The organism is Pseudomonas sp. MYb60 (genome assembly GCF_002979555.1).
Classification (GTDB): domain Bacteria; phylum Pseudomonadota; class Gammaproteobacteria; order Pseudomonadales; family Pseudomonadaceae; genus Aquipseudomonas.
In genome coordinates this window covers 112425-166021 of the sequence record NZ_PCOZ01000009.1, presented here as the reverse complement: position 1 = coordinate 166021, position 53597 = coordinate 112425, and the positions used below count along the sequence as shown (strand labels likewise).

Below are 53597 nucleotides of genomic sequence, written 5' to 3'. Positions count from 1 at the left end.
CGAGGGCGGCTTTGGCGCCGTCACCGTCGAGGCGGTCCATGTTGGCTTCGGTGGCGTGGCCGGCGTTGGCGCCTTTGATCACCGCTGCACCGGTGTCTTCGTTGTCGACTTCATCCCAGCTGAGCATCGAGATATTCCTTTTGAGCGGTATTGACGGCGCGTGAACCCCGTCGAAAAAATGGGCGATTGCAGGCTTCGGGCATTGAAATACTATCGATAGTATGGTCGGCGGATACCGATTCTTCACACTATGTAGTGGTCCGTTCTGTTTGTGGGCACACTATATGGTGTGTATCAAAGATGTTCAAGACATAGACTGGGTCACAGCGCGATCCGGATCTGCGCGCACAAACCGCCTTCTGCGCGGTTGCTCAGGGTCAAGGAACCGCCGATTGCCACCGCCAACTGCTGGGCAATCGCCAGGCCCAGCCCGGTCCCGCCGGTGCCACGGTTGCGTGAGTTTTCCACGCGATAAAAGGGCTGCAGCACCAGCGTCAATTCGTCCTCGGCAATGCCCGATCCGCTGTCCAGCACCTTGATGGACAGTTCACCCGCGGCTGTCGAACCCACCTCCAGTTCTAGAACTGCGCAGTGAAGGGCAACCCGTGGGCGCACACCAGGCTGATCAGGAAGATCAGCGTCAATTGGGATGCCAGGGTATGTGTAGCCAGTGTCCGCGCCCTTGCCACGCCCCGTTGTATTGCAGTGTATCCAGGGATGAGGAGATACAGGAGGAGGCAAGAAATGCCCTGGCTAGCGCGCTGGTCCTGCTTAAGCTAATGCAAAAAAGGTATTTACCAGAGGTTTTTAAGATCGTTTAGCTTGGACGCATTCAAAGGATTTCGTTCAAGGAGCGAACTACTCATGTCTCACTTGCAGTCTGTCACCACCTTGCCATTGCTGGACTTGTCGCAACTCGACGGCAGCCCCGCACAGCGCCAGCAGTTTCTCCATGACTTGCGCCTGGCGGCGCGGCACATCGGTTTCTTCTACCTCACCGGTCATGGCATCGACTCCGCGTTGCTGGCCGAGGTGCAGCAGCAGGCGCGCGCATTCTTTGCCTTGCCCGAGGCCGACAAACTCGCCGTGGGCATGATCAACTCGCCACACTTTCGCGGCTACAACCGCGCTGCGTCGGAGATCACGCGCGGCCAGCCCGACCTGCGCGAACAGTTCGACGTTGGCGCCGAGCGCGAGCCCCTGGGCATTGCCCAACACCCGGCAGCGTGGGCGCGCCTGCAAGGCCCCAACCTGTGGCCGCAAGCCTTGCCCCACCTCAAGCCGCTGGTGCTGGGCTGGCAGCAGGCGATGACCCAAATGGCCCTGCGCCTGCTGCGCGCCTTCGCCCAGGCCCTGTCCCTGCCGGAAAACGCATTCGACGCGCTGTACGGCGACACGCCCAACGAACACATCAAGCTGATCCGCTACCCCGGCCGCCACGCCCAGCAAAGTCGCCAAGGCGTCGGCGCCCACAAGGACTCCGGTTTCCTCAGCTTCCTGCTGCAAGACCAGCAAGCCGGCCTGCAAGTGGAAGTGGAGGAGGGCCGCTGGATCGACGCGTCGCCTCGCCCCGACACCTTGGTGGTGAACATCGGCGAGCTGCTGGAACTGGCGAGCAATGGCTACCTGCGCGCCACGGTGCACCGCGTGGTGTCGCCACCGGTGGGCAGCGAGCGGTTGTCCCTGGCGTTTTTCCTCGGCGCGCAACTCAATGCGGTGGTGCCGGTGTATCAACTGGCCCCCGAACTGCTGCGCGATGCCCACGGCCCCGAGAGTGATCCACGCAACCCTTTGCTGCGCGACGTCGGCTGGAACTATTTGAAGGGTCGCCTGCGCTCCCATCCCGATGTCGCCCAACGTTTCTACGCCGACGCCACACTTCCCCAAGCCCTGTCTGCCTGATCAGGAGATCACCCTGTTGAAAAAAACCGCCCTTGCCCTGGCAGTGTTGCTGGCCCCGTTCGCCGTGTCGGCCGCCGATGCCCTGCGCGTCGCCGCCGACCCGATTCCCCATGCGCAGATCCTCGAGTACGTGCAAAAACTCGACCCGAGCCTGAACCTCAAGGTCATCGAGATTCCCAGCGGCGTGAACTCCAACGAGCTGCTCGCCCACGGTGATGTGGACGCCAACTTCTTCCAGCACCTGCCGTACCTGGCGTCCCAGGAACAGGCCCTCGGCCAGAAATTCGCGGTGGCGGCGACGGTGCACATCGAGCCACTGGGTGTATTCGCGCCGCCACAAAAGCTTCGCCGACGTGCCGGACAAGGGCACCGTTGCGGTGCCCAACAACGTCACCAACCTCAGTCGCGCCCTGTACTTGCTGCAAGCCAACGGCCTGATCAAGCTCAAGCCGGGCTTCAATGATGCGGCCAAGGACCAGGCCACGCCGAAAGACATCGCCGAGAACCCCAGGCACCTGAAGATTCTTGAAATCGAGTCGCCGCAGATCCCTCGCGCCCTGGATGATGTGGACCTGGCGGTGATCAACGGCAACTTCGCCCTGGAAGCCGGGCTGGAACCGGCCAAGGATGCCTTGGGGCTGGAGGCCGCCAAGGGCAACCCCTACGCGAATATCCTGGTGACCACGCCGACACTGGCCAAGGACCCGCGCATCGAGCAACTGGCCAAGGATCTGCGCTCGCCGCAAGTGGCGAAGTTCATCACCGAGCAATATTCCGGTTCCGTGATCCCGGTGACCACCGAATGATTGTGGTCGAAGGTGTCAGCAAAACCTACGCCGATGGCCAGCCGGCGGCGCTGGACAACGTGTCGTTGCAGATCGCCGACGGCTCGATCTTCGGCATCGTCGGGCGCAGCGGCGCGGGTAAAAGCACCCTGTTGCGCTGCCTGAACCTGTTGGAGCGCCCGACGGCCGGGCGCATCCTCATGGACGGCCAGGACTTGACCCAACTGAGTGACAAACAGTTACGCGAGCAACGCCAGCGCATCGGCATGATCTTCCAGGGCTTCAACCTGCTGCACTCACGCAACGTGGCGGATAACGTCGCGGTACCGTTGGAAATCGGCAAGGTGCCCAAGGCCGAGCGGGCGGCACGGGTGGCCGAATTGCTCGCACTGGTGGGCCTGAGCGACAAGGCCCAGGCGTTTCCCTCGCAGCTGTCCGGCGGGCAGAAACAGCGCGTGGGCATTGCCCGCGCGTTGGCAGCGCGCCCGGCCTACCTGTTGTCCGACGAGGCCACCAGCGCCCTCGACCCGGAAACCACCGCGTCGATCCTTGAACTGCTGCGTAACATCAACCGCCAACTCGGCGTGACCATTGTGCTCATCACCCATGAACTGGAGGTGGTCAAGGCCATCTGCGACAGCGCGGTGTCCCTGGCCGATGGGCGTGTGGTGGAAAGCGGCACTCTGGTGCAACTGCAGGCCGATCCTTCATCGCGCCTGGGCCGCTCCCTGGCGCCGAGCCTGCCAGTGGTGAGGGTGGTATGAAGACCGACTGGAATGACATTGCTCAATTGCTGCTCAACGCCACCGGCGAAACCCTCTACATGGTGCTTCTGGCTGGGCTGTTCACGTTGCTGATTGGCTTGCCCCTGGGGGTGTTGCTGTTCGTCAGCCGTCGTGGTGGATTGTTTCCGTTGCCGCGCCTGAACCGCGTACTGGGGGCGGTCATCAACCTGGGGCGGTCGTTGCCGTTCGTGGTGATGTTGATCGCGCTGATTCCGCTGACGCGCCTGATCGTCGGCACCACCCTGGGCAGTACGGCGGCCGTGGTGCCGATCACTATCGGCGCATTTCCGTTCTTCGCGCGCATTGTCGAAACCGCACTGGATGAAGTGGACAAGGGTCGCATCGAAGCCATCGTGGCCATGGGCGGGGATATTCGCCATGTGATCTTCAAGGTGTTGCTGCCCGAGGCGCTGCCAGCGCTGGTGGCCGGGGTGACCTTGACCCTAGTGATGCTGATCGGTTTTTCGTCGATGGCCGGCGTGATCGGCGGCGGTGGGTTGGGTGACCTGGCGATTCGTTACGGTTACCAGCGTTTCAACAACGAAATCATGGTAGTCACGGTGGTGGTACTGGTGTTGCTGGTGCAAGGCGTGCAAAGCCTGGGCGACCGCTGTGTTCTGTCGTTGGCTCATCGCCGATAAACGGTTATGTGCTAATGAATTTTTAATCTTTCTAGTTATATGCGCGGCTGCGTAAAGTCATCGCTACTTTCTTTACCTCGCCGCCGGGAAATTGCTCATGAACCGTCCCCACGGGCACCCCACGCCGATCCTGACTTTGCCCCAAGGCGAAAAAGATCCGCTGTCGATTCGCGCCAAGGCCCTGGTATTTTCCGATCCGCGCTCACTGCAGTTGCTCGACTACCTCAAACGGGTCGGCCCCAGCGATGCGCCCGTATTGATCAATGGCGAGACTGGCACCGGCAAGGAACTGGTCGCGCGCTACATCCACAGCGCCAGCGGTCGGACCGGTGCATTTGTGCCGGTCAACTGCGGTGCCATCAGTGAAACCCTGGCTGAAAGCGAATTTTTCGGACACGAGGCGGGGGCGTTTTCCGGCGCTGTCGGCCGCAGGGGCGGCTGGTTCGAAGAGGCCGATGGCGGCACTCTGTTCCTCGATGAAATCGGCGACCTGCCGTTGCCGTTGCAGGTGAAATTGCTGCGGGTGTTGCAGGAGCAGGAAGTGGTGCGCGTGGGGTCACGCAAGCCGATCAAGATCAATATCCGCTTGGTCACCGCCACCAACATCGACCTGGAGCAAGCGGTGGAAGCGGGGAATTTCCGCCTGGACCTGTTTTACCGTATCAATGTCGCCCAGGTGCAGGTGCTGCCCTTGCGCGAACGCCCGCTGGATATCCTGCCGCTGGTGGAACACTTTCGCCGGCTGTACAGCAACAAGCTGAAGATCGCCGAGCCGATGCTTTCTGAATCCGCCACCCAGGCGCTGCTGGACTACCCGTGGCCGGGCAACATTCGCGAGCTGGAAAACGTCGTGCACCTGGCGCTGCTGGTGGCCGGCGACAAGCCGATCATGCCCAGCCACCTGAAGTTTTCCGCTGGCCTCAGCGCCCTGCATGCCAGTGCCAATAGCGCTACACCGCGCATTCCGCAAGAGGTGGTGCGCGAGCAGCTGTTGCGGTTGTTCGAGGTGCCGGGAGAGACGTTGTTGCACGACATTGAAGATCTGGTCGTGCGCGAGGCGTTTGCGTTCTGCGGCTTCAACCAGTTGCGTACTGCGGATTTGCTGGGGATCACCCGCAATGCCATGCGAACGTTGCTGGTCAATCACGGCATGCTCAAGGGGCGCGCGAAACCGTAACGTCTTACGGAATCGACGCTGAATCCCACAAGGCCGGCAGAAAAGGCGACCGGGTAATCGTCTAACGCGCACAGCGCCATTGCCCCGGCAGCTTGGAAGATGGTCGCTCTAACTGACGAGAGCGCCACCTTGAAGACAGTATCCCCACCTCCCAGTCTGACTTTTCAGGACATCGAGAAATTCCGTCACCGCGATGACCGAGGCAATGGAATTCAGCACAACGGCTTACCCTCGAAAAGTCCGCAAGAGGCTGCCAGTGCCCTGACGCGTGGTCATTACGGTTGGAAAGACAAGAACGGCGACGGTCGCCATGACATTACCTATGAATTCCGAGCGCCGCCGTCGGATGGCAAAAAAAATCAATTCAATAAAACCGGATTCACCGCCGTCGGGGATAACCAGCGCGAGCAGACTCGGCGCAGTATGCAATCCATCGAGGATGTCGCGAAGGTCAAGTTCACCGAAGGGCCGAAAAAGGCGAGCAGTGACGGGCATATTGACATTGGCAATTACGGGCAGCACGTTGACGCTAAAGGCCGCTCCTCTATTGGCAGCAGCCAGGCTGAGTTGCCTGTGCCAGGCAAATCGTCCCGCACTGCCGTGTGGTTCGTCGGCAGCAAAGAGAATAAACAGATAGCCGATGCAGCCCACGGCAATGCTGGGCGGCACACCATCACCCACGAATTGAACCACGCGCTGGGACTTCTGCATCCGGGTGACTACGACGGTACCCTTGATCGAAAAAATGTCCTTCATCATGAGGACTCACAAAGCCACTCGGGCATGAGTTACAGGGGCGAGCGCACCGGTCATATAAATCACGAGGGTTTTCGCTCCTCGGCCCCCCAACTGGACGACATCACCGCGCTCCAGAAGCAATACGGCGCCAACGCTGAAACCCGCAAGGGCGACACCACCTACGGCTTCAATTCCAATACCGACCGCGACTTCCTCAGCGTCAAGACGCCCGAGGATAAAATGGTCGCGTCGATCTGGGATGGCGGCGGCAATGACACCCTGGACTTTTCGGGCTACAAGCAGGATCAAAAGATCACACTCAAGGCCGGGACGTTCTCTGACGTCGGCGGCCTCAAGGGGAATATCTCGATTGCCTACGGCGCGACCATAGAAAATGCCATCGGCGGTTCCGGCAACGATTTACTGGTGGGTAACGAGGTGGACAACACCCTCAAGGGCGGGGATGGCAATGACCGCCTCTATGGTGCTGAAGGCGCAGACACGCTGTGGGGTGGCAAGGGCAAGGATCAGTTCGTCTACGGCAAAATCAGCGATTCGACCCAGCTGTCACTTGATCAAATCATGGACTTCGTCAGCGGCGAGGACCGTGTAGACGTGTCGGGCATTACGGCGTCTTTGGGCAAAGGCCCGCTGAAGTTCGTCGATCAGTTCTCCGGGGCCAGCGGCGAAGCGATTGTGAACTATGACCCGGTACTGCACATGAGTACGTTGCAAATCTACGGCAACCCTGGCGAGCCGACCTTTGTCCTGATGGTGCAGGGTAAGTTGCAGCCAAGCGACATCGTCAGCTGACGGCAACAAGGCGTTGGCAGGCTGTCTGCATGAGGCGTTCGAACACCTGTTGCACCTGAGGCCCGTCACTGTGGGCCACGTTGAACCGCATCCAGTCGCGATGCGCCGGGTCGTTGCCAAACAGCGCCCCCGGCGCCAGTACCATGCCTTGCTCCAGCGCTCGCTGGGCGAGCTGCTCGCCGTTCACACCCGTTGGCAGGCGTGCCCAGATAAACATTCCGCCGTCATACGGCATCGACACCTCACAACCACTGCGCTTGAGCCATTGCTCCACACGCCCCCCGGCCTCCAGCAGGCGCTGGATCACGCGCTTGCGGTGTTTGGCATAGGTGCCTTCGCTGAACATTCGGTAGACGATCTGCTCGAACAGCTCCGAGGTCACGCCGCCGCTCATCAATTTCATGTGGGTCAGGTTGGCCGCCAATTGAGGCGCGGCCACCACGTAGCTCACACGGGCGTTGGCGCTGAGGATCTTGGAGAAGCCCGACAGGTAGGTGACCTGCTCCAGGCCGGCCAGGGCTGCCAGGCGCGGGGGCGGATTGGGGTGCAGGTCGCCGTAGAGGTCGTCTTCGATGATGTGGCAGTTGTACTGTCGAGTCAGCTGCAACAGGCGAAACGCCTGGCCGGGGTTGAAGGAATGGCCGGTGGGGTTATGCAGGACGCTGGTGGTCAGATAGAGGGTGGGGCGGTGTTCGGCCAGCAGGTGTTCGAAGGTGGTGAAGTCGACCCCGTCGGCCCGCCGCTGGATCGTCACCACCTTGACCCCGTGCAGCGCGAGGTTGGCGTGAAAGTTGAAGTAGCAGGGTGCGTCCAGCAGCACGGTGTCGCCGGCGCGTGCGAGCAGGCGCATCAGCATGTCCAGGGCTTGCACGGTATTGGGTGTGGTGATGATGTGCTCCACCGGCACCGACAGGCCTTCGCCGTGCAGTTTCTGTTGCAGGGCCTGGCGCAACGGCAACAAACCGGCCGGCGTGCCCAGCCCGGCGATGCGCAGGGAGGGCGCGCGCACCACGCTGCGCATCGCCTGGCGCAGGCTCTCAGTGTCCAGCCAGGCTTCCGGCAGATGGCCGCCGCCGGGGCGCAATTCGCCATAGACGGTGGCGAGTGGGCGGCGCAGCACGCTGAGAAGGTCCTGGGGCAGCAGGTCGACCCAGTTCGATGAGGCCGGGCGCGTGGTGTCCATCGCCACAAAGTACCCTCGGCCCTGGCTGGACGTGAGCAGGTTGCGGCCACGCAGACGATCCAGCGCTTCGTTGAGGGTGAACTTGCTCACGCCCAGAACCTGAGTCAGCTCGCGCACCGATGGCAACTTGCTTCCAGGTGTCCATTCGCCGGTTTCAATGGCCCGGCTGAACGCTTCAACAATCTGTTGAACCTTGGGTGTGCCGTCTACAAAAGCGATGGGCGATACCAACAGGGGGCCTCCTTGTCTTTGCTGGTGATTTTACCGGTGAAGTTCGGGCGGATTAGGCCTTACTTTGCCTGCCCGGCGCAATCGCGCTTGCCTAGACTGCCGGCTCTCTTTCCCTGGGTCCCTGGCCATGACAAGTGCGTTAACCCTGTCTTCATTCATGTATTTCCTGCTGCTCTGCACGACGTTGACCTTCAGCCCGGGGCCCATGACCCTGCTGTTGCTGAGCCTGGGCCTCAAGAACGGCCTGCGCAGTTCAATCCCCGCGCAGCTCGGCGCCAGCGTCTCGTATCTGGTTTCGATCCTGATCTTTGCGGTGGGCTTCTCGGAGCTGATCAAGGGCAATCGCGCAATCACCCAGGGCATCCAACTGGTGGGGGTGGCCTACATTCTTTACCTGGCCTACAGGCAATGGACCCGCAGCGGCGTGGCAATCGACATGGCCGAGGGGGTGGACGATGCCCGCAGCCTGTTTGGCAAAGGCCTGCTCACCGGGATCTCCAATCCGAAGGCCATCATCCTGTTCAGCGCAGTTTTCCCACAGTTCGCAGGGGCAGGGGAACACAGCAGCGCGGTGGATATCGCCATTCTCGGGCTGACGTTTCTGCTGCTGCAATTTGCCAGTGGCTGCCTGTATGGCTATTTCGGCCAGCGGATCAAGCACCTGTTGGAGAACCCCAGGCAGCGGATTTTGCTGCAGCGCGCCACGGCGGTGCTGTTGCTCGGCGTGGCGTGGATGCTGGCGCGCGGTCTGGCTTACTGAAATGGCCGTGGGGGGGCTTGCCCTGCGGTTTGGGAGTTGGTTGGGGTCCGTAGAGTGGGGTAGGGTGTGACGGCACCTTCCAACCAAAAACAAGGATCGGTTCATGCTCTTCAACTTTCCCCGTACTTTCCTCGCCGCCACGCTGGCCATGTCTTTCGCACTTCCGGCCTACAGCGCCGAACCCCACAAGCCTATCCAGGCGCAGGCCGAACACTACAAGGCCGACGCGTTGAAACTGTTGGAACGCCTGGTGAATATCGACTCTGGCTCAGGCTACGGGCCGGGCCTGGACCAAGTCAGCGAGATTGCCGTCGATGAGCTCAAGCAACTGGGTTTCAGCATTGAACGAGTGCCCGATGCGGCGGCCAACAGCAGCCATGTGATTGCTACCCTCAAGGGCACCGGCAAAGCCAGGATCCTGCTGATGGCCCACATGGACACGGTGTTCAAGGAAGGCTCGGCCGCCGAACGCCCGTTCCATATCAAGGACGGCCGTGCGTATGGCCCCGGCGTGATGGATGACAAGGGCGGTATCGTCGCGGGTATCTACGCGCTGAAAGTCCTGAAAGAGCAGGGCTTCAAAGATTATGCCCAAATCACCTTCCTGCTCGACGCCAGCGAAGAAACCGGCTCCGACGCCGCTTCCGACCTGATCCGCAAAACCGCCAAGGCCCATGACGTGACCCTCAACCTCGAACCCGGCCGCCCGGCGGACGGCCTGGTGGTGTGGCGCAAAGGCAGTGCGACGGCCGTGGTCGAGGTCAAGGGCAAGGCCGCCCACGCCGGCGTCGCCCCGGAACTGGGCCGCAACGCCGCCATGGAAGCAGCGCACCAGATCCTGCAACTGGGCAAACTGGGGGATGAAGAGAAGAAAACCACCATCAATTTCACCGTCCTCAAGGCCGGCGACCGTACCAACGTTATTCCTGACCAAGCGACCGCCAAGGCCGACGTGCGTGCGGCACTCCCTGAAGAGTTCGATCGCATCGAGAAAGACCTCGCGCGGGTATCGGCCAACAAACTGATCCCGGAAACGGACGTGAAGACCACCTTGCAACGTGGGCTGCCGCCGATGCCGCAGACACCGGAGTCAGACAAGTTGGTCGCGATTGCCCAGGGGATTTATGGGGAGTTGGGGCGTAAGCTGACCATCGAAGGCAGTGGCGGCGCGGCGGATGCCAGCCTGTCCGCCGGCGTGGGTACACCGACGCTGGATGGGTTTGGGATCGTCGGCGGCAATATCCACACGGCGGAAGAATACGCCGAGGTGGAAAGCGTGGCGCCGCGGATTTACCTGTTGAGTCGGATGATCATGGAGTTGGGTAAGCGCTGATCGAGTGGGGCGGTTCACCACGTGATGGTGTAACCGCCCCCAGAGGTTTTCAGGCGCGGGGAGTAGAGGTTATCCGGCGTTCGCGGGGGCAGTTGCTGCAGGTTTGCGCGCCGTGTGCCCCAGCACCAAACTGCACAGTGCCGGCAAAAACAGCAAGGTCAGCAGCGTGCCCACCAGCACCCCGCCGATCAGCACATAGGCCAACGACGACCAGAACACCGACAGCGTCAGCGGGATAAACGCCAGCGCCGCCGCCAGTGCGGTCAATATCACCGGACGTGCACGCCGCACCGTGGCTTCGATGATCGCTTCACGGGTCGCCATGCCCAGTTGCTGATTCTGGCGAATCTGGTCGGTGAAGATCAGCGTGTTGCGCATCAGGATGCCGCCGATGCCGATCAGGCCCAGGATCGCGTTGAACCCGAACGGCTGGTTGAACAGCAGCAAGGTCGGCACCGCCCCAATCAACCCCAGGGGCGCGGTGGCGAAGACCATGAACATCACGCCGAATGAGCGCACCTGGAACATGATCACCGTGAGGGTCAGCAGGATCATGATCGGGAACAGCGCCGCCAAGGCGACATTGGCTTTCGCGCTTTCTTCCACCGGGCCACCGATGTCGATGCGGTAGCCGGCGGGGAGTTGGGCGATCAGCGGTTGCAAGTCCTTGTACACGGCCATCTCCACGTCGGGCGGTTGCACGCCGTCAATGATGTCGGCGCGCACTTCCAGGGTGTTTGCCCGGTTGCGACGCTTGAGGATCGGCTCCTCCATCACCGCCTGCAAATGCCCGATCTGCGCCAGTGGCACCGAGGTGCCGGCGCTGTTGGTCAAGGTCATGTTGTTGAGGTTGCCCAGGTTCTCACGCTGGTTGCCTTGGGCGCGGGCGACTACCGACACCGTGCGGTTGCCTTCGCGGACTTCGGTGATGGGGTTGCCGCTGAGCAGGGCATTGAGTTGGGACTTGACCTCGCCGGGGGTGAAACCCAGCAGGCGCACGCGGTCCTGGTCCAGCACCAGGCGGTAACCGCTGGTGCGCTCGCCCCAATCGAGGAAAGCGTCCTTGGTCAGTGTGTTGGCGGCGACGATCTTGCGCACGTCTTCGGACACGCCACGCAGCACATCCACATTCGGGCCCGACACCCGAAACACCACGGGGAACGGCACGGGCGGGCCGAACAGCAATTGCGTCACCCGCACGCGCGCGGACGCAAACTCACCGGCCGCGATGCGTTCGCGCATCCGCAATTTGAGTGCATCACGGGCGTGAGAGTCCGGGGTCTGCACGATCAGCTTGGCAAATGCCGGATCCGGCAATTCAGGGTTCAGCGACAGGAAAAACCTCGGCGCACCGCCGCCCACATAGGTGTCGACCATGCGGGTCTGCGGTTCCTGAAGCAGCGCCTTCTCCAGTTGCGCGGCCACCGCCTCGGTGCTTTTGAACGCACTGCCCGGCGGCAGGTACACCTCAAGGATCAGCTCGGAGCGGTCGGAGTTGGGGAAAAACTGCTTTTTCACCACGCCCATGCCCACGCCACAGAGTACAAACGCGCACACCACCAACCCCGTTACCCACCAGCGGCGACGCACGCACAGTTCGACCAGCCTGCGCAGTTTCTGGTAATAGCGCCCGGCGTAGAGGGCGTCATGGCCGCCCGGAACCGGCTTGATCGGCGGCAGCAGTTTCACCCCCAGGTAAGGCGTGAACACCACGGCCACCAACCAGGAAGCGATCAGCGCAAACCCCACGATCCAGAAGATGTTGCCGGCATATTCCCCTGCACCGGAACGGGCAAACCCCACGGGCAGGAAACCGATGATAGTCACCAGCGTGCCGGTCAGCATCGGCGCAGCGGTGGAGTGCCAGGCATAGGTGGCGGCGTGGATGCGGTCGAAGCCTTCCTCCAGTTTCACCACCATCATCTCGATGGCGATGATGGCGTCATCCACCAGCAAACCGAGGGAAATAATCAGTGCTCCCAAGGTGATGCGATCAAATTCACGCCCGGTGAGCAGCATGATCACGAACACCACCGACAGGGTCAGCGGCACCGCAGCGGCCACCACCAGCCCGACGCGAAAGCCCAGTGCCAGCAGGCTGATGAGCATCACCACCGCCAGCGCCACGAAGAACTTCAGCATGAATTCATTCACCGCCAGGCTGATGTTTTTCGCCTGGTCGGAGACCTTGGCGAAGTTCACTCCCAGCGGCAGGTCGGCGAGGATCCGAGCCTCTTCGGCCTTGAGGCTTTTGTCCAGTTCCAGGCCATTCCAGTGTTTCTCCATGATCACGCCGAGCATGAGGGCCGGGTCGCCCTGGTGGCGGATACGGTAGCTGGGCGGGTCTTCATAACCCCGGCTGACAGTGGCCACGTCGGCGATGCGCAGCACCCGACCGTTGACCTCCAGCGGCACGTTTTCAATCAGCGACAGGCTGTCGAAGGCTCCGTCGATACGAATGTAGGCGCGAGCCCCCGCCGTCTCGACAAAGCCGGAAGGCGCCACCGCGTTCTGCGCGGCCAGTGCGGAAAAAATCTGCTCCGGCTTGATCCCGAGGGTCGCGAGACGCTCATAGGAAAATTCGACGAACACGCGCTGCGCCTGTTCGCCGAGTATGTTGACCTTCTTCACCCCGGGCAGGTTGAGGAAGCCCTGGCGCAGTTCCTCGGCCATCTGCACCTGTTGCCGGTGGGGCAGGTGCTCGGCCTCCAGTGCGTACAGCGCGAAGTAGACGTCGGAATATTCATCGTTGAAAAACGGCCCGATCACGCCCTTGGGCAACTTCGCGGCTTCATCGCTGAGCTTTTTGCGGGTCTGGTAGAACAGCTCCTGGATCTCGCCGGGGCGGGTGGACTCCTTGAAGGTCATGCGCATCGACACAAAGCCGGGCTGGGCGATGGTCTCGACACGGTCGTAGTAGTCAAGTTCCTGCAGGCGCTTTTCCAGGCGGTCGGCGACTTGTTCCTGCATTTCCTGGGCGGTGGCACCCGGCCAGGCGGCGGTGATGGTCATGACCTTGACCGTGAAGGACGGGTCTTCGGCGCGCCCAAGTTTACCGAACGAGAACACGCCGGCGGCCAGGATCGCAATGATCAGGAACAACGTGACCGCGCGATGCTTGACCGCCAGTTCCGAGAGGTTGATACCGCGCATGCTCAATTGTCCTGTGTGCGATCAAGGGCCAGGGCCTGGGCGGGGAGCAGGCGCACCGCATCGCCGCCGTGCAGCAGGTGGGCGCCGAGGGCAACGATGATTTGGCCAGGGCTGACGCCGCTGTCGAGCAGGGCATCCTCCTGGCCGAGACTGGCGACTTTGACCGGGGCGAAGCTGACGGTGTTGTCTGCGCCGACCTGCCATACGCCGGGGCCTTGCCCGGCATCGTGCAGGGCGCCGATGGGCACGCGGGTTTGCGGGGCCTGGCCGTTGCCTTGCAAGCGCACGGTGATGGTGGAACCGAGGGCGAAGCGCTCGACGTTGCCGTGCAAGACATAACGCGCGCGGTAGGTGCGGGTGACGGGGTCGGCGCTGGCGGACAGTTCGCGCAGGGTCGCCGCGACCGCCTGCTCCGGTGCGCCGAACGGGAAGGCCAGGGCCTTCTGTGAGGCTCGGTCGCGCTGGTTTTCCGGCAGGTTGACGATGGCTTCGCGGGCGCCGTCATGGGCCAGGCGCGCAACCATCTGCCCTTCGGCAACGACTTGGCCACGGTCCGCACGCACGTCGGTGATGATGCCGTCGCCATCGGCTTTGAGCACTGAGTAGGTGCGGCGGTTTTCGATCTGGCGGGCGTCGGATTGCGCTGAAGCCAGCTCGGCTTCGGCGACCCGCAGTTGGGTCGTCGACTGGTCGGAGATCTGCCGCGAGACCGCGCCAGTGCTGGCCAGGCGCTGGTAGCGATTTTCATCGTCACGGCGCTGGCGCAATTGGGCCTGGGCGGCGCTGACCCGGTTTCTGGCTGAACGCAGCGCGAGTTCGAAGTCGCCGATGTCCAGCACCAGCAGGGTATCGCCTCGGGAAACGTGCTGGCCGGGGTCGACCTTGCGCTCGATCACTTTGCCGCTGACGCGGAAGCCCAGGTCACTTTCCGTTCGGGCGGCTACCACCCCGGTATAGGCGCTTTGCTGGGTGCCGGCGGCTTCGACTTTGGCGGCCAGGACCGGGCGCGGCAAGGGGGATTGGGCAGCGGTGTCGGCCTGGCTGTTGCAACCGCTGAGGATAATCAACAGGGGCAGGGGCATCAGGCGGCGCAGGGAAGAAGGGGTCATGGCGGGCTCCGGGGGCGGCACATAAAAAATTACGCGTGTAATTTTTTGCTAATATTATGACCGAAATATAATTTGCGCCAGCCCTGGTGATGTTGCTCGTCGCAAAACCTGTGGTGACCACCTCAGGTTGTGCAGGGACCCTCCAAGCGTGTGAAGCGACATGGGGCGGTTGTCACATTTTGTCCAAGTTATCCGGATCTAGATGATTACGATTCTCTTTTGAGTCCATTCCTAAGGTCCACGCCCATGCTTGCTGTTTTTCGCCTCACGCCCCTGGCCCTGTTGGTCGCCGGTAGCTTCCATGCCCAGGCCGACGAGGCCGCTCCGCTGGAACTCAACGACGTGGTGGTCACCGCTTCCGGGTTTGCCCAGAGCGTGGAGGACGCGCCGGCCTCGGTCACGGTGATTGAGGGTGAGGCGCTGCGTCGCAAGTCCTATCGCGACCTCGGTGATGCCGTGAAGGACGTGGAAGGGGTGACGGTCAACGGCGGTGCGAATGAAACCGACATCTCGATCCGTGGCATGCCGGCCGATTACACCCTGATCATGGTCGACGGCAAGCGCCAGAGCGCCCGGGAGTCGCGGGTCAACGGCAACAGCGGGTACGAGCAGAGTTTCGTGCCGCCGGCCGCTGCCATCGAACGCATCGAAGTGGTACGCGGGCCGATGTCGTCGCTGTACGGCTCGGATGCCATCGGCGGGGTGATCAATGTGATCACGCGCAAGGTTTCTCCGACTTGGGGCGGTTCTGTCGGCTACGACTACTCGGCACGCCAGCACAGCGACCAGGGCAACGCGCGCCAGACCCAGTTCTACCTCAGCGGTCCGCTCAAGGAAGACTTCCTCGGCCTGCAGGTATGGGGCCGCTACCTCGACCGCCAGGCCGACGACGACATCGAGCAGACCAACGGCTTCAGCAAGGCCGACCACCGCGACCTCACCGCACGCCTGGCCTTCACCCCGACCCTCGACCACGACATCCTGCTGGAAGCCGGTGCCACCCGCCTGAAGAACGGCGATGGGATGAGCGCCAATTGGGCTACCCGCGAGCAGGAAAACAACCGAGATCACTGGTCGCTGTCCCACCAGGGCCGTTGGGGCTGGGCCACCTCGGACATCGCCCTGTCCCAGGAGACGTCCACCCGCGAAGGCAAGGCCACGCCGGATCAAAGCGATATTTTTGGACGCAAACCCGAGATCAAGAACACCGTGTTCGACGCCAAGCTGGTGGTGCCCACCGCCCATAACGTCAGCACCGTCGGTGCGCAATGGAACAAAAGCGAGTTGACCGACTGGAACCAGGGCCTTGGCGACCGCGTGGACTATAAGTTCACGGTCACCCAAAAAGCCCTGTTCGCCGAAAACGAATGGTCGGTCACGGATCGCTTTGCGCTCACCACCGGCCTGCGCCTGGACGAGCATGAACAGTACGGTGCCCACGTCAGCCCGCGGGTCTATGGCGTGTGGCGCGCCACGGATGAGTGGACATTCAAGGGCGGCGTCGCCCGCGGGTTCAAGGCCCCGGAATTGCGCGCAGTGGTCGCCGACTATGCCTACCTGCGGCGCAACCGTTTCGTGATGTTCGGCAACCCCGACCTCAAGCCGGAGACCAGCACCAACTACGAAGTCTCGGCGCTGTGGAGCAACCGCAACAACCTGTCCGGCGGCGTGACGCTGTTCTACAACGACTTCCAGGACAAGCTCTCTACCGTCACCACGGATCGCCGCTGGGGGCGCTACACCGTCATGGAGCGGGTCAACGTCGACAAGGCGATCATCCAGGGCGTCGAGCTGAACGGCCAGTGGGACATCAACGACAGCCTGCTGCTCAAGGCCAACTACACCTACACCGATTCCGAGCAGAAAAGCGGTGCCAACACAGGCATGCCGCTGGCTCTGACGCCAGAGCAGAAAGCCAATGTGCGCACCGAGTGGACGATCAACGACCGTACCCAGGCCTGGGCGTCGCTGAGCTACTACGGTGAAGAAACCGGCAACACCCTCACCACTGAAAAGCCCGCGCCGGGCTACACCACCGCCGACCTGGGTGGCTCGTTCGACGTCACCGATTCGCTGACCTTGAACGCCTCCCTCAACAACCTGACCGACAAGCGCCTGGACGATGAAACCTACGGCACGGTGAACTACGGCCGCACGTTATGGATGGGCGCAACGCTCAATTTCTAAAGCGCTGCGGGCAATCGCACCACCGCGCACAGGCCGGCCGGTGGGCGATTTTCCAATACCAGCTCACCGCCATGGGCCTGGATGCACGACCGTGCAATCGCCAGGCCCAGGCCCACACCCCCGTCGCTGACGCCCCGTTGCACGAAGGGTTCGAAGACCTTGCTCAGCCAGTCTTCGGGCAGGCCGTGGCCATGGTCGAGAATCTCGATGCGCAGCCAGCCGCTGTCCTCACGCACCAGGCTCAGGCGCGCATCGCCGGCATGGCGCAGGGCGTTGTCGATCAGGTTGGTAAGGGCGCGCTTGAGCGCCAGCGGGCGACAGGTCAGTGCCAATGGCGGCGAACCGTTCCAGGCTACCGGCTGTTGCAGGCGTTGATAACGCTTGGCCAGGTCATCCAGCAACCCGCTCAGGGACAGCGTGGTGGTGGTTTCCTGCACGGCATCGTCGCGCACGAAATCCAGGGTTTCTCGCACCATCGCGCTCAGTTCCGCGAGGCTTTCGAGCATGTCGTCACGGGTATTGCCGGGCTCCAGCAGCTCCACTTGCAGGCGCAGTTCGGTGATTGGCGTGTTCAGGTCATGGCTGACCGCCGCGAGCATGCGCGTGCGGCCTTCGACATGCCGGGCGAGGTTGGCTTGCATGGTGTTGAAGGCGGCGGTGAGGTCACGGGCTTCCTGGGGGCCGCGTTCAGGCAGCGGGGCGATCCATTCGCCACGGCTGACACGCGCGGTGGCCTGGGCGAGGGTCTTGATCGGGCGCACCACGCGAGTGATGAAGAACATCACGATCAGCAGCACGGGCAGGGTCGTCACCGGCAAACTGTAGGCCAGCACGCGGCCCCATTCATAGGCACCGGCAGGAAATTGTACGGCGTTCAGGTAGGTGCCGTTGGGCAGTGCGATGCTGGTACGCAGGCGCAGCGGTGCCCACCCGGCGGGGCTGAACACGTGGGTGCGGGCGTTGGCGCCACTGACGCGCTCCAGTTGCATGCCAAGGGGCACGGCTTCCGGTAACTTCAGTTGGCGCCGCAGTTCGTTGGCCAGTCGGTTTTCCTCCGGGCGTAGCTCGAAGGGGGCTACCTCTGGCGTGGTGGCGATCCAGAAACGCGTCGGCTCGTTGCTCATCGCGTCCAGCAGGTGCTCGGTTTCCGCCGCGGGCAGGTCCAGCGCAGTGTGATGGGCGGTGCTCAGGCGTTCGAGGCTGAAACTGCGGGACAACGGATGGATCAGGCTTCCAGTGCGTTGTAAAAACAGCATCGCGATGGCGTTGGACGCCAGCAACGCCAACAGCAGCAACAGGCTCAACTGTCGCGCCAGGGTGCGCGGCCACAGTCGGCTCAGGGCACGCATTCATGCACCTCGGCCGCCAGCAGGTAACCACCGCCCCAAATGGTGCGCAGCAGGTCCAGGGCGTCGTCGCCGTGGGCCAGCTTGCGGCGCAGGCGGCTGACCTGGCGGTCGATGGCGCGGTCGCTGACGTCGCTGTCGGCGGCGGCCGTCAGGTCGATCAAGCGTTCACGGGGCAATAGCGTATTGGGGTGTTCGAGGAACACTTGCAGCAGTCGGCTTTCGGCGGTGCTGAGCTGGATCGGCGGGGCGTCGTCGCGCTTCAACGTGGCCGTGGCGACGCTGAACTGCCAGCCGGCAAACTGGTAGCTGCGGATGCCCTTGCTCGGCGCGACCGTCCCGGTGCTGCGGCCCTGACGACGCAGCACGCTGTTGATGCGCGCCACCAGCTCGCGGGGTTCGAAGGGCTTGGTGACGTAATCGTCGGCGCCCAGGTCCAGGCCGCGCACACGATCGGCAGGGGTGTCGCGGGCGGTCAACAGGATCACCGGGATCTGGCTGCGCCGGTGCAGTTGGTTGCACAAGTCGAAACCATCGCCATCGGGCAGCAATACGTCGAGTACCACCACGTCGAAGGCCTGGGCCTTGAGCAATTGCCACATGCCGGCCGCATCCTCGGCGGTGCGCACATCGAACGTATGGCGTCGCAGGTAGGTGGCCAGGGGTTCGCGGATTTTGCGGTGGTCATCCACCACCAACACGCGCGGCGCGACAGTTGCAGCGGCAAACGGCATTGCAGCCCTCGACAGGTTGGATGGGAAAGTCGGGGATATTACTACGAGTCATTATCATTAACGCGTTTTTTTGTGGCGATTAGCCGGTACGCCGTTCCATCAGTAGGACGCTCAAGGCTGTTTTTGCTGTCTAGCGCGTTATTGCTATCGGATTTAAGGTGTATGTACTTTGGAGGATCATCATGAAAAAACTCATCGGTATCTACACCAGCCCACGCGGCCATTGGGTCGGCGACGGCTTCCCGGTGCGCACGCTGTTTTCCTACGACAACCTGGGCAAACACATCAGCCCGTTTCTGCTGCTGGACCACGCGGGCCCGGCCGAATTCACGCCGACCGAGCAGCGCCGCGGCGTCGGCCAGCACCCCCATCGTGGTTTTGAGACCGTGACCATCGTCTACGACGGTGAAGTCGAACACCGCGATTCCAGCGGCGGCGGCGGCAAAATCGGCCCCGGCGACGTGCAGTGGATGACCGCCGCCAGCGGCATCATCCACGAGGAATTCCACTCCGAAGCCTTCGCCCGCAGCGGCGGTCCATTGGAGATGGTGCAACTGTGGGTCAACCTGCCGGCGAAGGACAAAATGGCCGACGCCGGTTACCAGACCCTCCTCGACGGCGACATCCCCGTGCTGCCTCTGGCCAACTACGCCGGCCAACTGCGCCTGATCGCCGGTGAATTCGCCGGCACCCGGGGCCCGGCGCGTACCTTCACGCCTATCGACCTGTGGGACCTGCGCCTCAACGCCGGTAAGTCCGTCACCCTTGACCTGCACGCCGGACGCAACAGCGCCCTGGTGATCCTGCGCGGCACCGTGCTGATCAACGGCGAGCAAATCGCACGCCAAGGCGACCTGGCCCTGTTCGAACGCGACGGCAGCCAATTGACGCTGGAGTCCAACGACGATGCCAAGGTGCTGCTGCTCAGCGGCGAACCGATTGACGAGCCGATCGTGGGACATGGCCCGTTCGTGATGAACACCGAGCAGGAAATCCACCAGGCGTTCGAGGACTTTCATTCGGGGCGGTTTGGGCAGGTGGCGGGTTAAAGGCAGTAGGGGGGGCTTGCCCCCCACACAGTGGAACTTCGTCGCTCACATCTCAGCACACCCGCTATACCCCACAACCCCATTTCATGCGATCTTCTGGCCATTCGCCCTGGAGTCGCCTGGATGCCTTCATTCATTTCCGAACACCCGATGCTTTGCGCGTTGGCGCTGATCCTCATCGACATTGCCGTCTGGCGCCTGATTTCCCCCCAGTTGGCCAATTGGAAGCTGGGGGCGCGGTTGGTGATTTTTGCCGTGTACAGCGCCGTGCTGTTCAACGACGGCATGAACCCGATGCAAATTGCGCCCTATGGCGAGCACACCGCGATGCACCTGGCCGCCACGGCGTTGCAGATTGGCTGGTGGCTGTTTGCGGCGCGCACGCTGACGGTATTGCTCGGGGCGTTGATGATGCAGCGGGTCGGGCATACCGGGCGGTTGTTGCAGGATTTGATGGGGGCGGTGATTTTCCTGATCGCGATCATCGCTGCCATGGCTTACGTGCTGGACCTGCCGGTCAAAGGCGTGCTGGCCACGTCCGGGGCAGTGGCAATCATCGTCGGCCTGGCGTTGCAGAGCACCCTCAGCGATGTGTTTTCCGGGATTGTGCTCAACACCACCAAGCCGTATCAGCTGGATGACTGGATTTCCATCGACGGCACCGAAGGCCGGGTGACCGATATCGATTGGCGCGCGACGCGCCTGCAAACGTCCCAGGGTAGCTTGGCGGTGATTCCCAACTCGCTGGCGGCCAAGGCCAAGATCATCAACTTTTCGCGCCCGGCGGACATGTTCGGGCTGGCGGTCAGCCTGCAAGTGAGCCCCCATGCGCGTCCGCAAACGGTGATCGAGGCTTTGGAGCGGGCGATGCAGGGCTGCCGGCCGCTGTTGGCCAAGCCGGCGCCGAGCGTGGCATTCAAGGCGTCGGTCAGCGGTGGCGTGGAATACGAAATCAGCGGTTTCGTGCCGGCAATGGCGCTCAAGCGCGAGGTCCGGAACCAGCTTTACGACCTGGCCTTCCGGCACCTGCAGGCCGCCGGCGTCGGCTTGCTCTCGGCCACTGAAAGCAGCGCACCGCCGGCGATGTCGGCGGCGCGGGCGTTGCTCGAGCGTTCGTCGATTTTCTCCACCCTGCGTCAGGAAGAGAAGGAAACCTTCAGCCAGAACATGGTTCAGCACACCTACCGCAGCGGCGAGATGATTTTGCCGGCCGGGGAGGTCAGCGACCATCTGTTCATCATCGAATCCGGTGTGGTCTCGGTGATGCTGACCAAGGCCGGGCACAAGTTCGAAGCGGGGCGCATGGGCCCTGGCGAGGTCATTGGCGAGGCGGGCATCCTGTCGGACCAGGCGGCCCTGGCGGATTTCTCCGCAAAGACCTTCTGCACCGCCTACCGCATCGAAAAGGAGTTCCTCACACCGTGCCTGGACGCGCGGCATGACATCAGCGAGTCAATGAAAGCCCTGCTGGATTACCGCCTGCATGCTGCCCAGGCGCTGATCGAGGAATCGCCGGTGGTACCGGTGAAGAAGGGCTTCCTGCAGTGGTTGCGCAAGCGCCACGGCGGCTAGAAATCGGCGATGAATTGCACACCGCCCACCAGCGCGCTGATGGAGCTGACCGCGATGATCGCGCCGCCACGGCCCTGGTTCTTCATCTGGTTGGCCGCTGCCTGCACGGCGACATAACAAATTCCTTCAATGGGCCTGGCGGCGGCGCTGCCGGTGGCTATGGAGGTGCGCCTGTTTATTGACCTGCTGCGCCAGAAGGCGGCGATGCTGTAAACGCGATGTTGAAAATAGCGTGGTGCGCCGACGCGATATTAATTAGAATTAATCTCATTTGAGACATAGTCGCGCCGCGCAGGTTGCTTGCCATGAATGATGCTGTTGTCCCGACGCACGCCCCTGAGCTGACATTGTCGAGCCTCTACCGCGACCACCGCAGTTGGCTGGAAAGCTGGCTGCGCCGGCGGCTGGGCAACGCCTGGGATGCGGCGGACCTGAGCCAGGATACGTTCTTGCGCGTGCTTGCCAGTGCCCAGCCGATCGCGCAGATGCAGGAACCCCGGGCGTACCTGGTGACGGTAGGCAAGCGCCTGCTGGTCAACTTCCATCAGCGTCGCAGCCTCGAGCAGGCCTATCTGAATGCGCTGGCCAGCCTGCCCGAAGCGTGTGTGCCGTCGCCCGAACAGCGCTGGCTGATGCTGGAAACCCTGCAAGCCCTGGATGAGTTGCTCGACGGCCTGCCGGTGTTGGTCCGCCGCGCGTTCCTGTGGAGCCAGCTCGAAGGCCTGGGGTATCGCGAGATTGCCGAGCGCCTGGAAGTGTCCGAACGCACCGTCAAGCGTTACATGGCCCAGGCCTACGAGCATTGTCTGCTGGTGGACCTGTGAGCCGCGATGTTGCCCGCGCCGCTGCGCAATGGCTGGCGTTGCTGGAATCCGGCGCGGCCACCGAGCGTGATCATGTTGCATTGCAGCACTGGCGCGACAGCCACCCGCAGCATGAACAGACCTGGCAGAAAGCCCAATCCCTGCGTCAACGCTTCAGCGGGTTGCCCCAGGCCCTGGCGATGGCGAGCCTCGACCGCCCGCAACCGGGGCGGCGTGCCGTGCTCAAGCGTGCGCTGGGGGTAGCGGCGCTGGTGCCGGCGACGTGGCTGTTGAGCCGTCAATTGCCCATCGACGTGTGGCGAGCCGACCTGCATACCGCGACCGGCGAACGCAAACGCCTGCCGTTGGCCAATGGCGCTAGCCTGCAGCTCAACACGGCCACAGCCGTGGACGTGATCGAGCGGCGCATCCGCCTGGTGGAGGGTGAGCTGGCGCTGAATGTGCCGGGCACAGCCGCCATGACCGTGCAGACGCGCTACGGGGAGCTCAAGGTCAGCCAGGCTGAAGTCTGCGTGCGTCAATTCGCGAGCGGGTGCCGGGTGTCGGTGCTCAAGGGCGTTGTTGAAGTACGTGACCTCAATGGGCAGTTGGCGACGTTGCAAGGCGGCCAGCAAGCGTCGTTGAAAGCCGGCCAGCAAGCGTCGTTGAAAGCCGGCGGGCTCGGCCAGTGGGTGCCGTTCGACGTGCTGCAACTGGGTTGGCGCGAGGGTGTGCTGGCAGCGCAGAACCAGCCGTTGGGGGATTTCCTGCGGGAGTTGGAGCGTTATCGGCCGGGGGTGTTGCGCTGGGATCCGCGCCTCGAAGGTTTGCGGGTAACCGGCAGCTTTCGTCTGGATGACACCGACCGCATCCTCAACCTGCTGGCCTCGACCCTGGGCTTTGAGGTGCACGCGCGCACCCGGTATTGGGTCACTCTGAGTTAAGTGTGGGAGGGAGCAAGCCCCTCCCACATTCAACACACACTCAGATGACGTGCGCGCGCTGCAACTCGGTCAACGACAGCGCCTTCAGCTGCGCCAGGAGTGGATCGCGTCGATCCCTCGGGTGCGGCAAGTCCACCGCCAGTTCCTGGCGAATACTGCTCGGCCGGTTGTCCATCACCAGAACGCGGTCACTGAGGTAGAGCGCCTCGTCCACATCATGGGTCACCAGCAGCAACGCGATGGCGTGGTGCTCGGCCAGTTGCAGCAGCAAGTCCTGCAGCTTCATGCGGGTAAACGCATCCACTGCGCTGAACGGCTCATCCAGCAGCAATACCTGGGGGCGCGAGTACAGGCCGCGTGCGATGGCGACCCGTTGCGCCATGCCGCCGGACAGCGCCTTGGGCAGCGCCTGGGCGAAGCCTTTGAGGCCGACTTCGTCGATCAATTGCGCGACCCAGGCCTTGTCGTAGCGGCTGTCATCGCTGAAGCCGATGTTCTGCTCCACCGTGAGCCAGGGCATCAGCCGTGGTTCCTGGAACACGAACGCGACTTCGCCGTCGGGGCTGTGCAAGTGGCCCTGGAAGTCCTGTTCCAGCCCGGCGACGATGCGCAGCAAGGTGCTTTTGCCACAACCGCTGGGGCCCAGCAGGCTCACCGCTTCACGCGGTTGCAAGGCCAGGTGCACGTCTTTGAGTACCGTGGTGCTGCCGAAGCTTTTGCGCACCACGTGAATGTCCAATAGCGGGTTCATTGTGCCGTCCCCTGGAAGGTGTCGCGCCACGCCAGGCAGCGCTTTTCCAGCGCCGCGAGCAGGCCGTCGCTGACCTTGCCGAGCAGCGCGAGCACGATGATCGCGGCCAGAACGATGTCCGGCCGTGAGGTTTCCCGCCCGTCACTGAGCAGGTAACCCAGGCCCTTGGTCGCGGCGATCAATTCGGCCGCCACCAGGAACATCCACGCCAGGCTCAAGCCGCTGCGCAATCCGGTAAACAGGCCGGGCAGGGCGGCCGGCAGCAGGATGCGTCGCACCAATCGCCGCCGGCTGAAGCCGTACATTTGCCCGACTTCCACCCACTTGCGGTCGATATCGCGGATGGCCGCGACACCATTGAGGTACACCGGGAAGAACGCGCCGATGGCGATCAGCACGATCTTGGAGGTCTCGTCGATGCCCAGCCACAACAGCAACAGCGGCACCCAGGCCAGGCTCGGGATCGAGCGCAGCCCGGCGAATGTCGGTTCCAGATAGGCCTCGGCCTCGCGGCTCAGGCCGACCCACGCGGCAAACACCAAGGCCAGGCTGGCGCCGATGGCAAAGCCCAGCAGGACGCGGCCAAGGCTGGCGCTGATGTGTTTCCACAATGCGCCTTCGGCCAGGTCGCCGAGGGTAACGGCGATCTCGCTGGGGGCCGGCATCTGGTAGGACGGCAGCCAGCCGATGCGCACCACCCCTTCAAGGATCAACAGGATCAGCACCGGCAACACCAGCCCCTTGAGGCGTCGCGGCCAGGCGCTGCGGTTGATCAGCACCGGCGCGGGCAGCGGCAGTGCTTGGCTTTTGCTGGTCATCGCGGGCCCCTTATTTGCCGAACGAGGTGTCGATCAACTGGTCGATCACCTGGTCCACATTCACCCCTTTGCGCACCAGTTCCTCGGACACCAGGATCGGCGCAGCGGCCTTCGACGATTGCACATCCTTGGCGCTGAGGAACGGGGTGCTCAGGTCGGTTCGCGACAGTTGCAACTTGGCCACTTCCAGCGGCAGGCCGGATTCGTCGGCGAGCAGCTTGGCGAACTCATCGGGGTGTTTCACCGCCCAGTCACGAGCTTTTTCATAGGCGCCGAGCACCTTGGTGATGGTCTGCGGGTGCTCCTTGGCGAACTTCTCGGTGACGCTCACCACGCCGTAACTGTTGTAGTCCTTGTTGCGGTACAGCAGGCGCGAGCCGGCCTGGATTTCGCTGGCGGCCATGTGCGGGTCGAGGCCGGCCCAGGCGTCCACGTCACCCTTCTCCAGGGCGGTACGACCGTCCGGGTGTTGCAGGTGCACCAGTTCCACGTCGTCCTTTTTCAGCCCGGCTTTTTGCAGGCTGCGCAGGGTGAACAGGTACGGGTCGGTGCCCTTGGTGGCGGCGATTTTCTTGCCCTTGAGGTCGGTAACGCTGGTGAACGGCGAGTCTTTGCGCACCACCAGGGCGGTCCACTCGGCGCGGCTGTACACGTACACCGATTTGATCGGGCTGCCGTTGGCGCGGCTGAGTACGGCGGACAGGCTGGCAGACGAGGCGAAGTCCACGCCGCCGCTGTTGAGGTATTCCAGCGAGCGGTTGCTGCCCTGGCTCAAGACCCAGCCGACCTTGGTTTGCGGCAGGGCTTGTTCCAGCCAGCCGAAGTGCTTGAGTACCAGGCTGACCGGCGAGTAGTAGGCGTAGTCGAGGTTGACTTCGGCTGGCGTGGTTTCGGCCGCCTGTGCCAGTGGCTGCAGGCAGAAGGCGAGGGCGCAGGCGCCGAACAGACGTTGAGTGAAGAGTTTCATGGAACAGCTCCGGCAAGGCATTGAGAGAAGGCTTTTCTTATATTCAGAAAACTGAAATGGCATGTTCCATCATGCTTTATAGGAATATGCAGTCTCTGTGCCATCTGCTGCGGGCGCCTGTTTATGGGGGCTGAGGCCTGAGGTGCTGTGGCGGAAAAGGGCAAATTGTTGAACGACTGTTGCCTGAGCAACAGTTTATATATTTCCTAATCGAATAAACAAAGAGTTATTTATTCCTTTTAATCTCTGCGTGAACGGCGCATTTTGATGGCCTGCGCATTCGTGCGGATTGACCCAATAGTTAAAAGGAAAGCCGACATGACCATTAAAGCGATCAACGTGCGCAACCAGTTCAAGGGCGTGATCAAGGAGATCCTGCTGGGCGAAGTGGTGTCTGAGATTGACGTGCAGACCGCATCCGGCATCGTGACGTCGGTGATCACCACCCGCTCGGTGCGTGACCTGGAATTGAAAGTGGGCAGTGAAGTGATTGCCTTTGTGAAGTCCACCGAAGTGTCCATCGCCAAATTGTGAACCGCCTTCCAATGCGGGAGAGGCCAGCCCCTCCCGCATTGTTTAGCGCATCTTCAGGGCCTGCTCCATGCGCTGCAGTCCTTCTTCCAGCATGGCCCGTGGGCAGCCGAAGTTCAGGCGCACGAACTGCTGGCTGTCATCGCCGAATTCAATTCCCGCACTCAACCCGACCTTGGCCTGCTCGAGGAAGAACTGCTGTGGGTCATCCAGCCCCAGCGCGCTGCAATCCAGCCAGGCCAGGAACGTACCCTGCGGCGCGTGCATGACCACGCCCGGCAGGCGGGTTTGCACGGCATCGAGCAGGTAGTCGCGGTTGGCTTGCAGGTAGTGCTTGAGTGCCTCGAGCCAGTCGCCGCACTGGCTGTAGGCTGCGCGGGTGGCTTCCAGGCCCAGAGGGCTCACGCTGTCGACCATGCCGCAGCGGGCATTGTTGAAGCGCTCGCGGATCTCGGCGTTCTGGATCACTGCAAAGCAGGTTTTCAAACCGGCCACGTTATAGGCCTTGCTCGCCGACATCAGCGTGATGGTGCGCTGGGCAATCTCCGCGCTGAGGCTGGCAGTGGGGATGTGGCGGCGGCCGTCGAAACACAGCTCGGCGTGGATTTCGTCGCTGATGATCAGCGCGCCCTGTTCCAGGCAGGCGTCGGCCACGGCCAGCAGTTCTTCACGGGGGAATACCTTGCCCATCGGGTTGTGCGGGTTGCTCAGCAGCAGTGCGCCGGCGCCGGCCAATGCATCGCGCAGGGCAGACAGTGGCGTGCGGTATTCACCGTCGACCCGTTCGAACGGCACTTCGATACGCGGCAGGTTCCAGTTCCCCGGCGCCAGGCGGATCGGCCGGTAATTCGGGGTCTGCAGCACCACCGGCTGGCCCGGTTGCACAAAGGCATGCAGCGCCATATTGAAACCGGGTTCGACGCCGGGCAAAAACAGCAGCTCTTCGGGCAGAACGCGCCAGGCGTATTTGTTCCACAGGTCGGCGACGATGGCTTCGCGCACATCGGGGCCGGCCACGCTGTAGCCGAGGATCTGCTGGTCGAGGCGCTCGCGCAGGGCCTGCAACACCGCGGGCGGCGCGGCGATGTCCATGTCGGCGATCCACATCGGCAGTACCTCGGCGGGGTACCGGTTCCATTTGGTGCTGCCGGTGCCGAGGCGGGGGTGGATCGTGTCGAAGTCAAAGCTCATGGGGGGCTCGTGTCATGGAGGCGGCTGGAAACGGGGGCGAAATATAACATGGCGTTTACAGCGGCCGTTCCGTGACCGACAGGTTCTGTAAAAAAAACGCCATCGCGCTGGGGAATCAATTCGGGACGGGCTATTTTGGTGCACCTCAATAAATAGAGTAGCCATGGATGAAATACCAACCCTTCAGCCGTACCTTGATTGCCACCGCGCTGGTGCTGACGGTCAGCGGAGTGCAAGCCGCTTCCCAGGCCCCAGTGGCGGGTGAAAATGGCATGGTGGTGACGGCCCAGCATTTGGCCACTCATGTGGGTGTGGATGTACTCAAGGCCGGCGGCAACGCGGTGGATGCGGCAGTGGCCGTGGGTTATGCGCTGGCGGTGGTGTACCCGGCGGCAGGCAACCTGGGCGGCGGTGGTTTCATGACCGTGCAGCTGGCCGACGGGCGCAAGACCTTCCTCGACTTCCGTGAAAAAGCCCCGTTGGCAGCGACTGCCGACATGTACCTCGACAAAGACGGCAACGTCATCGAAGGCCTCAGCGCCAAGGGCCACCTGGCCGTGGGCGTGCCCGGTACCGTCTCGGGCATGGAACTGGCCCTGAGCAAATACGGCACCCTCAAGCGCGCCCAGGTGATTGCCCCGGCGATCAAACTGGCAGAAAACGGCTTTGCGCTGGAGCAGGGCGATATCGATCTGCTGCATACCGCCACCGGCGAGTTCGAGAAAGACAAGGACATGCGCGGCATCTTCCTGCACAACGGCCAGCCGATGCAGGTGGGCCAGAAACTGGTGCAGAAGGACCTGGCCAAGACCCTCAAGGAAATCTCCGCCAAGGGCAGCGACGGCTTCTATAAAGGCTGGGTCGCCAAGGCGCTGGTTGATTCCAGCCAGGCCGGCAAGGGCATCATCACCCAGGCTGACCTGGACAAATACAAGACCCGCGAACTGGCGCCGATCGAGTGCGACTACCGTGGCTATCACGTGGTCTCGGCACCGCCTCCGAGCTCGGGTGGCGTGGTGATCTGCCAGATCATGAACATCCTCGAAGGCTACCCGATGGCCGACCTCGGCTACCACTCGGCCCAGGGCATGCACTACCAGATCGAAGCCATGCGCCACGCATATGTGGACCGCAACAGCTACCTGGGCGACCCGGATTTCGTCCAGAACCCGATCGAGCACCTCTTGGACAAGAACTACGCGGCCAAGCTGCGTGACGCCATCGAGCCGCACAAGGCCGGTGATTCCCAGGCGATCAAGCCGGGTGTGTCGCCCCATGAAGGCAACAACACCACCCACTATTCCATCGTCGACAAGTGGGGCAACGCGGTGTCTGTCACCTACACCCTCAACGACTGGTTCGGTGCGGGCGTAATGGCGAGCAAGACCGGGGTGATCCTCAACGATGAAATGGACGACTTCACCGTCAAGGTCGGCGTGCCGAACATGTACGGGCTGGTCCAGGGCGAAGCCAACGCCATCGCACCGGGCAAGGCGCCGCTGTCGTCGATGAGCCCGACCATCGTCACCAAGGATGGCAAGGCAGTCATGGTGGTGGGGACGCCGGGTGGTAGCCGCATCATTACTGCGACCCTGCTGACGATGCTGAACGTGATCGACTACAAGATGAACATCCAGGAAGCCGTGGACGCGCCGCGCTTCCACCAGCAATGGATGCCGGAGACTACCAACCTGGAAACCTTTGCGGTGAGCCCGGATACCCAGAAGATCCTCGAGAGCTGGGGCCACACGTTCGCCGGGCCGCAGGATGCCAACCACCTGGCCGCGATCCTGGTGGGTGCGCCGTCGCTGGATGGCAAGCCTGTCGGTAAAAACCGGTTCTACGGGGCGAATGACCCGCGTCGCAATACGGGCCTGTCCCTGGGCTACTAACAGCCGGCTTGCCCGTGAAGGCGGTGGGTCAGTCGAATCCTGTATCGAATGACCCACCGCTATCGCAGGCAAGCCAGCTCCTACATTGGATGTGTGTCGGGCCCGGAAAATCCGTCCAACGCCAGCCCCCTGTGGGAGTGGGCTTGCCCGCGATAGCGGTGTGTCAGTCGAAGCAAGTGCAAGCTGGCCCACCGCTATCGCAGGCGTACTGTGTTAATGCTGCAGCAGTTGTTCAACGGCTGAAAACGCTGCTTGTCTGCGTGCCTTCCAATCCCCTCGAATCTCCAGCACCGGCTGTCGATGTTGTTGCATCCAGTCCAGGCTGCCCTGGAAAAACGCTTGGCGATCCGCCAGTTCCGGCTGGCAGCGTTGGCCATCGGCGGTCCATTCCACATCCTCCGGTGACAACAGCAAATGCAGGTCGTAGTGCCGGGCCAACAGTTCGCTGTCCAGCCACGCCGGGTAATCGCCGAACAGGGTCTGGCTCCACAGCTTGTTGGTGAGCAGGTGCGTGTCGAGGATCAGCAACGGCGGCTGTTGCGCCCGCGCGGCATCCTCCCAGGCCAGTTGGCCGTGGGCGATGGCAGGGATGTCCGCCAGCGTGGTGTCGCGCTGATGGTGATCGATGAAATAGCGCACATATTCACCCACCATCAAACCGCCAAAATGCGCATGCAACTCGGCCGCCAGCCAACTTTTGCCGCTGGATTCAGGCCCCGCCAGGACTACCACCTTCATGGCTGCAACGCCGGGTCGGCGCGCCATTCACGCCAGCCTTGCACGGCGATCACGGTGAACAGCGCGTAGAGCGCAGCGGTGAGGTAGAGGCCTTTGTAGAGGAACAGCCCGACGAAGATCACATCCACGACAATCCACAGCGGCCAGCACTGCACGCGTTTCTGCGCCATCCACAGTTGCGCCACCAGGCTGAAGCCAGTCAGGGCGGCGTCGAGCCAGGGTTGGGCAGCGTCGGTCCAGTGCGCCATGGCAGCGCCGAGCAACAGACTGCCGACGGCGCCGACGGCGAGGCTGGTGCTGACCGCAGGCCAGCCGAGGCGGGTGACCTGGCGGCCTTGCTGGATGTCACCGGCGCGCGTCCACTGCCACCAGCCGTAGACTTGCAGCCCGGCGTAGACCACTTGCAACAGCATGTCGGAATAGAGTTTCACGTCGTAGAACACCCAGGTGTACAGCAGCACCATCACCAGGCCGATGGGCCAGCACCAGGGATTTTGCTTGACCGTCAGCCAGACAGCGATCACCCCGAGGGCGGCGGCGAACAGTTCAAGCCCGGACATGGCGGTTCCTTGGGAGAAAGTGAGAGGGCGGTGATTGTAAACAAATCACCGCCTTTGCGCTCAGACCTTGAATGGGCGCAGCAGGCCGTTGAGTTGTTCGCTCAGGCCACGCAAATGCACGCTCGCCACACTTGACTGTTCCGCCGCCAGCGCGGTGCTGTGGGACAACCCGGCAGCCTGGGTCACGTTCTGATTGATGTCTTCCACCACATGAGCCTGTTGCAGCGTGGCGCTGGCAATCGAGGCGTTCAGACCGTTCAGGTTACGCAGCGCCTGGCCGATGGCCGTCAGGCTGGCACCGGCCTGGCCAGCTTGCTCGATGGTCAGTTGGGAGGCGCTGTGGCTGTCGCTGATCACTTTCACTGCCGCTTCCGAATGCCCTTGCAGGCGCTCGATCATCACCTGGATCTCGGCGGTGGATTTTTGTGTGCGCTGGGCCAGCAGGCGCACTTCATCGGCCACCACGGCAAAACCGCGACCCTGCTCGCCTGCTCGCGCAGCTTCAATCGCCGCGTTGAGCGCCAGCAGGTTGGTCTGGTCGGCGATGGAGCGGATCACTTCGAGCACGCCGCCAATCTGCGTGCTTTCGCTGGACAAGGTGCGGATCACGTCCACAGCCTGACTGATGGTGCCGGACAGTTGGTCGATCTGTTGCAGGCTGCCGTCGATGTTGATCTGGCCCTGCTGCGCCTGGGCCTGGGCGTCGCGCATTTCGCTGGCGGCGTGTTCGGCATTTTTAGCCACGTCCTGCACGCCGTAGGTGACCTCGTTGATGGCCGTGGCCACCAATTCCATTTGCTGGGACTGTTGCTGGCTGCGGTCATGGGCCTGGGTGGCGTTGCTGCCCAGCTCGGTCGATGACTGGCCCAGCGCGCCGGCACACACCTGCAACTGGCTCACCACCTGGCGCAGCTTGGCGGTGAAACTGTTGAAGTGTTCGGACAGTTGGGTGACTTCGTCCCGGCCATGGGTGTCGAGGCTGCGGGTCAGGTTACTTTCGCCGCTGGCGATGTTGGCCATGGCGTTCACCGCGGCCTGCAAGGGCCGCACGATGCTGCGGGCGATCAACGCCACCAGCAGGGCCATCACCCCTGCGATGCCCAGGCCGATGAACGAGGCTTTCCACAGCTGTCCGGTGAATTCGGCCTGCACATCGTCTACATAGACGCCAGAGCCGATGACCCAGCCCCAGGGTTCGAACAACTGGATGTAAGAGGTTTTCGCCACCGGCGCGTCGGCACCTGGCTTGGGCCAGCGATAGTTGACGATGCCCGCGCCCTTGGCCTTGGCCAGTGCCACGAACTCGTTGAACACCGCGAAACCGTCTGGGTCGCGGATGGCCGACAGGTTCTGGCCGTCCAGCTTGGGGTTGGCGGCGTGCATGATCATCACCGGGGTGAGGTCGTTGATCCAGAAATAGTCGTCGTGGTCGTAGCGCAGCCCGCGCACCACGCTCAACGCCTGCTTCTGCGCGGCTTCACGGGTGAGCGCGCCGGTTTTCTCGAGGTTCTGGTAATAGCCGAGCACGCCACTGGCGGTTTGCACCACGTGCTGGGTCTGCTGGCGCTTGGCCTGGTACAGGTCATCATGGATCTGCTTGAGCATCAGCAGGCCCAGTGCCAGCAACATCAACACGGCGACTATCAGGATCAGCCAGAGGCGGCGGCTGATCGACATACTGCGCAAACTGTTCATCGTCCTGTCACTCCGTGCTTTTTATAATTGTATGCGTGCATCGACTTTTACGATGTGTCTGATAGGCTTTCGGCCCGACACCGGAAAACCTGAGTACTGTCTGATTTTTCACGGAATTTTTGCATTCCGCCGTTGATCATCATCACTGAGCCTTCAGTGCGTTTTTCGTCAGTGAACCACTAAAAATAGTCACGGGGCATGCCACGTACATGACCTCAGGGGGAAGCATGGATTTTTGGACCGCCATTCAGGCATTGATTCTTGGCATCGTGGAAGGGCTGACGGAGTTCCTGCCGATCTCCAGCACCGGCCACCAGATCATCGTCGCCGACTTGCTGGACTTTACCGGTGACCGCTTCAACGCCTTCAATATCATCATCCAGTTGGGTGCGATCCTGGCGGTGGTGTGGGAATTTCGGCGCAAGATCATCGACGTCGTCGTCGGTTTGCCAACCCAGCCCAAGGCCCAGCGGTTTACCGTCAACCTGCTGATCGCGTTTTTGCCGGCCGTGGTGTTGGGGGTGATCTTCGCCGACCTGATTCACCATTACCTGTTCAACCCGGTCACCGTGGCCACGGCGTTGGTGGTCGGTGGCATCATCATGTTGTGGGCAGAACGCCGTGAGCATGAGGTGCATGCCGAAACGGTGGATGACATTACCTGGAAAGACGCGCTCAAGGTCGGCTTTGCCCAATGCCTGGCGATGATTCCGGGTACCTCGCGCTCTGGCTCGACGATTATCGGCGGCCTGCTGTTCGGCTTGTCGCGCAAGACCGCTACCGAGTTTTCGTTCTTCCTGGCGATGCCGACGATGGTCGGTGCGGCCGTGTATTCGGGCTACAAGTACCGCGACCTGTTCCAGCCAGCGGATTTGCCAGTGTTCGCCATCGGGTTCGTCACCTCGTTCATTTTTGCGATGATCGCGGTCAAGGGCCTGCTCAAATTCATCGCCAGCCACAGCTATGCGGTGTTTGCCTGGTACCGCATTGCGTTCGGCCTGTTGATCCTGGCCACGTGGCAGTTCGGTTGGATCGACTGGGCGGCGGCCAAGGCATGAACATCCAGCATCCGCGCCTGAAAGCGGCGCTCTTCGTGCTGCTGTGCGCGGCGCCGTTGTTGGGTGCGGTGCTGGTCTGGCTGCGGGGCGAAACGCTGATCCCGCTGGTGGCCTATGGCGTGGTCAGCGTGCTGGCGTTCTTCATGTACTGGAACGACAAACGCAAGGCCCGCACCGACCGTTGGCGCACCCCGGAAAACATCCTGCACGCCGTGGAACTCGCGGGCGGCTGGCCAGGCGCATTGATTGCCCAGCAGGTGTTTCGGCACAAGACGCGCAAGGTGTCGTATCAGGTGCTGTTCTGGGTGATCGTGCTGTTGCACCAGGTGTTCTGGCTGGACCAGTTGTTCCTGGGGGGCACCTTGCTGTCAGTCCTCTAGCCGCAAGCCGATTTGCGTGCGCTTGGGCAGCTTGCTTACTACCAGTTGGTGGGAACGCTGCAGCAGCCTACGCAATTCCTCGGCGCCCAGCGGGTAGGGCACGTTCACGATGACCCACTGCGCCCTCGCCAGATACGGCGCCGGGTGGATGCCAGGTCGGTCGACGTGGCCGAGGAACAGTTCCTTGTCCACTTTGAACGCCAGCGAGTCACCGCGCAGGCCCTGCAAGGCGAACATCTTGTTGCCGGCAATCGAAAACACCCGCACTCCGCCCCATTTGTAGTCTTCCCGCGCGCCGGGCAGGCTCAGGCAGAAGGCAGCGACTTGCGCTTCGGTCATCTTCACAGTAGGCGGTCTCCGCAGTTCTTGAAGCCTTCTTCCAGGTAGTCGATCCACGCACGAATGGCTGGCAATACGCCACGCCGATGCGGGTACACGGCTTGCAGCCAGCCGCCCGGCAAGGACCATTGCGGCAGCAGTTGCACCAGGTGGCCGCGGGCCAATTCCTCTTCGCAGTACATCATGGGCAGGACGGTGAACCCCAGGCCCATGATCGCGCTGGCCTTGCGCACAATGAAGTCATCGATGCCCAGGCGTGCTTCCATCACCAATTCGTGGGGATTGCCGTCGGGGTCGAGAATGCGCTGGTGCACCATGCGGTCGGGCTCGAGCGCGCCGAGTATGGGCAGTTGCCTGAGGTCTTCGAGGGAATGAATGTGCTTGCCGAGCAAGAAGGCCGGGCTGGCCACCAGCACGGTTTGGGCGGCGCGCAGGCGCTTGGTCACCAGCAATGGGTCTTCGTCACCGAGTTCGCGCACGCGCAGGGCCACGTCAATGCCCTCGGCCACCAGGTCGACACGGCGGTTGACCAGGGTCATCTCCAGTTGGACCTGGGGGTGCGCAGCAAGAAACCCGGCCACCAGCTCCGGCAAGATGTGCTGGGCCATGCCCACCGGGCAACTGACCCGCAGCCGTCCGCGTGGCTCGCTGGACATGCTGGCCACGGCTTCATCGGCCATCTCGGCTTCCAGCAACATAGCCTGGCAATGGCGCAGGTAGCGCTCGCCGACGGCGGTGAGGGTTAGTTGGCGCGTGGTGCGTTGCAGCAGGCGCGCGCCGAGGCGCTCTTCCAGCTCGGCAATGCGTCGCGACAGCCGCGACTTGGGAATGCCCAACAGTCGGCCAGCGGCCGCAAAACCGCCGGCTTCGACGACTTTGGCAAAGTAGTAGAGATCGTTGAGGTCTTGCATGAACGGCCCATTGTCTCATCAGTGGGACAAACTATCGCATTTCAGCCGGCTTATCGACCATTGGTTTCATGCGTAGGATCGCACCATCTGATCGCCACTGACGATCCTAATCGGAGATTTCCCATGAAACTGTTGCATATCGATTCCAGCATCCTCGGCGACAACTCGGTTTCCCGTCAGCTCAGCGCGGCGGTGGTCAACGCCTGGCAAGCCGCAGACGCTTCCGTGGAAGTGACGTACCGCGACCTGGCCGCTGAAGGCATCAACCACTTCTCCGGTGCGACCCTGGGTGCCCTTGGGACACCGGAGGCTGCCCGCGATGCAGCGCAGAAACACGAAGCCGACCTGAGTGCGTCGACCCTGGCTGAATTCCTCGCCGCCGACGCCATCGTGCTGGGCGCGCCGATGTACAACTTCACCATCCCGACCCAACTCAAAGCCTGGATCGACCGCATCGCGGTGGCCGGCCAGACCTTCCGCTACACCGAAGCCGGCCCGGAAGGCCTGTGCGGCAACAAGAAAGTCATCATCGTTTCCACCTCGGGCGGCCTGCACGCAGGTCAGGCCAGCGGTGTGGCCCACGAAGACTACCTGAAACTGCTGCTGGGCTTCCTCGGCATCACCGACATCGAAATCGTCCGCGCCGAAGGCCTGGCCTACGGTGATGAAGTGCGCAGCAAAGCCTTGAGCGAGGCCAACCTGGTAATCAGCGAGCAATTGTTCGCCGCCGCCTGAGTAAGGCTTGCGTAAAATATCGCTGTTCCCCGTTTCAATCTGAAACGGGGCGCCTAAACTCTGTATTCTGCTCGCCGCAAAGCGACCGGAGTACGGAGTTTTTTCGTTTGCCTGCGGTCTTTTTCAATATGGCCCAGGTTATGCAACATGGGTTTATACCCTGGATGTTTAATGCGACATGTCGCTTCTCCCGCAGCAAAGGTGGACATCCCCATGATGCGTCTTTGTGCTGTTCTGGTTCTTTCCCTGCTCGGTGGCCTGATTTCAGTGCACGCCGCGCCCGCGCCGCACCCCCATTGGAGTGTGGGCTTCCACCGCATGACGTTTCTCGATCCGCTGGACCTGCAGCCGATGAAGGCCGTTGCGTTCTACCCGTCCACCGACGCCGAGCACACCACGCAGTTGGGCGCTTATCACGTCGCGGCGTCGGAAGATTCCAAGATCGCCATCGGACGGTTTCCGATGTTGATGCTGTCCCACGGCAACACCGGCACGCCGCTGGCCCTGCATGACCTGGCCACCTCGCTGGCGCGCAAGGGCTTCGTGGTGGTGGCGGTGCTGCATCCGGGCGACAACTATAAAGACCACAGTCGCCTGGGCACGGTGAGCAACCTCTACGGTCGGCCGATCCAGATCTCCGAAGCCATCACCGCGACCCTCGGCGACCCGATGCTGTCGCCGTTTGTCGATGTCGACCAGGTTGGCGTGATCGGTTACTCGGCAGGGGGCGAGACCGCGTTGATCCTGGCGGGGGCCAAGCCGGATTTCGACCGCTTGCGGCGCTACTGCCAGGAACGCCCGGAAGATCGTGACGCCTGCACCACCCAGGGCGAATTGGTGATGGACCGCGACGACCTGCAGCCTCAGGCCGACCCCCGCATCCACGCGCTGATGCTGATGGCGCCGCTGAGCCTGATGTTCGGCCGCCACACCTTGGCAGATGTTCATGTACCCGTGCTGCTCTACAGCGGGGATGGCGACAAACTGGTGGCCGTCGACAAGAACGCCGCCGCCCTGGCACGCAAACTGCCGCAACCGCCAGACTTCAAGTTACTGGCCGGGGCAGGGCACTTCGTGTTCATGGCGCCGTGTGACAGCGATCAAATGGCGGCGATGCCGGCGCTGTGCACCGACGCCGAGGGCGTCGACCGCAAGGGTATCCACCGCGACTTGATCTCCGAGGCCGGGCGGTTTTTCAGCCACGCCCTCGCCGAACCTTCCCGGGCGGGGTTGCAGACCGCTGATCAGTAAGCGCGGCGCTGGAGCAGCAGGGTCAGGCCCAGGGCGCTGATCGATAGGAGCGCGGCGCAAAAGAAGATCCAGCCGTAGCCCAGGTTCAGTGCGATAAAACCCATCATCGGCCCGGCAATCGCCAGGGCCAGGTCAAAAAACACGGCATACGCACTCAAGCCCGCGCCACGGCTGCTGTTGGGTACCTGCTTGATCGCTTCGACGCCGAGCGCCGGGTACACCAAGGACAGGCCGAAACCGGTGAGCCCGGCGCCAATCAACGCCACGCCGGTGGACGGCGCCAGCCAGAGCAGGGTGAGGCCCAGCGTCTCGATGACCATGCAGCCGATTGCCGCGGGGAAACCGCCGAAGCGGCTGATGGCGGAGATAAACACCAGGCGCGACAGGATGAAACAGGCGCCGAACATGGTCAGGCAGTAAGCCGCTCCGGTCCAGCCGCGATTGACGTAATACAGGGTGATAAAGGTGGTCAGCGTGCCGTAGCCGATAGACGCCAGGCACAGGCTGGTGCCGAATGGCGCGATACGCCCGAACACCGCCCAGAATGGCAACCGTTCACCGCGCACGACCGGTACCGAGGGTTTGTTGCGGATCAGCACCAGCCCCAATGCCGACAGCACCGCGAGGGCGATTCCGAGGCTGTTGTAGCCATATTCGGCGACCATCACCACGCCCAGCGGTGCGCCGATGGCAATTGCGCCGTAGGACGCAATGCCGTTCCATGAAATCGATCGCGCCGTGTGCTCGGCGCCAACCTGGCCCATGCACCAACTGATGGTGCCCACGCCGATCAGGCCCTGAGCCACGCCCAGCAGCAGCCGCCCAGCGATCAGTACGCCGAGGCTCAGTTGGGGCAGGCTGTGCAACAACGTGGCGAGCAACGTCAGCCCACCACTCAGCAGAATCCCCGCCAACCCCAACACAATCGCACGCTTGGTGCCGACGTTATCCGACATCCTCCCGGCCATGGGCCGGCTGAGCAGGGTAGCCAGGTATTGCGAGCCGATAGTGAGACCGGCCACCACCGCGCTGAAGCCCAACTGGTCGTGCACATAGCCGGGAATCACCGCAATCGGCAGGCCGATGCAGATGAAGGCGATGAAGGTATAGAAGACGATGGAGACGATCTGCAGGGTGATCGACAGAGAACTGGGGGCGGCGGCAGGCATGATCACTCGTTCGCTGGCGGGCGGTGGACGCATCATGGCAAGCGGCTGGGAGAAAAGAAAGCAGGCTAACTATCAATGCGGGTGCGCCACACGCATGCAAAAAGCCCCGTCACAGTGGACGGGGCTCTAGCGTGCGGCTTGTAGCTAAACGTGGGTGTTAGAACACAACGCCTTGGCTACGCAGGTAGTCGTCATAGGTGCCGCTGAAGTCGATTACGCCGGTGGCGCTCAACTCGATGATGCGGGTGGCCAGGGACGATACGAACTCACGGTCGTGGCTGACAAAGATCAGCGTGCCCGGGTAGTTTTCCAGCGCCAGGTTCAGCGCCTCGATGGATTCCATGTCCAAGTGGTTGGTCGGTTCGTCCATGATCAGTACGTTCGGCTTTTGCAGGATCAGCTTGCCGAACAGCATGCGGCCTTGCTCACCACCGGAAATCACCTTCACCGACTTCTGGATCTCGTCGTTGGAGAACAGCATGCGACCCAGCGTGCCACGGATCATCTGCTCGCCCTGGGTCCACTGGCCCATCCAGTCGAACAGGGTGACGTCGTCTTCGAAATCATGCGCATGGTCCTGGGCGTAGTAGCCCAGTTCGGCGGCGTCGGTCCACTTGATGCTGCCGGCGTCCGGGGTCAATTCGTTGACCAGGGTGCGCAGCAGGGTGGTCTTGCCGATACCGTTCGGGCCGATGATCGCCACGCGCTCGCCGGCTTCAACCTGGAAGCTGAAGTCCTTGAACAGCGGCTTGCCGTCGAAGCCCTTGGCCATGCGCTCGACGATGACCGCCTGGCGGTGCAGCTTCTTGTTCTGCTCGAAACGGATGAACGGGCTCACACGGCTCGAAGGCTTGACCTCGGCCAGTTGGATCTTGTCGATCGCCTTGGCACGGGAAGTCGCCTGCTTGGCTTTCGAGGCGTTGGCCGAGAAGCGGCTGACGAAGGATTGCAGTTCGGAGATCTGCGCCTTCTTCTTGGCGTTGTCCGACAGCAGTTGCTCGCGGGACTGGGTCGCCACGGTCATGTACTCATCGTAGTTGCCCGGGAACAGACGCAGCTCGCCGTAGTCCAGGTCAGCCATGTGGGTGCACACGCTGTTCAGGAAGTGACGGTCGTGAGAGATGATGATCATCAGGCTGGAACGCTGGGTCAGAATGTTTTCCAGCCAGCGGATGGTGTTGATGTCCAAGTGGTTGGTCGGTTCGTCGAGCAACAGCACTTCAGGATCGGAGAACAGCGCCTGGGCCAGCAAAACCCGCAGTTTCCAGCCTGGAGACACTTCGCTCATCGGGCCAAAATGCTGTTCCAGCGGAATACCCAGACCTAGCAACAGTTCGCCGGCACGGGACTCGGCGGTGTAGCCGTCCATCTCGGCAAACTCGGTTTCCAGCTCGGCCACGGCCATGCCGTCTTCTTCGCTCATTTCCGGCAGCGAGTAGATGCGATCGCGCTCGGCCTTGACCTTCCACAGCTCCTCGTGACCCATGATCACGGTGTCGAGCACGGTAAATTCTTCGTAGGCGAACTGGTCCTGGCGCAGCTTACCCAGGCGCACATTCGGCTCCAGCATGACCTGGCCGCCGGACGGGTCGAGGTCGCCACCGAGGATTTTCATGAAGGTCGACTTGCCGCAACCGTTGGCACCGATCAAACCATAACGGTTGCCAGCGCCGAACTTGACCGAGACGTTCTCGAAGAGCGGCTTGGCGCCGAACTGCATGGTGATGTTAGCTGTGGAGATCAATTACTTTACCTATCAATAGCTTAGGGTGCGCTTATTTGAACTGGGACCAATTTGGGACCAATCTGGAGCTTTTGCATTTCGCTCCAGTCCGAGCTTGAGTTGATCCAACGCGCATAAGTCGAGAGCAGCATCTGCACACTATGGCCGAGCTGCTGGGAGATGAAGGCGGGGTTCATGCCAGACATAATGCATATTGTCGCATAGGTGTGACGACAGTTGTATGGCGGGCGACGACGGATGTTCAGCGCCTTCAGTGTCGGAATCCATTGCTTGTGCAGGTCGGAGGTCTGCCGGACGTACTCTGCGTTCTTCGACGGCGGGAAGACGAAAGGGGTTTCCAGAACCTTTCCCTTGCCCTTTTTCCGACGTTCTGCATATTCCCTGGCGAAGGCCACTGCGTGCAGCGCCCGGTCATTCAACAATACAAAGCGGTCGCCACCCGTTTTCGTGCGCTCCACCACTTCCCCCAGTGCGACACCACGACACACGTGGGCCGTCTTCTTATGCTCGTCTACCTCGTCCCAGCGCATCGCCAAGGCTTCGGATAGACGCATTCCTGTAAAAAACACAAACTCAAAAAATGCCGCATAGATCGTGCTGGGCCAGTGGTCGTGCTCGTACATCTTGGCGATGATCTGGTTGGCTTCGTCCAGGGTGAATGGATCGATTTCCTTTTTAGTGCGCTTGGGCAGCTCGAGGATGGCAGCAGGGTTTTTCGGGATCAGCTCCTCGTTGACCGCCGAATTCAGGATGGTCGACAGTTTCGAGATCGCGTTGCGCTTCACCCCGGGTGACTTCCACTCACTGGCGGCCATGACCCGGCGCAGTAGGGTGGTGGTGATCAGATCGATCCTCACCAGGGCAAGGCCCGGCATCCAGTAGCGGTTCAGCGCGCCCTTGTAGTTCCCCTTCGTGCCAGCGACTACCTCCCGACTATCCAGCCAGAGCTGGGCGTACTCGCCGAAGTTGATCTTGCCCCCGGACACATTACTGGAGCTGGGGAACAGCTCGGCGTACTTGTCGTCGTCGAGCAACCCCAGCTTGATCAGACCTTTTACTTGATCAACAACCTGTGAGGCAGACTTGATTCCTTTCTGTGTCGGGGGATAGGGGAGCGTTTCACTGCGCCGGCTGCCGTTCCACATAAAGCGGATGCGGATCGATCCGTGGTGGAGGTCCATTCCTGCGGGCAAACCCATTGGCTTTCGAGCCATTCGTAGTATCTCCTGATGCTGTAGATAATCCTGCCGCAATGAGTGTTCCAGACACCTTCGGGTATCTGCTTTCGGGCGCGCTTGGAGCGCAGGGCGGCGAGGGTGGTACCAAGGATTTGTGCCATCTGCGCCTCGGAGACTTTGTCGCCGGTGATGCCGTCGTTGAATTGTTCGGCTGCTGACATGGGGAGTCCTGGCCGCACGCGGCGGCAGAAGGTGGCCCGCCGCTCACCGGCAGGCACATATGGTTTAATAGGAAAAATTCTTGAATGGAATCGAACGATGGATAAGGCGTTCAAGCAGCCGATATTCCTAGTGGGACTGCCCCTTACGATTTGTGGCTTTGTTTTTGGAATTACTGGCCTGCTCTCGAGTGGAACACTTGCCTATGTCGCTCCGGGACTCTTGATACCTGGCTTAGTTTTCCTGGCGATAGGCTGGCGTAGACGGGACAAGTAAAGCGCCTCTCTCCGGCAAGCATGTAGGGGGGGGATTGATGGCTTTTCGCCTGGATTCCTGCGGCGCAGGGAAGCGTGTACAAGTTTGTTCAATGCATCTGGTGTTCAGGAGGGCGCGTGTCGCACAACCTCGATGTTCCAATTGCCCATTCGTATCGGGGTCACACGATGGTTCTCAAGTTCGACTGGCGCCGTCCGAACGACGATGCGCCGATTGCCGCGAAGATCATCGAGCCAGCGCCAATTGATGGGTTGGGCGAGGTTGCCGCTGAACTGACTGGGCCCTGGCCCGACTACCCAGCCGCCCTCGATGAAGCTATGGCTGCTGCTGAGCGTTGGATCGATAGTCAATTGTCCTGACACCGATTACCGGCAGGCATGTAGGGGGATGGTTTTTATTTGAAATCGATCCTGGACTAGATCGAAAGCTGTGCTAGAAATGACATGTCGCGCATGCATTTCAGAAATTTGCTGTTGAGGTGTATTGCCGGCTGGCGCTCTATCAAGCCATTGGAGCGCGCCCTTCATGCTGTGGGCAGTGATTCAGTGGACCGTAGTAGTTAGCTGCGAGTTAAACAACTCCCTTCCTCTGGGCTAGTAACTCAACGCCTTGGTCCATTGGTCACATCCACGCCCGGCATTTTCAGATCAACTCGCTCGAGAGCCTTAAGGTGGAGGTCATGGCGTCACCCGGTTTTCAGCCTGCAGTTCGGCGTAGAGCTCGGCGGCCAGGCCAACCGGCCACCAGTAGCGCGCCCGCTGATAATCGGGATAGCTCTCTTCGCGGAGCACCAGACCTTTGCGTCGCAGGGCTTTGAAGATGCTCAATACGGATGGAGCAGAGGTGCCCAGGCGTTGCGCTACTTGATAGCTCAAGCCGCCCATACCGAACACGCACGCCTGATCTCCAAGAGTTAGCTTCCTGAGGTCTTCCTGGTGCAGATACGCCTGCTTTTCAACATATCGATAGGCGTTTTTGCGCCCGATCTTGCGCAACTCATCGAGGACGAGGTGCTGTTTTTCCGTGAGCTTCACCGTTTTCATGGGCGAGTTCGTCCTTGCCGCTATAGCGGCTGACTTTGAAGGGGGAGGGGTTAGTAGGTTAAGCTCTCAGTCTTAAGTAACATGGCGGAAATAAAATGAGCAGAACGAACGGCTATGTAATTTTTTGCTACTGTTGTTTATTGTTTTGTGCTGGAGTTGTATTTGGTTTTATTTTTACGAAATCGGGTGAGGTGAGCTTTATTACGTTCCTTGGAGCTCTTTCAAGCTTAGCTACAATTGGAGCTGCACTCACTGCTGTATATGCATTAAATTCATGGCGCACGCAGTTTAAACACGCAGAAAAGTATCGAATGATAAAAGAGCTCAGGGATATGACTAGTGACCCTGATTTCATCAGGCGCTTTGTGATATCTGTTCGAGATCAATTGATGAACTCCTTAAACAGTGAGACGCTTGAAGATGATCCAAGCGAGGTGATGAAGGATTTTGGAATGGAGCTGTGGTGGCAGCACTCGAAAAGCTTGAATTACGCATGGAGCAATATGTGTGAAATACTCAGTGATGAAGATATTTCTAGGTTTGCTACGCGCCCCTCTGATTTGGATGATTCTGTTACCGAATGGTTTGAAAAGATGATTTATATTGTTTTCGAGGACGAGCGCCCGAGGCTTAGGCGTCACTTGAACCTGGTAAAGGAAACAGCTAGAGGTGGGAAAGAGATCACGTCTCAATATAAAGAGTTAGAAACGGGCGCGCGCGCTCTTATTAAGAATTTATCTGCCTAGATATTTATCGGGTGAGATGTAACCAGATCATGGGCATTCACCACCGTCATGCCGGAGCGTTCGGCGATCAAGACTTCCAGGCGGGCACCCTTTGAATACTCCCCGCCGGGTAGGGTGGCCACGGTGTCGCAGTCCATCAGGGCGGCAATGTCGCGGCGCATGCAGTCGTTCAAGGTACCGCCGTCGGGGTTGAGTTCGGCGGGGTTGGTGACGGTGTGGCCGTCGGCGCGCAGGTTGTCGGTCATTGCGTGGAATGCGGCGAAGTTGAGGCCGGGCAGTCCGGTCATGGGGCCGCTGAGGTAGATACGCTTCATGCTGCCTCCTGCTGCAGCGATTCCAGCCGCAGCGCTTCCTGAACTGCCTCGACTACGCGCTTTAGGTACGTGAATTCGTGGTTTTCCTCGACGGCCTTGTCCCCGACGGGGTAGTGCCACTCATCACCGAAAAGCTCGGTCAGTAACGTGCTGTGATGCCAGCATTCGTTCGGCGACTCAACGCTGCGCAGAACATCGATGTCATGCCACAGCTCCATGGCCTCGCCCTTGCTCAGCTCGCCCAGCTCCCAGTCGTGGCGCCCGGTTTGCTGCCGCCTGCGCTGGACGATGCACTTTTTGGCGAAGGTGTGGAGCGCGTCACCACTGAATCGCGTGCTACTGATCCCGCGATCCAGGCAGTTCAGGACGTAGCCCCAGTCACATTTAGCGACGAACTCGGCGACGGTGCGCGGCCCCATCCCGCCCCAGTATGCGTTCCAGCTGTTGTCCCAGCAGTTGATGGTGATCTTGCCTTGGCCCGTCTGGTAGTTTGGATCGGAATCGGTCGGGCAGTCGCGCCGGCCGAAGTCCTCGAGGAAGACGGTGATCGGGTCCAGCCGCGGCGCGCCGGTGATGACCAGCTTTGTGACTGTCGATAGCTCAACCTTCAACGGCGTGTCCGGTTTTTTTTCTACGGGCATAGACAGCCTCCATTTATTGGTATGGTGGGAGATAGGTGTTAATGTCGTAAAAACAGCAAGTGGTGCGTGTATGGAAGTCGAGATTCTAAAGAGTCTAAATCGCGAAGACGTGTTGTGGCGTTATATGTCACTAGATAAGTTTGTGAATATTGTTAGTGATGAATCCCTGTTCTTTTCTCCGCTAAGTTATTACGCTGATACGGATCCGTTTGAAGGTTATCCTCCTTTGGTAGCATTGCGAGCTATGTATGATATAAGCGGTAAGGCATACGAAGGGACACGCGCCATGCTCGCGTTGTTAGAAGCAAACGGTATGCCTCCGCATGTTTCTCAAAATGACGGCGTTAAAAAAATGCGTTTGTCTATTGATAATCGTGATTCGAACTTTAAGAAGTTAATTGATGCTGTATTTAAAGGTACGTTGGTAAGCTGTTGGTATCGTTCGGATCACCAATCTGAGGCTATGTGGAAGTTATATAGTGATCAGAATAAAGGGGTTGCAATCAAAACTACTGTCGGAGATCTAGAAAGCGCTTTGCTCAGTTGTGCGCAAGTAGATAAAAAAATATTTATTGGTGCAGTGAAATATCTTGATTACGACGACGAAAATCTTTCTCCCCTTGACTGTAATGTTGATGGGCATATTGTTCCAATGCTAAAGCGTATATCTTTTGCCCACGAGAATGAGGTGCGAGCCTTTTTTGTGGGTGAAGCCTCTCATTCTAATTTTGAGAATTTTGTACCCTCTCATCGCACATTATCTATAGATGTGAGCAGCTTGATAAAAGCTGTTTATATATCTCCATATGCAAAAGCGCCTTTCCCTCAATCAGTCAGAGCAATCTGCAACGCCTTCAATTTGACTTGTCCGGTAGAGGAATCTGACCTGTTGTCGGGAGCAGAAAAGCTTTTTAACTTTAAGGGGTAAGACGTATCAGCTCTGAAAGAACGCTTGTGATCGTATCGGTGTAGTGAGTCCTTGCCGGGCCATGCCCGGGCGGTGGGGTGGGGGATTTCAGAGTTGTTGCAGAAGGCGCCGGCCGATCCAGCGAACCACGGTGACGGCCTTGCTATTGCCAATCGCCTTGTAGCGGGGACCGTCCGGGCATTCGCTGGCAGGCTTGCCACGCCAGGGGATCAGGGTGTAATCGTCGGTAAAGCCTTGGCAGCGCTCCCACTCGATCACACTGGTTCGGCGGACGCCCCCGGGCTCCAGCACATATGCCTCTCGGTCATCGAGAGAGCCCCCCCCCCTTGTGCCGTGAGAGTAGGGTGAAGTGCAAACTCCGACGACCGTCCCGGCGGGCTATCCCGGCGAGTGCCTTCGCGCTCAAAAAGTACCTCGGCGGGATCGAACCCGTCTCGAGCACTTGCGACAACGAACACACGACGGCGTCGTTGGGCCAGGCCGAAATATTGGGCGTCCAAGACCCGCCACGCGATTGCTCTTTTGGGTCCATACACACAACCAGCGTTCTGCCATTTTTTCCCTGGAGGCTGCAGCTCGCAGTCTTCCCCAGCAAGCGCGCCAAGAAAGCATCCGAAGGCGTTCCCTTTGTCGCTGAGGACGCCTGGGACGTTCTCCCAGACGATGACGCTGGCGGGCTTTCGCTGGCCAGCGCGAACATAGTCAACTGCATCTGCAAGCTCCACGTATTTGATGGTGAGGGCGCCGCGCGGGTCGGTGAGTCCTTCGCGCATACCGGCGACCGAGAAGGCCTGGCAAGGGGTGCCGCCGACCAGCACGTCCGGCGCCGGGATCTTGCTGGCCAGCACCAGGGCGGCCAGCTTGGTCATGTCGCCGTGGTTCGGCACGTCGGGGTAATGGTGGGCCAGTACCGCTGAGGGGAACGGCTCAATCTCGGCGAACCACGCAGCGCGCATGCCCAGCGGTCCCCACGCTTGCGTAGCCGCTTCTATCCCCGAACAAACGGAGCCATAAGTTATTCCGGCCATGATTTCCTCGTAACTATCTGGCCGAAATGGCCGTAGGAGATTCCATACTCGACGGCAACGTCTGAGCGCTTTTTCCCAGAGGCAACGAGTGCCCTTATCTCTCTGGCTTGTACAAGGGTGATCTTGGCCGCAGGGTTTCCTTCTCCAGAACGGTCATAACCGCGCTGACGGCCTTTGCTCACCATGTCTCGGTTGTTTTCGGTGGGAGTTCCGAGAAATAGATGTCCAGGATTTACACAGATTCGATTGTCGCAACGGTGGCAGATGTACATTCCGCCCGGGATGTCGTCTACATGCATCAGGTAGCTGACCCGATGCGCAAGCAAGGTCGCCCCTCTTTTTCCGCCAGCGCCGAATTTTCCGTATCCCGATGAGTTTGTGGCGCCCGTCCACTCCCAGCACCCCGACTCAGCTTTTGATACCTTGGACATGAAGCGAGATTGTGTAGCAGCTTCGATGCCGCTGCACACGCTCCCGTATGAGATCATGGGCAGACGCCTCGGTTAATAGATAAAAAATGGAAATTCTTTCTTCTGCCGCCAAGTATTATTCGGCCCTTACTTGCGTGTTTGCTTTTCTGTCCGCAATTGAGTGGGCGCGGTCAACCTGCTGAGGAATGACACCGGGCGGGTGGGTTGATTTATCGTCAATTTTCCCGCTATCGCGCGGGGAATAGACAATCGATTGAGAGGGGCTTAGTAAATGAAAAACTTCCCGCCGCTCACAATTAAAGTTCGGTTGACAAGCTGTTGAGCCCGTCTATATAAGGGCTCTTTTAATCGATCAGAAGGATCTGTCAATGAGCGACCAGCCCAAGTACTCCGATGAGCGCGGGAAGAAACACGACACGATGCTGGGTGCCCAGTGGGCAGATGAAGAGGCCAACAAGCCGAGAAAGGCTTCTAGTGCCAGCGACGACGACGTCAAAGTGATCCTCGTTATCAGCCTTGCCTATATGTTCTGCGCGTTTTGGTTCAGTCGGAAAATCGTCACGTTCGTCGCGCCGGCGTTCAGCCACACCACCCCCGGCGGCGTCACCATCCTCGGTTTCTGTCTCGCATTGATCATTGCTTATTTTGTGTTCATGACCCGGTTCAAATCGTCCGGTTCGGTCTTCGGCTACAGCTTCCTGGTGACCGGCGCTATCGGTACGTTGACGTACTGGCTTCCGTACTCGCCGTGAGCCCTAGGTATTTCGTTTACCTCGGGTAAGCGCCGCCCTCCGGTTACCGGATGCAGCTAGTAGGGTGGGTTATTCGTCGCCGTCGTCTTCGGCGTTCATTTGGAGCGATTTAGCGAAGCCTGTTTGCCTTAATTTACGCGCCACGTTTTCAGATACGGCCATATCGTGGCGCGGGATTGCAAGCAGGTAGGCGGACTTCTCGGCACCAAGCGAGTGGGCGTGTGCGATCAACCGCCAAATCGTGGACCGGTCTTTCGTCTCGCCCAGGTCGGTGGTGAGCGCCGCCAGTCGTTCACGCATCTTCTCGCGGAAGTAGTGGCGGATGATGTCGGACGGACCTTTGACTTTCGGCGGCGCCGGCGGCAGATCCTCGGCCCGACCATTCAGCACCAGTAACTGCACGGCCTCGCTGACCTCCTCGATCTCATGCCAGCGCATCAGTTCGTCGAGCATCTGCCGTGTGCCGTAGGGGGCCGTGTGCCGCAATTCCTGCTCGCCCAGTTCCTGCCGCTTCTCGGCCAACTTGGCTGTTCGTTCTTCCTGGGTCACAGCCATGGCCTACCTCTTCTATTCCGCTGGCCGGCAGTGCGAGCCAGGTTTGACGTTTGCGTTGCTGGGTGCGGGCTATGCGGCGCATGAGTCAACCTTCACCTGGCGCCATGCGCCGACCGCTTCGAAGATCCGCGCGGCGTGTGCCTCATCCAGCGACATCACCTCGGGAATGGCGATCCAGCCGGAAGCCACCATCTGGCTTTGATTGGCCGACTCGCGCAGCTGCTTGTAGTAGTGCTCGATCACGTCTTCCAGGTGGTCGGAGAGGTAGACGCCATCGGGTGCCACCTCCACCGACTTGCTATAGCGGTCGCCGCGGGCGTCGATGCAAAGCGTGCTGAGGTAGATCGTCCACCGGTGTGGAATGCCGCAGACGGCCTGGCCGATCTTCCCCGGCGCAATGTTCTTGAGCGACTTGTAATTGATCATGCCCTGGCGGCCACTGGGGTCGATGTTCACCACTGCGACATGGTTGGATGCCAGAAGCGAGCGGCACGACCGGGCAATGCGTGCCTGTAGGTTGTGGGGCTTACGCTTCTTGCTCATAACGCCTCCGCAAGTTTGCGCAGCGCCTTACGTTCTGCCGCTGTGATAGCCGGCTTGCGGCGCTTGAGGATGGTTTCTGGATCGATCTTGGCCGAGCGCTTCGGTGGCGGCGGGTTGATGGCAGGGCTTTCGCCCTGGACGATCGTCCCGCCTGCGGCCAGGAACAACGCGGTACGCTCTGATATTGAATCGGCGTGCCGGCGCTGCTGCTCGACCATGCTGAGGTGGTTGCTGATCATGCTGCTTTACTCCGCAGTTTCTCCTCATATCCGTCCACCAGAAGCTTGAACTCCCAAAGTTCCTCTTCAAGCTTGTCGATGTAGTTGTCGTCGCGCTTAAATTCCTGCCACCACAACTGGCGTCCGACCGATTCAAGGGCTGGACAGTACATCCCGATGTGCCACCACTTGCGACCGGTGATCCACATGCACCCCTGTACCTGGTCCATGATCTCGCTGGCGTCATTGTCGATGTGAAACGACCGAAGTTTTTCAGGGGCGAGGAAGCACTTGTACTCCGAGCCGCCATCTTCGCCGATGAAGCCATCTGCACTGGCGCCAAATGCGCCGTCGTCGGTTTTTACAAGTCCGACTTGAGTGACAATCAAGCCGGTTTGAGCTTCATGCTCCATGCGAGCCTGTGGTTCAAGTTCATGCCCGCGGCGCATTTGCCAGGTCTCAAAGCCGCCATCAAGGGGCTTGCCGCTGATCCGCTCCACAGCCAGTCGGAATGCATAATCCTGAGCCTTGGCGGTTGGTTCGCCCTTGTTCGGTCCTGACTTGAGCTTCGCTCGCGCATCGCCAAACATGCTGGCTGTGATAACGCCTGCTCGCTCCTGGTGCCACTCTTCAGAGCCCTGCGCGCAATTCACAATGATCATTCTGGAGTCTCCTCAAATTCAACTTCTTCGTCGACTGTTGGCTCGGGCTGCTGATCTGCGACGTCCCCGCTTTCCGGCTTGGCCTCTTCGGTGGCCTTGAGCTTCACTCCGCACGCCACCACTGCGGCCTTGAACAGGTCGTAGGCTGTTGTGTCTTTGGCGTCATTGATGACAGCCACCCCGGCCTTCCAAACTTCTGTCAGTGCGTCGGGCGTGATGGCAGCTTCGGCCTGGGTAATCCAGTGAGCGGACAGGGCAGGGTCATGGGGGACTGGTGCGGCTTTCTGGCTTTGCGCCTGAGCCTGAGACTGCTCCTGTGGCCGCAGCTCCTCGGGTAGATCTTCGATGTCCTGCGTGAAGATGTCCGATGCCGCAGTGACGTTGAGCGTCATGGCGATCATGGCCCGCTTGCAGGCCATCTTGAGGATGGTGTTGGCCAGGTCTGCTGGTTCGGTGCGGATCTGATCGGCGGTATTGCCGTTTTTGTAATATTTCTTCCGGCGCAGATTCTCTGGGGTGGCGTCCAATTCCGCTTTGCAGATGACGCCGCGCCACTTGTACTTCTCTTCGCTGGACGAGCATTCGCCGACGCCTTCGCCGAGAGCAACACCGGTCATCTGGTGACGACCAACACAAGTGACCCGGTAGCGTGCTACGCCTGGGCCGGATAGATCTTCAATTCGGTATTCCTGCGCAACCCGGAAGGTCACACAGAGCACCTCTGCACCCGGCTTGTACAGGGTTGGTTTCTGGGTTCCAGGGATGGTGCCGTAGTGCGTTTCACGCTTCATGATGCCCTGCATCACTTCCTGCACCAGGTTAACGCGCTGGCGAATCTCGACGGCCGAGAAGCGGTGAACCTCGGCGGCAGTAAGGCCGGCACTTTCGCGTGCCGGCATTTGAATGATCTCGTTCATGACGACCTCAGTAAGTGATGGCTATGGCTGGAATTTTGCGCCGAGCAATCAAGGTGACTGCCTGTTTCGCGCATCCCACGGGCATACCGCCGGCGATAAATGCGTCCAGCGCGGCGCGGTTGATCTTTGCTTTGTGCGCCTTGTCCGCTTCCCGCGCGGCGGCTTGGCGGTTGATCTCGTCGGCAGCGGCATTTGCCCGTGCGATCTCTGCGAGTCTCGCTCGCTCAGCGGCTTCAGCTTGGCGGCGCTCCGAGTCAATGCGCTCTTGTTCTGCACGCTGCTCAGCAGCGACTCGATCAGCTTCGGCCTGAGCCATCGCCTGCTTATGTCGCTGCTCGTCTTCGATCTTCTGTTGTGCGGCGCGCTGCTCCGACTCGATTTTGTCCCGCGCTGCCTGGGCGGCGGCGCGCTCCGATTGCTCAGCAGCCAGCTTCAACTCCAGCTCGCGGCGATCAGCGTCGACTTTTGCTTCGGCTTCACGCTTGGCTGCGGCATCACGTTCTGCCTGTGCACGCTGCTCGGCTTCGCGGCGGGCGCGCTCCTCTGCTTCCCGGGCGATTTGGGCGTCACGCTCGCGCTTGGCCTGCGCTTCTGTTTCGGCGCGCAGCCTGACCAGTTCCGCCTGTTCGGTTTCATATTTCTGGCGGGCGGCGAGGGTGGAGCGCAACTTGTCCAGAACCTGATCCTTGGTGCGGGCAGCATCAGCCTCGAACTCCTCCCAGTGCTCGCCCATCTTCACCGCCTCAACCGAGGCGATAGACTCAAGCAGTACCGCGGCGGTGACGTCCGACAGATCCAAGGCAAAATCCGCAATTGCCTGTACGGCATCGACGTGCCGATCCTTGCGAGCCTGCTCTGCGGCTTCCCAGTCAGTCAGCGGCTTACGAACCTCCTCTTGCCAAGCGCTCAGCAGCTCACGAACGCGCTTGCGCTCGGCGTCGATCTTCTTCGGTACATCCTTCAGCTCTGCAACAAGCTCTTTGCCCAGGCTGTCGAGTTTCGTTTTTGATCCCGCCAGGCTGTAAGCAATCGAGCGATACGCGTCTTGGCCCTTTTTGGTTTTAACGTCAGGTGTCGAGGCGTTGAACTTGTCGATTTCTTCCCGGACGCTTTGTAGGTATGGGTCGAGGCCGTTGGGGGCGCTGAATACTGCCAGGGCTACTTCTTTAGCTGGCAGGATCGCCAGTTGCTGTTCTGCAGACATGGGGAATCCTTGCCGCGATGCTCGCAGCGGTTGAAGGTGTTGGTTATAGAGTGATTCGATCAGCGAAGGCGCTGAGCAACATCAGGAAGGTGAGGAGGGCGAGAACAGGGAAGGCGCCGCGCCAGATGAGCATGCGGCGGGCGCGCTGGCGAGCGGTCAAGGACGAACCCTTACCGCAATGCGGCGACCCTTCATGGTCGGCGCCAGGCGCTGCGGCAGATCCCGCACCAGCTCTTCACGCTTGCGGCCGATCAACTCGTTGAAGGGAAGGCCGAAGCCCAAGATCGCAATGCGGCGCTCGATGTCGTCGAGCTGCTCGTCGACCAGTGATTTAACCGGTGCAGTGGTCATGCAGCCTCCTTGCGGTGCCTGGTGATTTTCAGCAGGCGCTGGCAGTAGTGGTTGAATTCGTCGACGGTGATTGCGTCGCCGGTGAGCATGTTTGTGATCATCCGCACAACGACGGCTTGGGCGCCGGGCTCGCTACTGGGATGCTCCAGTGCATCCAACGCCTCATCGATCAGGATGTGCGGGCTCATACATCGGCATCCACGTCGTCTTCGCGCTCTTCCCGTTCCGCTGCTACAGCGTCTTCGGCATACGGCCGCAGCAGCGCTACAGCGATCTTCTCGACCGCCTCAATAGGGCGCTGCTGGCCCAGCAGGTCTGCGGCGTGGGCCCTGGCATCGCTCTGGCTGCCGAGCATCGCCGACAGCAACAGGCGGGCAAACGAATCGCGCTGGTCCAGGCCGTCTATCTGGCGCTGGTTCAGGTGGCCTTGGAGGACCGTGCAGAACCGGTCGAACGTCACCACCTGCGTCTGGCCGTAGCGGCGCTTCCACTTGATGTCGACGCCGCACACCAGGCGCTCCGTCGAATGCTCAAGCCAGTCCGTCACCTCGTCGCTCTCGCTGACCTCTGGGGGCAACTGAGCGTCGTAACGCTCCTGGCATATTTTCAATGCTGCGTTCATGGTCGCCTCCAGAGGCGTGCTGTTCACCTGTATTCGTCAACACTCATGCCTCCCGCTGGTTGCTGATGGGCGCGGGGAAGGAGTGCTGACGTAATAGAGGTGGGGAATGGGCCCCAGGCCCGCTACTGGCGACGGCCTGGGTTTGTTGCGTCAGCGGTGTGGCCCGTTGCCCGCTGCTGATTGCAGGGCTGGCCGGTCGTCTTCATTGGTTGGCGGTGAGCTTCCTCCCCATGGCGTCGATCAGCATCTGTTCGCCTTGGATCACAGGTCCCTACAACATGCACGCTGCAGCTCGTTTGCCCGGTTATGTGGGCAGGGTGCATGAGGTCCGGCGGTCCCAGCCGAAGCTATCGGGCCCGCTAATTCTTGAATTCGGTGTTTCATCTCCACCACGCGCATCGCCGGATTCATATCTCTAGTCGGCGTCACACATTTCGTGAACGGTGTTCTTCGCCGACCGGCTTGCGTGGTTTCGCGTACTCACATCTGGTGAGCACGGCCAGTTCCAGAGCTGGCGTGGAGATCGAATTTATTGCTCGCCCTGTGCCCATTACTGGGGATCGATCTGCGAGGTTCCCGTGCTGTTAAAGAGCTTCGGGCGTAGGCCCTTCGCAGTCCCTCGTAAGTCGCTGCGATGGGTGAAATATGAACTACAGGTTCATATTCAGTCAAGTACCAAAAGTACATATTTTTTCACGTGGTATGCAATTCCCTGAAAGCCGCTTCTGATTCGAAAGGGGATTTACCGTGAACTAATGGTTCGCTATGCTTCGCAAGTACTGGACGGATATACAGCATATTGATCAGGAGGGAATTTCATGGCAAAGAAGCAGGCGGCAATGGCAGCACAGCATGAAATGAGCGGCATGGAGCGCCTCGCGCTGCGGGTATCAGAGATGATCAACCACCCGATCGCGCAGCTTCAGCGCTGGGTGAATATCCATCGCCTAGACACTGATGGAGATCGTGAGTGGGAAGAGGTGCTAGGTGTGAT

At 60.9% G+C, this 53597-nt stretch carries 55 protein-coding genes and 4 pseudogenes (1 of these 59 only partly in view); 24 read left to right on the top strand and 35 right to left on the bottom strand.

The window, feature by feature from the left end; all coding sequences use genetic code 11:
- Together CQ041_RS17635 and CQ041_RS17630 are read right to left on the bottom strand one after the other, a co-directional pair.
- Nucleotides 1-127: pseudogene (locus CQ041_RS17635) on the bottom strand (ribonucleotide-diphosphate reductase subunit beta); the annotation flags it as partial.
- Nucleotides 128-321: 194 nt separating this feature from the next.
- Nucleotides 322-579 (bottom strand): annotated as a pseudogene (locus CQ041_RS17630) (ATP-binding protein); the annotation flags it as partial.
- Nucleotides 580-864: 285 nt separating this feature from the next.
- Between CQ041_RS17630 and CQ041_RS17625 the strand changes: the two are divergent.
- From CQ041_RS17625 to CQ041_RS17600, 6 genes and pseudogenes are all read left to right on the top strand, one after another.
- Complete coding sequence (locus tag CQ041_RS17625) at nucleotides 865-1902, top strand: isopenicillin N synthase family oxygenase (protein WP_105523668.1); 1038 nt, start codon at nucleotides 865-867, stop codon at nucleotides 1900-1902.
- A 13-nt stretch (nucleotides 1903-1915) separates the two neighbouring features.
- Nucleotides 1916-2708, top strand: a pseudogene (locus tag CQ041_RS17620) (MetQ/NlpA family ABC transporter substrate-binding protein).
- Nucleotides 2705-3451, top strand: coding sequence for a methionine ABC transporter ATP-binding protein (locus CQ041_RS17615; protein ID WP_105523667.1), 747 nt, complete (start codon nucleotides 2705-2707; stop codon nucleotides 3449-3451). The pseudogene CQ041_RS17620 and the gene CQ041_RS17615 overlap by 4 nt, the downstream one beginning before the upstream one ends.
- Nucleotides 3448-4113 (top strand): methionine ABC transporter permease, encoded by a 666-nt coding sequence (locus CQ041_RS17610; RefSeq protein ID WP_105523666.1) that lies wholly within the window; start codon nucleotides 3448-3450, stop codon nucleotides 4111-4113. The genes CQ041_RS17615 and CQ041_RS17610 overlap by 4 nt, the downstream gene beginning before the upstream one ends.
- Before the next feature lie 97 nt (nucleotides 4114-4210).
- On the top strand, nucleotides 4211-5290 hold the full coding sequence (locus CQ041_RS17605) for a sigma-54-dependent Fis family transcriptional regulator (protein WP_105523665.1): 1080 nt from the start codon (nucleotides 4211-4213) through the stop codon (nucleotides 5288-5290).
- A gap of 129 nt (nucleotides 5291-5419) precedes the next feature.
- Nucleotides 5420-6841: a M10 family metallopeptidase C-terminal domain-containing protein gene (locus CQ041_RS17600; RefSeq protein ID WP_256586813.1), complete on the top strand. Its 1422-nt coding sequence runs from the start codon at nucleotides 5420-5422 to the stop codon at nucleotides 6839-6841.
- Here CQ041_RS17600 and CQ041_RS17595 read toward each other — a convergent pair.
- Nucleotides 6834-8258: a PLP-dependent aminotransferase family protein gene (locus CQ041_RS17595; protein ID WP_105523663.1), complete on the bottom strand. Its 1425-nt coding sequence runs from the start codon at nucleotides 8256-8258 to the stop codon at nucleotides 6834-6836. The genes CQ041_RS17600 and CQ041_RS17595 overlap by 8 nt on opposite strands.
- A gap of 124 nt (nucleotides 8259-8382) precedes the next feature.
- Between CQ041_RS17595 and CQ041_RS17590 the strand changes: the two genes are divergently transcribed.
- Both CQ041_RS17590 and CQ041_RS17585 read left to right on the top strand, forming a co-directional pair.
- A complete protein-coding gene (locus CQ041_RS17590; RefSeq protein ID WP_105523662.1) occupies nucleotides 8383-9015 on the top strand; it encodes a LysE family translocator in 633 nt (210 codons plus the stop codon).
- Between the two features lie 103 nt (nucleotides 9016-9118).
- A complete protein-coding gene (locus CQ041_RS17585; protein WP_105523661.1) occupies nucleotides 9119-10348 on the top strand; it encodes a M20/M25/M40 family metallo-hydrolase in 1230 nt (409 codons plus the stop codon).
- A 69-nt stretch (nucleotides 10349-10417) separates the two neighbouring features.
- On the opposite strand, the gene CQ041_RS17580 is transcribed toward CQ041_RS17585, so the two are convergent.
- Both CQ041_RS17580 and CQ041_RS17575 read right to left on the bottom strand, forming a co-directional pair.
- Complete coding sequence (locus tag CQ041_RS17580) at nucleotides 10418-13501, bottom strand: efflux RND transporter permease subunit (RefSeq protein WP_105523660.1); 3084 nt, start codon at nucleotides 13499-13501, stop codon at nucleotides 10418-10420.
- Nucleotides 13502-13503: 2 nt separating this feature from the next.
- Nucleotides 13504-14610 (bottom strand): efflux RND transporter periplasmic adaptor subunit, encoded by a 1107-nt coding sequence (locus CQ041_RS17575; RefSeq protein WP_105523659.1) that lies wholly within the window; start codon nucleotides 14608-14610, stop codon nucleotides 13504-13506.
- 246 nt (nucleotides 14611-14856) lie between these two features.
- On the opposite strand from CQ041_RS17575, the gene CQ041_RS17570 reads away from it, so the two are divergent.
- On the top strand, nucleotides 14857-16797 hold the full coding sequence (locus CQ041_RS17570; protein ID WP_105523658.1) for a TonB-dependent receptor domain-containing protein: 1941 nt from the start codon (nucleotides 14857-14859) through the stop codon (nucleotides 16795-16797).
- Here the strand turns inward: CQ041_RS17570 and CQ041_RS17565 are convergent.
- Together CQ041_RS17565 and CQ041_RS17560 are read right to left on the bottom strand one after the other, a co-directional pair.
- On the bottom strand, nucleotides 16794-18113 hold the full coding sequence (locus tag CQ041_RS17565; protein ID WP_163001922.1) for an ATP-binding protein: 1320 nt from the start codon (nucleotides 18111-18113) through the stop codon (nucleotides 16794-16796). The two genes, CQ041_RS17570 and CQ041_RS17565, sit on opposite strands and share 4 nt — an antisense overlap.
- A gap of 20 nt (nucleotides 18114-18133) precedes the next feature.
- Nucleotides 18134-18877: a response regulator transcription factor gene (locus CQ041_RS17560; protein ID WP_105523656.1), complete on the bottom strand. Its 744-nt coding sequence runs from the start codon at nucleotides 18875-18877 to the stop codon at nucleotides 18134-18136.
- 182 nt (nucleotides 18878-19059) lie between these two features.
- Here CQ041_RS17560 and CQ041_RS17555 point away from each other — a divergent pair, with 182 nt between their 5' ends.
- The 4 genes from CQ041_RS17555 (at nucleotide 19060) to CQ041_RS17535 (ending at nucleotide 23245) form a co-directional block, all read left to right on the top strand.
- Nucleotides 19060-19926 carry a pirin family protein gene (locus CQ041_RS17555; protein WP_105523655.1) on the top strand — a complete coding sequence of 289 codons (867 nt, stop codon included), beginning with the start codon at nucleotides 19060-19062 and terminating at the stop codon, nucleotides 19924-19926.
- Nucleotides 19927-20049: 123 nt separating this feature from the next.
- A complete protein-coding gene (locus tag CQ041_RS17550) occupies nucleotides 20050-21498 on the top strand; it encodes a mechanosensitive ion channel domain-containing protein (RefSeq protein WP_105523654.1) in 1449 nt (482 codons plus the stop codon).
- 305 nt (nucleotides 21499-21803) lie between these two features.
- Nucleotides 21804-22322, top strand: a complete 519-nt coding sequence (locus CQ041_RS17540) for a sigma-70 family RNA polymerase sigma factor (RefSeq protein ID WP_105523653.1) — start codon at nucleotides 21804-21806, stop codon at nucleotides 22320-22322.
- The gene (locus CQ041_RS17535) at nucleotides 22319-23245 is read left to right on the top strand and encodes a FecR domain-containing protein (RefSeq protein WP_105523652.1); all 927 of its coding nucleotides are present in this window, start codon (nucleotides 22319-22321) and stop codon (nucleotides 23243-23245) included. The genes CQ041_RS17540 and CQ041_RS17535 overlap by 4 nt, the downstream gene beginning before the upstream one ends.
- A 40-nt stretch (nucleotides 23246-23285) precedes the next feature.
- Here CQ041_RS17535 and CQ041_RS17530 read toward each other — a convergent pair whose 3' ends face one another.
- Genes CQ041_RS17530 through CQ041_RS17520 form a run of 3 tightly spaced genes read right to left on the bottom strand, consistent with a single transcriptional unit; the run spans nucleotide 23286 to nucleotide 25781 of the window.
- Complete coding sequence (locus tag CQ041_RS17530) at nucleotides 23286-23996, bottom strand: ABC transporter ATP-binding protein (RefSeq protein ID WP_105523651.1); 711 nt, start codon at nucleotides 23994-23996, stop codon at nucleotides 23286-23288.
- The gene (locus tag CQ041_RS17525; RefSeq protein ID WP_105523650.1) at nucleotides 23993-24814 is read right to left on the bottom strand and encodes an ABC transporter permease; all 822 of its coding nucleotides are present in this window, start codon (nucleotides 24812-24814) and stop codon (nucleotides 23993-23995) included. The genes CQ041_RS17530 and CQ041_RS17525 overlap by 4 nt, the downstream gene beginning before the upstream one ends.
- Nucleotides 24815-24824: 10 nt before the next feature.
- Nucleotides 24825-25781 (bottom strand): aliphatic sulfonate ABC transporter substrate-binding protein, encoded by a 957-nt coding sequence (locus tag CQ041_RS17520; protein WP_105523649.1) that lies wholly within the window; start codon nucleotides 25779-25781, stop codon nucleotides 24825-24827.
- A gap of 318 nt (nucleotides 25782-26099) precedes the next feature.
- Between CQ041_RS17520 and CQ041_RS17515 the strand changes: the two genes are divergently transcribed.
- Nucleotides 26100-26315: a molybdopterin-binding protein gene (locus tag CQ041_RS17515; RefSeq protein WP_003173733.1), complete on the top strand. Its 216-nt coding sequence runs from the start codon at nucleotides 26100-26102 to the stop codon at nucleotides 26313-26315.
- 42 nt (nucleotides 26316-26357) lie between these two features.
- Here CQ041_RS17515 and CQ041_RS17510 read toward each other — a convergent pair whose 3' ends face one another.
- Nucleotides 26358-27503: a MalY/PatB family protein gene (locus CQ041_RS17510; RefSeq protein ID WP_105523648.1), complete on the bottom strand. Its 1146-nt coding sequence runs from the start codon at nucleotides 27501-27503 to the stop codon at nucleotides 26358-26360.
- Nucleotides 27504-27670: 167 nt separating this feature from the next.
- Here CQ041_RS17510 and ggt point away from each other — a divergent pair, with 167 nt between their 5' ends.
- Nucleotides 27671-29395, top strand: a complete 1725-nt coding sequence (ggt, locus tag CQ041_RS17505; RefSeq protein WP_105523647.1) for a gamma-glutamyltransferase — start codon at nucleotides 27671-27673, stop codon at nucleotides 29393-29395.
- 213 nt (nucleotides 29396-29608) lie between these two features.
- Here ggt and CQ041_RS17500 read toward each other — a convergent pair whose 3' ends face one another.
- From CQ041_RS17500 to CQ041_RS26855, 4 genes and pseudogenes are all read right to left on the bottom strand, one after another.
- Entirely contained in the window at nucleotides 29609-30133 is a 525-nt protein-coding gene (locus CQ041_RS17500) for an AAA family ATPase (protein WP_105523646.1), read from the bottom strand.
- A complete protein-coding gene (gene pnuC, locus CQ041_RS17495) occupies nucleotides 30130-30693 on the bottom strand; it encodes a nicotinamide riboside transporter PnuC (RefSeq protein ID WP_105523645.1) in 564 nt (187 codons plus the stop codon). Before pnuC ends, CQ041_RS17500 begins: the two co-directional genes overlap by 4 nt.
- 60 nt (nucleotides 30694-30753) lie before the next feature.
- Entirely contained in the window at nucleotides 30754-31488 is a 735-nt protein-coding gene (locus tag CQ041_RS26860) for a methyl-accepting chemotaxis protein (protein ID WP_371923024.1), read from the bottom strand.
- Nucleotides 31489-31608: 120 nt separating this feature from the next.
- Nucleotides 31609-32298, bottom strand: a pseudogene (locus CQ041_RS26855) (cache domain-containing protein); the annotation flags it as partial.
- A gap of 317 nt (nucleotides 32299-32615) precedes the next feature.
- On the opposite strand from CQ041_RS26855, the gene CQ041_RS17485 reads away from it, so the two are divergent.
- Together CQ041_RS17485 and CQ041_RS17480 are read left to right on the top strand one after the other, a co-directional pair.
- Nucleotides 32616-33446 carry an undecaprenyl-diphosphate phosphatase gene (locus CQ041_RS17485; RefSeq protein WP_105523643.1) on the top strand — a complete coding sequence of 277 codons (831 nt, stop codon included), beginning with the start codon at nucleotides 32616-32618 and terminating at the stop codon, nucleotides 33444-33446.
- A complete protein-coding gene (locus CQ041_RS17480; RefSeq protein WP_105523642.1) occupies nucleotides 33443-33826 on the top strand; it encodes a DUF1294 domain-containing protein in 384 nt (127 codons plus the stop codon). The genes CQ041_RS17485 and CQ041_RS17480 overlap by 4 nt, the downstream gene beginning before the upstream one ends.
- Here the strand turns inward: CQ041_RS17480 and CQ041_RS17475 are convergent.
- Together CQ041_RS17475 and CQ041_RS17470 are read right to left on the bottom strand one after the other, a co-directional pair.
- A complete protein-coding gene (locus CQ041_RS17475) occupies nucleotides 33815-34165 on the bottom strand; it encodes an MmcQ/YjbR family DNA-binding protein (RefSeq protein WP_177429396.1) in 351 nt (116 codons plus the stop codon). The genes CQ041_RS17480 and CQ041_RS17475 overlap by 12 nt on opposite strands.
- A gap of 2 nt (nucleotides 34166-34167) precedes the next feature.
- Nucleotides 34168-35076 carry a LysR substrate-binding domain-containing protein gene (locus tag CQ041_RS17470; protein WP_105523640.1) on the bottom strand — a complete coding sequence of 303 codons (909 nt, stop codon included), beginning with the start codon at nucleotides 35074-35076 and terminating at the stop codon, nucleotides 34168-34170.
- A gap of 123 nt (nucleotides 35077-35199) precedes the next feature.
- Here CQ041_RS17470 and CQ041_RS17465 point away from each other — a divergent pair, with 123 nt between their 5' ends.
- Nucleotides 35200-35811: an FMN-dependent NADH-azoreductase gene (locus CQ041_RS17465; RefSeq protein ID WP_105523639.1), complete on the top strand. Its 612-nt coding sequence runs from the start codon at nucleotides 35200-35202 to the stop codon at nucleotides 35809-35811.
- Between the two features lie 213 nt (nucleotides 35812-36024).
- Complete coding sequence (locus CQ041_RS17460) at nucleotides 36025-37062, top strand: dienelactone hydrolase (protein ID WP_105523638.1); 1038 nt, start codon at nucleotides 36025-36027, stop codon at nucleotides 37060-37062.
- Here CQ041_RS17460 and CQ041_RS17455 read toward each other — a convergent pair.
- From CQ041_RS17455 to CQ041_RS17445, 3 genes are all read right to left on the bottom strand, one after another.
- Entirely contained in the window at nucleotides 37056-38231 is a 1176-nt protein-coding gene (locus tag CQ041_RS17455; RefSeq protein ID WP_105523637.1) for an MFS transporter, read from the bottom strand. The genes CQ041_RS17460 and CQ041_RS17455 overlap by 7 nt on opposite strands.
- Before the next feature lie 157 nt (nucleotides 38232-38388).
- On the bottom strand, nucleotides 38389-39975 hold the full coding sequence (locus CQ041_RS17450; protein ID WP_010210624.1) for an ABC-F family ATPase: 1587 nt from the start codon (nucleotides 39973-39975) through the stop codon (nucleotides 38389-38391).
- Between the two features lie 20 nt (nucleotides 39976-39995).
- The gene (locus tag CQ041_RS17445; RefSeq protein ID WP_105523636.1) at nucleotides 39996-41189 is read right to left on the bottom strand and encodes a tyrosine-type recombinase/integrase; all 1194 of its coding nucleotides are present in this window, start codon (nucleotides 41187-41189) and stop codon (nucleotides 39996-39998) included.
- 575 nt (nucleotides 41190-41764) lie between these two features.
- On the opposite strand from CQ041_RS17445, the gene CQ041_RS17440 reads away from it, so the two are divergent.
- Entirely contained in the window at nucleotides 41765-42007 is a 243-nt protein-coding gene (locus CQ041_RS17440) for a hypothetical protein (RefSeq protein ID WP_105523635.1), read from the top strand.
- Nucleotides 42008-42325: 318 nt separating this feature from the next.
- Here CQ041_RS17440 and CQ041_RS17435 read toward each other — a convergent pair whose 3' ends face one another.
- Nucleotides 42326-42691: a hypothetical protein gene (locus tag CQ041_RS17435; protein WP_105523634.1), complete on the bottom strand. Its 366-nt coding sequence runs from the start codon at nucleotides 42689-42691 to the stop codon at nucleotides 42326-42328.
- Between the two features lie 95 nt (nucleotides 42692-42786).
- On the opposite strand from CQ041_RS17435, the gene CQ041_RS17430 reads away from it, so the two are divergent.
- Nucleotides 42787-43437: a hypothetical protein gene (locus CQ041_RS17430; RefSeq protein WP_146116076.1), complete on the top strand. Its 651-nt coding sequence runs from the start codon at nucleotides 42787-42789 to the stop codon at nucleotides 43435-43437.
- On the opposite strand, the gene CQ041_RS17425 is transcribed toward CQ041_RS17430, so the two are convergent.
- A complete protein-coding gene (locus CQ041_RS17425; RefSeq protein ID WP_105523632.1) occupies nucleotides 43434-43751 on the bottom strand; it encodes a DUF4406 domain-containing protein in 318 nt (105 codons plus the stop codon). The genes CQ041_RS17430 and CQ041_RS17425 overlap by 4 nt on opposite strands.
- Nucleotides 43748-44392, bottom strand: a complete 645-nt coding sequence (locus CQ041_RS17420; protein ID WP_105523631.1) for a hypothetical protein — start codon at nucleotides 44390-44392, stop codon at nucleotides 43748-43750. Before CQ041_RS17420 ends, CQ041_RS17425 begins: the two co-directional genes overlap by 4 nt.
- Before the next feature lie 70 nt (nucleotides 44393-44462).
- On the opposite strand from CQ041_RS17420, the gene CQ041_RS26220 reads away from it, so the two are divergent.
- The gene (locus CQ041_RS26220) at nucleotides 44463-45320 is read left to right on the top strand and encodes a DUF2971 domain-containing protein (protein ID WP_146116075.1); all 858 of its coding nucleotides are present in this window, start codon (nucleotides 44463-44465) and stop codon (nucleotides 45318-45320) included.
- Between the two features lie 87 nt (nucleotides 45321-45407).
- Here CQ041_RS26220 and CQ041_RS26600 read toward each other — a convergent pair whose 3' ends face one another.
- Genes CQ041_RS26600 through CQ041_RS26850 form a run of 3 tightly spaced genes read right to left on the bottom strand, consistent with a single transcriptional unit; the run spans nucleotide 45408 to nucleotide 46779 of the window.
- Nucleotides 45408-45578, bottom strand: a complete 171-nt coding sequence (locus CQ041_RS26600; RefSeq protein ID WP_256586812.1) for a hypothetical protein — start codon at nucleotides 45576-45578, stop codon at nucleotides 45408-45410.
- Entirely contained in the window at nucleotides 45575-46276 is a 702-nt protein-coding gene (locus tag CQ041_RS17415) for a DNA cytosine methyltransferase (RefSeq protein ID WP_256586811.1), read from the bottom strand. The genes CQ041_RS26600 and CQ041_RS17415 overlap by 4 nt, the downstream gene beginning before the upstream one ends.
- Before the next feature lie 59 nt (nucleotides 46277-46335).
- Nucleotides 46336-46779 (bottom strand): HNH endonuclease, encoded by a 444-nt coding sequence (locus CQ041_RS26850; RefSeq protein WP_371923023.1) that lies wholly within the window; start codon nucleotides 46777-46779, stop codon nucleotides 46336-46338.
- A gap of 368 nt (nucleotides 46780-47147) precedes the next feature.
- Here CQ041_RS26850 and CQ041_RS17405 point away from each other — a divergent pair, with 368 nt between their 5' ends.
- Nucleotides 47148-47531 carry a hypothetical protein gene (locus CQ041_RS17405; RefSeq protein WP_105523629.1) on the top strand — a complete coding sequence of 128 codons (384 nt, stop codon included), beginning with the start codon at nucleotides 47148-47150 and terminating at the stop codon, nucleotides 47529-47531.
- A 69-nt stretch (nucleotides 47532-47600) separates the two neighbouring features.
- On the opposite strand, the gene CQ041_RS17400 is transcribed toward CQ041_RS17405, so the two are convergent.
- From CQ041_RS17400 to CQ041_RS17360, 9 genes are all read right to left on the bottom strand, one after another.
- The gene (locus tag CQ041_RS17400; RefSeq protein ID WP_105523628.1) at nucleotides 47601-48086 is read right to left on the bottom strand and encodes a hypothetical protein; all 486 of its coding nucleotides are present in this window, start codon (nucleotides 48084-48086) and stop codon (nucleotides 47601-47603) included.
- Nucleotides 48087-48155: 69 nt separating this feature from the next.
- Nucleotides 48156-48629 carry a hypothetical protein gene (locus tag CQ041_RS17395; RefSeq protein WP_105523627.1) on the bottom strand — a complete coding sequence of 158 codons (474 nt, stop codon included), beginning with the start codon at nucleotides 48627-48629 and terminating at the stop codon, nucleotides 48156-48158.
- Nucleotides 48626-48868, bottom strand: coding sequence for a hypothetical protein (locus CQ041_RS17390; RefSeq protein ID WP_105523626.1), 243 nt, complete (start codon nucleotides 48866-48868; stop codon nucleotides 48626-48628). The genes CQ041_RS17395 and CQ041_RS17390 overlap by 4 nt, the downstream gene beginning before the upstream one ends.
- The gene (locus CQ041_RS17385) at nucleotides 48865-49509 is read right to left on the bottom strand and encodes a lambda exonuclease family protein (protein WP_057712091.1); all 645 of its coding nucleotides are present in this window, start codon (nucleotides 49507-49509) and stop codon (nucleotides 48865-48867) included. The genes CQ041_RS17390 and CQ041_RS17385 overlap by 4 nt, the downstream gene beginning before the upstream one ends.
- Nucleotides 49506-50426, bottom strand: coding sequence for a hypothetical protein (locus CQ041_RS17380; RefSeq protein ID WP_105523625.1), 921 nt, complete (start codon nucleotides 50424-50426; stop codon nucleotides 49506-49508). Before CQ041_RS17380 ends, CQ041_RS17385 begins: the two co-directional genes overlap by 4 nt.
- A gap of 7 nt (nucleotides 50427-50433) precedes the next feature.
- A complete protein-coding gene (locus CQ041_RS17375) occupies nucleotides 50434-51630 on the bottom strand; it encodes a hypothetical protein (protein WP_105523624.1) in 1197 nt (398 codons plus the stop codon).
- Between the two features lie 156 nt (nucleotides 51631-51786).
- Entirely contained in the window at nucleotides 51787-51981 is a 195-nt protein-coding gene (locus tag CQ041_RS17370; protein WP_105523623.1) for a hypothetical protein, read from the bottom strand.
- Nucleotides 51978-52169 carry a hypothetical protein gene (locus tag CQ041_RS17365; protein ID WP_105523622.1) on the bottom strand — a complete coding sequence of 64 codons (192 nt, stop codon included), beginning with the start codon at nucleotides 52167-52169 and terminating at the stop codon, nucleotides 51978-51980. The genes CQ041_RS17370 and CQ041_RS17365 overlap by 4 nt, the downstream gene beginning before the upstream one ends.
- Nucleotides 52166-52603, bottom strand: coding sequence for a hypothetical protein (locus tag CQ041_RS17360; RefSeq protein ID WP_105523621.1), 438 nt, complete (start codon nucleotides 52601-52603; stop codon nucleotides 52166-52168). Before CQ041_RS17360 ends, CQ041_RS17365 begins: the two co-directional genes overlap by 4 nt.
- Nucleotides 52604-53421: 818 nt before the next feature.
- Between CQ041_RS17360 and CQ041_RS17355 the strand changes: the two genes are divergently transcribed.
- Nucleotides 53422-53597: the 5' portion of a DUF1654 domain-containing protein gene (locus tag CQ041_RS17355; protein WP_105523620.1), read on the top strand. The gene runs 136 nt beyond the window's last position; only the first 176 of its 312 coding nucleotides appear in the window; the start codon lies at nucleotides 53422-53424; its stop codon lies off the right edge, out of view.

Coding starts and splice junctions, on each gene's coding strand:
- CQ041_RS17480 (WP_105523642.1), top strand. CDS start 33,443: ATGAACATCCAGCATCCGCGCCTGAAAGCGGCGCTCTTCGTGCTGCTG.
- CQ041_RS17405 (WP_105523629.1), top strand. CDS start 47,148: ATGAGCGACCAGCCCAAGTACTCCGATGAGCGCGGGAAGAAACACGAC.
- CQ041_RS17625 (WP_105523668.1), top strand. CDS start 865: ATGTCTCACTTGCAGTCTGTCACCACCTTGCCATTGCTGGACTTGTCG.
- CQ041_RS17380 (WP_105523625.1), bottom strand. CDS start 50,426: ATGAACGAGATCATTCAAATGCCGGCACGCGAAAGTGCCGGCCTTACT.
- CQ041_RS17460 (WP_105523638.1), top strand. CDS start 36,025: ATGATGCGTCTTTGTGCTGTTCTGGTTCTTTCCCTGCTCGGTGGCCTG.
- CQ041_RS17365 (WP_105523622.1), bottom strand. CDS start 52,169: ATGAGCCCGCACATCCTGATCGATGAGGCGTTGGATGCACTGGAGCAT.
- CQ041_RS17425 (WP_105523632.1), bottom strand. CDS start 43,751: ATGAAGCGTATCTACCTCAGCGGCCCCATGACCGGACTGCCCGGCCTC.
- CQ041_RS17590 (WP_105523662.1), top strand. CDS start 8,383: ATGACAAGTGCGTTAACCCTGTCTTCATTCATGTATTTCCTGCTGCTC.
- CQ041_RS17415 (WP_256586811.1), bottom strand. CDS start 46,276: ATGCGCGCTGCGTGGTTCGCCGAGATTGAGCCGTTCCCCTCAGCGGTA.
- CQ041_RS17575 (WP_105523659.1), bottom strand. CDS start 14,610: ATGACCCCTTCTTCCCTGCGCCGCCTGATGCCCCTGCCCCTGTTGATT.
- CQ041_RS17615 (WP_105523667.1), top strand. CDS start 2,705: ATGATTGTGGTCGAAGGTGTCAGCAAAACCTACGCCGATGGCCAGCCG.
- ggt (WP_105523647.1), top strand. CDS start 27,671: ATGAAATACCAACCCTTCAGCCGTACCTTGATTGCCACCGCGCTGGTG.
- CQ041_RS26860 (WP_371923024.1), bottom strand. CDS start 31,488: ATGGAATTGGTGGCCACGGCCATCAACGAGGTCACCTACGGCGTGCAG.
- CQ041_RS17400 (WP_105523628.1), bottom strand. CDS start 48,086: ATGGCTGTGACCCAGGAAGAACGAACAGCCAAGTTGGCCGAGAAGCGG.
- CQ041_RS17370 (WP_105523623.1), bottom strand. CDS start 51,981: ATGACCACTGCACCGGTTAAATCACTGGTCGACGAGCAGCTCGACGAC.
- CQ041_RS17420 (WP_105523631.1), bottom strand. CDS start 44,392: ATGCCCGTAGAAAAAAAACCGGACACGCCGTTGAAGGTTGAGCTATCG.
- pnuC (WP_105523645.1), bottom strand. CDS start 30,693: ATGTCCGGGCTTGAACTGTTCGCCGCCGCCCTCGGGGTGATCGCTGTC.
- CQ041_RS17555 (WP_105523655.1), top strand. CDS start 19,060: ATGAAAAAACTCATCGGTATCTACACCAGCCCACGCGGCCATTGGGTC.
- CQ041_RS26850 (WP_371923023.1), bottom strand. CDS start 46,779: ATGTCCAAGGTATCAAAAGCTGAGTCGGGGTGCTGGGAGTGGACGGGC.
- CQ041_RS17485 (WP_105523643.1), top strand. CDS start 32,616: ATGGATTTTTGGACCGCCATTCAGGCATTGATTCTTGGCATCGTGGAA.
- CQ041_RS17580 (WP_105523660.1), bottom strand. CDS start 13,501: ATGCGCGGTATCAACCTCTCGGAACTGGCGGTCAAGCATCGCGCGGTC.
- CQ041_RS17375 (WP_105523624.1), bottom strand. CDS start 51,630: ATGTCTGCAGAACAGCAACTGGCGATCCTGCCAGCTAAAGAAGTAGCC.
- CQ041_RS17445 (WP_105523636.1), bottom strand. CDS start 41,189: ATGGCTCGAAAGCCAATGGGTTTGCCCGCAGGAATGGACCTCCACCAC.
- CQ041_RS17540 (WP_105523653.1), top strand. CDS start 21,804: ATGAATGATGCTGTTGTCCCGACGCACGCCCCTGAGCTGACATTGTCG.
- CQ041_RS17605 (WP_105523665.1), top strand. CDS start 4,211: ATGAACCGTCCCCACGGGCACCCCACGCCGATCCTGACTTTGCCCCAA.
- CQ041_RS26220 (WP_146116075.1), top strand. CDS start 44,463: ATGGAAGTCGAGATTCTAAAGAGTCTAAATCGCGAAGACGTGTTGTGG.
- CQ041_RS17610 (WP_105523666.1), top strand. CDS start 3,448: ATGAAGACCGACTGGAATGACATTGCTCAATTGCTGCTCAACGCCACC.
- CQ041_RS17430 (WP_146116076.1), top strand. CDS start 42,787: ATGAGCAGAACGAACGGCTATGTAATTTTTTGCTACTGTTGTTTATTG.
- CQ041_RS17520 (WP_105523649.1), bottom strand. CDS start 25,781: ATGAAACTCTTCACTCAACGTCTGTTCGGCGCCTGCGCCCTCGCCTTC.
- CQ041_RS17395 (WP_105523627.1), bottom strand. CDS start 48,629: ATGAGCAAGAAGCGTAAGCCCCACAACCTACAGGCACGCATTGCCCGG.
- CQ041_RS17560 (WP_105523656.1), bottom strand. CDS start 18,877: ATGCCGTTTGCCGCTGCAACTGTCGCGCCGCGCGTGTTGGTGGTGGAT.
- CQ041_RS17550 (WP_105523654.1), top strand. CDS start 20,050: ATGCCTTCATTCATTTCCGAACACCCGATGCTTTGCGCGTTGGCGCTG.
- CQ041_RS17585 (WP_105523661.1), top strand. CDS start 9,119: ATGCTCTTCAACTTTCCCCGTACTTTCCTCGCCGCCACGCTGGCCATG.
- CQ041_RS17525 (WP_105523650.1), bottom strand. CDS start 24,814: ATGACCAGCAAAAGCCAAGCACTGCCGCTGCCCGCGCCGGTGCTGATC.
- CQ041_RS17470 (WP_105523640.1), bottom strand. CDS start 35,076: ATGCAAGACCTCAACGATCTCTACTACTTTGCCAAAGTCGTCGAAGCC.
- CQ041_RS17570 (WP_105523658.1), top strand. CDS start 14,857: ATGCTTGCTGTTTTTCGCCTCACGCCCCTGGCCCTGTTGGTCGCCGGT.
- CQ041_RS17390 (WP_105523626.1), bottom strand. CDS start 48,868: ATGATCAGCAACCACCTCAGCATGGTCGAGCAGCAGCGCCGGCACGCC.
- CQ041_RS17465 (WP_105523639.1), top strand. CDS start 35,200: ATGAAACTGTTGCATATCGATTCCAGCATCCTCGGCGACAACTCGGTT.
- CQ041_RS17385 (WP_057712091.1), bottom strand. CDS start 49,509: ATGATCATTGTGAATTGCGCGCAGGGCTCTGAAGAGTGGCACCAGGAG.
- CQ041_RS17435 (WP_105523634.1), bottom strand. CDS start 42,691: ATGAAAACGGTGAAGCTCACGGAAAAACAGCACCTCGTCCTCGATGAG.
- CQ041_RS17500 (WP_105523646.1), bottom strand. CDS start 30,133: ATGAAGGTGGTAGTCCTGGCGGGGCCTGAATCCAGCGGCAAAAGTTGG.
- CQ041_RS17515 (WP_003173733.1), top strand. CDS start 26,100: ATGACCATTAAAGCGATCAACGTGCGCAACCAGTTCAAGGGCGTGATC.
- CQ041_RS17475 (WP_177429396.1), bottom strand. CDS start 34,165: ATGACCGAAGCGCAAGTCGCTGCCTTCTGCCTGAGCCTGCCCGGCGCG.
- CQ041_RS17510 (WP_105523648.1), bottom strand. CDS start 27,503: ATGAGCTTTGACTTCGACACGATCCACCCCCGCCTCGGCACCGGCAGC.
- CQ041_RS17360 (WP_105523621.1), bottom strand. CDS start 52,603: ATGAACGCAGCATTGAAAATATGCCAGGAGCGTTACGACGCTCAGTTG.
- CQ041_RS17530 (WP_105523651.1), bottom strand. CDS start 23,996: ATGAACCCGCTATTGGACATTCACGTGGTGCGCAAAAGCTTCGGCAGC.
- CQ041_RS17455 (WP_105523637.1), bottom strand. CDS start 38,231: ATGCCTGCCGCCGCCCCCAGTTCTCTGTCGATCACCCTGCAGATCGTC.